The following is a 42,495-nucleotide window of genomic DNA, read 5'->3' on the forward strand; positions in this document are numbered from 1 at the left end:
CTTCCTTAATCATTCATCATTCATTGTTCATTTTTCACCACTCAAAAATCTCACAAGCGTTGATATCACTCAATTTCGACAATCAGAAATTCTATAATTTCCCAGACATTAAAAAAGTAGTAGTTCATTCTAACTACTACTTTCATATCTTAAGATAAATATCGCAGAATTTTTCATAATTTAAATCAAAACTCTAGACATGCTAACTAGTGCTTTTACAGTAAACTGACTCATAAATTCATTTACTTTACTATTAAATCCATTATATTCTAAAGCTTCTTGAGCTAATATATCTTCCCTAAACATATTAGAAAATCTTCCATCAAGTTCTTCTGATCTAATATCTTCTAAAATACCTGTTCTAGCATTTATAATATGAATATTTAAAATATACCCGCCTTGTCCTTCAATGTAATTTAATTCCACAAGTTTTTTCGACATATGTATAGAATAAGGTACATCAATCCATTGATGATTTCCGAATCTAAATAGTAGGATAATTACATTGTCTTCTTTAAAATATCCATATTTAAGTTCACCTCCAACTATAGCTTGTCTTTCTTTATCCGTAGGATCTTCAGCATATATTAATAGGTTACACTCATTCTGCCCTATATCAAATTTAACCCCCTCCGGATATCTTGTTATACCTTCCTCATATGGTTTTCCAATCTCAAATCGCCCCATAATTTTAGCTCCTTTTCTTTATAATGTTTAATTATACTATAAAATTCATTACAAAGCAAAGCTATAGTTATTGTAAGTTCAAACAATTTCTTCTATAGATAATAATTTAGGATTGCCCTCTTCTTGAATTTTAATATATACTTTCACCATTTTCATATGGAAGTTTTCCACCATTGTTTTTACTTTACAAATAAAATAATATTCTTCTCTGCCATCATTAACTACTGCTACTGGATTAAAACTCCATCCATTTATTCCATCTAATGCTTTCCGAAGTATTTGTTTATCTTCAATTGTAACTGTATTTCTAATCCCTAATTCTTCATTTACCTTTTCCATAAACTAAAACACCCTTTCTATTTTGCATTATAGGCATACTTTATGAATATCTAATTAACAGTGATATAAATATAAGCTAACATACATTAAAATTCCAATATTTCCATCTCTTAAATTTATATTACAGGCAAATTGTTAAATTTATATATATAAAAACCTTAAGAAAAAGTAAAGAATTAAAAAGTATTTCATACAACCATAAATATTATTTATAATTGTTTGCTAAATACAATAGTTGCATATTACAATTAAATATACTATAATTTTCCTAGGGAGTGATATTTTTGAATGAAATTAACAATAAAAATTTTAGAGAATTAGTAAGAGTATTAGAACGAAAACTTGGGTTATTAAACAAGCAAGATAGTTGCTGCTCAGAAGTAACTTTGGCTCAATGTCATGCATTAGTGGAGATAGGACGCGCCAAGAATATTTCATTAAAAGATTTATCTACCCTGTTAATACTTGATATTAGCACTATGAGCAGAACTGTAGACAGCCTTGTAAAAAAGGAATTTGTATACAGGGCTACATCAGAAATAGACAGACGAAGTGTAGATATCAAATTAACAGAAAAAGGTTTAAATCTTTTCCATGATATTGAAAAAAAAATGAATGAAAAATATAAAAATATTTTTAATCAAATAACTTCAGAAGATCAGGCAATTGTTTTTAATGGATTAAATATTATTATTGAAGCTATTACAAAAAATGAAAATACTTCTACTAGCTTTGATGTAGATTTAAACACTAAGTATAAATAATTTTTTCAGAAATAAAAAGTATTGGAGGTTAATAAAATGAAGCAAAGCAAAGAATATTTTGATCAAATTGCATCTAATTGGGACAATATGAGAAACGACTTTTTTTCGGATGATGTAAGACTAGCTGCCTATAAGGCTGCTAATATTGAAAAAGGAAAAATAGCTGCTGATATGGGAGCTGGAACTGGTTATATATCTGAAGGTTTAATTCAGAAAAATATAAAAGTTCTTGCAGTTGATCAATCAGAAGAAATGCTTAACTTATTAAAGGAGAAGTTTTCTTATTACAAAGAACTAAAATGCATTCAAGGAGTTGGTGAAAATATACCTATTGAAGATGACTATGTAGATTATGTATTTGCAAATATGTTCTTACATCATGTTGAAAATCCAAGTTTAGTAATAAAAGAAATGTACAGAATCTTAAAATCTGGAGGAAAGCTTGTTATTACTGATTTAGATCAGCATAACTTTGAATTTTTAAAAACTGAGCAATACGATGTTTGGATGGGATTTGATAGAAAGAAGATTATAGAATGGTTTAAAGATGCTGGATTACAGAATGTAACTATAAATTGTGTAGGAAGTAATTGCTGTTCTGACTCTAATAGCGGATGTGAGAAAGCTAGTATTAGCATTTTCATTGCCTATGGAGAAAAAAATATTTAAAATTATTTCATTAGATAGGGAGGATTAAAAGTGAATAAAGATACAATTTTAAAGCAATTATTAACTTCTGGCGAAACACTTATTATACCAGATGCATTTGACCCCATCTCTGCTAAAATAATTGAATATGCTGGATTTGATGCAATTCAATGCTCTGGCTATAGCTACTCTATCTCAAAAGGATATAAAAGCGAAAAAGATGTTGATCTAGAGACAAATTTAAATATCACCAAAGAGATTGTTGATGCAGTAAATATCCCAGTTATGGCTGATGGGGAAGATGGATATGGGCATGGATGTAATTTTAAAAAAACAATTGAAGATTTTATAAAAATAGGTGTATCAGGAATAAATATTGAAGATCAAGATCATAGTATTGTAAATAACGATTTAAAAATTATTGATGAATCTAGTATGTTAGAAAAGATTAAAGCTGCAATTAACGTCAAGAATGATTTAGGAAGAAAAGATTTTATAATTAATGCTAGAACCGATGCTTTGCTATCTTTGGAAAATAGAAAAGAAGCACAAAAATTAGCAATAGAAAGAGCTAACAAATATTTAGAGGCAGGAGCAGATATTTGCTTTGTAACTTATGCAAAAACCCTAGAAGAAGTTAAATTATTTTCTAAAGAAATACATGGTCCAATTAGTATAGCAGCAGGTCTACCATATAATATTAATGAATTCACAATAAATGACTGTATCCAATTAGGAATTGCTAGAGTAAGCCTCCCAACAGTAATGATTTTAAATTCAGTTGGATATATGTTTAAAAATTTAAAACTAATAAAAGACAATGGAACCTTTAATAAAATAATCCAGGATAACATTTTACTATCAAATAGAGATTTATTAAAAAATATTTTAAATTACTCAAAATAGAAACTATTATTAATCAATGCAAAAAAGGTGCCGCAAATTGACACCCTTTTTTTCTTAATATAAAATATAAAGTTTTATACAAGCCTTTTACTACCATTACTTTTAAATATATTTATAAGCACCTTATATCGATTAATTTAATAGTCATATTAACATTTTATCAAAAACTCTACAAAGTATATTAATCATATTATTTGTATCTTCTCTAGTTATTATTAGAGGAGGCATTAGACGAATTATTGATGGTCTTGGTGAATTTATCAAAAGACCTTCTTTTAAACATTCATCAACAATTTCACTTCCATTGCTTCCAGGAATGTCAAAAGCCAAAAGTAACCCCTTACCTCGTATATTATTCAATTTATATTTATCTTTTATCTCATTTAATTTTTCTATTATATATTCACCTTGAATGTTAGCGTTATACGATAAATTTTTATTTATAATTTCACCAACTACAGCTAGTCCAGCTGCCATGCCAAGTGGTTGCGCTGAATATGTTCCACCTTGATCGCCTGGTTCAAATATATTAAATTTTTCTTTAACGAGTAGTGCAGATAATGGATACCCACCACCTATTCCTTTTGCTAATGTCATTATATCTGGTTCAATTCCATAATGCTCATAGGCAAATAGCTTTCCCGTTCTGCCAAGTCCAGTTTGTACTTCATCAAAGATTAATAAAATTTTACGTTCTTTACATATATCTCTCAATGCTTTTATATAATCCTTGTCTAATTCATTAACTCCACCTTCACCTTGTATAGGCTCAAGCATAATTGCACATGTGTTTGGCGTTATATCTGTTTTTATAGCTTCTAAATCATTTAATGGTACGTGCTTAAAGCCAGGTACCTTTGGTTCATATAAATCCTCCCAAATCTTTTTACCAGTTGCAGACATTGTAGCAAGAGTTCTGCCATGAAAACTGTTAACAGCAGTTATTATCTCATACGCACCATTAAGGTATTTTGATCCATATTTTCTTGCCAACTTTATTGCCCCTTCATTTGCTTCTGACCCACTATTAGCAAAAAATACCCTATCAAAACAAGAATTATCAGTAATAAGTTTTGCAAATTCTATCATTGGTTTATTATAGTATGAAGGACTAGCATTTATTAATATTTTACTTTGATTAATCAACGCTTCTGTTAGAACCTTTGGGCAATGTCCCAATGCTGTAACTGCCCATCCCCCCATAAAATCAAGGTAGGATTTTCCTTCCGTATCCCATAAATAGACACCTTCTCCATGATCCATCACAATATCTGGACGTTTTGTAGTAAATAAAATTGATTTGTTTGCCTCTTCAAGAAATTCTTTTGTACTATTTAACTTGTACTCCATAAACATCAGAACCTTTCCTTTAATTAAACTAACAATTGTTTTACCGAATTTAATTAAAATTATAGCTAATCATTAAAAAGAATTTTTTATAATTGCACCACTTAATTACATCAGCAAATACTTGTCATTTATATAATTATGCATCAAAAGGCATAATTATGCAATAGCTATGTAATTTTCGTTTTTTATGTAGTTTATATCATTTAGAATACGTAATCAAAATAAGCTACAACTATACGTTTTGCATAATTATACATACAATTTTAAAGACATCTATCAAATAGTATGATAGATGTCTTTTCAAATTATACTTACAATAAGAAGGCTTTCAATCATTAATAAATCCTATTTAATTATGATTGTACTTTTACGATATTTCATTTTTAGAGTATGAAAAATACTTTCTTCCCCAATACAAAGCTACATTTACCAATGCAATCATCACAGGCACTTCTATTAACGGTCCTATTACTGCAGCAAATGCTACTTTTGATTCAATTCCGAATACTGCTACTGCAACAGCTATAGCTAATTCAAAATTATTACTTGCAGCTGTAAAGGATAAAGTAGTTGTTTGATGATAATTTATACCTGATTTGTAACTAATGTAGAACGATACAGAAAACATAACTATAAAGTATATTACAAGTGGTATTGCCACTTTTATAACATCTAAAGGCAGATCTACAATATACTTGCCTTTGAACATAAACATTACTACAATTGTAAATAATAAAGCTATTAAAGCTAATGGACTAATCTTAGGAACGAATTTCTTAACATACCACTCTGTCCCCTTAATTGGTTCTAAAATAAGTCTAGTAAGCATCCCTAATAAGAAAGGAATACCTAGGTAAATTGCAACAGACGTTGCTACTTCTCCCATAGAAATATGAATTTCATATCCTGCAAGACCAAATATAGGAGGTAATACTGTTATAAACAGATATGCAAATACAGAATAAAACACTACTTGAAATATTGAATTAAATGCAACTAATGCTGCAGCATATTCACTATCTCCATCTGCTAAACTGTTCCAAAGAATTACCATAGCTATACATCTAGCAAGCCCTATAAGAATAAGTCCAGTCATTAATGCGGAATCTGATTTTAAAAATAAAAATGCCAAAATAAACATTAAAATAGGTCCAATAACCCAGTTTTGTACTAATGATAATCCAAGAACTCTAGGATTTTTAAATACCTTCCCAAGCTCTTTATAATTTACTTTTGCTAGTGGCGGATACATCATAACTATTAATCCAACAGCTATTGGTATTGAAGTTGTTCCAATAGCTAATTTTGCAAGTCCAGCTGATAATGATGGCACTCCCCATCCAAGCATTATGCCTAATGCCATTGCTGCAAATATCCAAAGAGTTAAATATCGATCTAGGAATGATAACCTTGATGATTTATTATTCAATTTTAAATCCCCCCATATTAATCTATTAATCTAAATTAATTTCATTATTCTTAATTCTTTTTGCTAAATCTTTTATTTTTTCTTCTATGGTCTTTGCTGTATTTATAAATTCTTCATCACTTTTGCCGCTTGGATCATCTAATCCCCAGTCTTCTCTATGCTTAGAAGGTAAAAATGGACATTGAACATTACAGCCCATTGTTACGACAACATCTACCTTAGGAATATCACTTAAGAGCTTAGATTTTTGTGTTTCATTCATATCAATATTGTATAAATCCTTAATAATTCTTACTGCATCTTGATTTATTTGAGGCTTTGTTTCTGTTCCTGCAGAATAACTTTCAAATACATCACTTCCATAAAGTTTTCCTAGCGCTTCTGCCATTTGTGACCTGCATGAATTGTGTACACATATAAATGCTACTTTTGTTTTCATATTTTTCATCTCTCCCTTATTCACTAAATTAGTTTATTTAAATTATTTCCTTTTACTTCATCTGCTTTCCATTCAATACGAGCAAAATACCCCTTTGAAATTTCATCAACTTTATTAATCCACTGAATTTCATTGCTTGCCTTAGCTTTTAAAACTTCATTAGTTGTGTTTGCTGCGTAAAGACTTGAATTTATTATCCACCATTTACTATGAATCTGTGCTCTTTCTAAATCCTTTTGAAGTCTCATAGCTTCATAAACAGGAGTAGTTTCAGCTAAGGTTACTATAACTACTTCCGTTTCCTTTTCATTTCTTAATTTAGGCAATAACTTTATAACTGATTCTGGTATATCACCCTCAGATCTTGAGATTTCTTTGTTATAGCTTTCTGTTGAATCTAAAAGTAATAAAGTATGACCTGTTGGTGCTGTATCTATTACCACTATTTCATTTTCTGATCTTTCAACTATTTCAGCAAAAGCTCTGAATACTGCGATTTCTTGAGTACAAGGTGATCTTAAATCTTCTTCAATATACTCAATATCTTCATCACTCATATTATTTTCTCTTGCCTTGTGTAATACCTCTTGTGTGTATTTTTCAAGCTCTTCTTTTTCATCAATATTACTTAAAGAAATACCATAGCTTTCATCTAATACAAATTTTAAATGAGCTGCTGGGTCAGTAGTTGTTAAATGAACCTTTTTACCTTTTTTAGCTAATCCTAACGCTATTGCTGAAGCAATAGTAGTTTTACCAACTCCACCTTTTCCCATTGTAAAAATAACTTTTTTATTACTACTATAAAGGTCGTCTATAACGTTTTTTAATTTTGGGATATCAGTAGTGTTTAAATAATCATTACTAATTTTAATATGTTCTTCTTTAAGTAAAGCTCTTACATTATCAAGTCCTGTTATATTGTAAGGTCTTAAAGGAATTTCAAAAGTTTCTATATCCTTAAATTTAGTAGGCATATTTTGAAGGGCCTTTTGCTGCTTTTCATAAATAGCAGTTGAGAGTTTATCATCATGATTTTGAAGTACACCATTTATAACAAGTATTTGATTTTTTATCCCTATTTCTTGCAGTTCACTAGATGCCCTTTCGGCTTCTTTTAATGGTGAATTTTCTGGACGAGATACAAGCACAAGAGTTGTTTTATCTTTATCTGCCAAAGTATCTACTGCTTTTTTATAGTTTTCTTTTTTATCTTCAAGCCCTGCAAGCTGCCCTAAGCATGATGCTCCATGGGTACTTTCATTAATAAAGTTACTCCATGCAGAAGGCAATTGTAACATCCTTAATGTATGTCCTGTTGGTGCTGTATCAAAGATTATATGATCATATTCATTAAAAACTTTTTCATTTGTTATCATTGAAGAAAATTCATTAAATGCTGCTATTTCAACAGTACATGAACCTGACAATTGCTCCTCCATATTATCTATTACCGATTGTGGGAGTTTACCTCTGTAAGGACTAATTACACTTTCCCTATATTCAGCTGCAGCAGCTTCTGGTTCGAAGTTTGCAACAGTTAAGTTTGGAACTTCTTTTATTGTAACACCTTTATTATCCAGCTTTGTATTAAATACATCTTGAAGATTTGATGCTGGATCAGTGCTTACAAGCATTATCTTTTTTCCTTCATCTGCTAAATTTAGGGCTACAGCACAGGCTGTCGAAGTTTTTCCAACTCCACCTTTTCCAGTAAAAAATAGATACTTTGTTAAATTTATTTCATTTATCTTAAATGGTTTAAACATAATTTTCTCCTCCCTTCTGTATACGTATATTCATTTAAATTAGCAAATCTATATATCTTCTTAGCAGCACCCATCTTTACATCCACAGTTTTTAGTTGGTTTCTTTATGCTTGCTTTCTTTATATTAAGCTTTAAAGTATCTGCTGGTATTTCTAATAATTCACAAAATTCATCATTAGTTGGATAGCCTCCTTCTTTAACTATGACTCCGTCTACCATTATCACAGGTAAAGCTTCAACTCCCTTAGAATTTAAAACCTCGTTTATCGCCTTATTATCTACAAATATTTGAGGGTTATTTGTTAAATTGTGTCTTTCAACAACTATTCCTTTATTCTTTAAAGTATTTAAAACTGTCGCAACTCTTAATAATTCCTTATCTACAGATGGGCCGCAAACCCCTGTAGAACAACACATAGCAGGATCAAATATTATCATTTTTTTCATTTTCATTAACTCCTTTACATTTTAAAGTGAAACTTTTATTTGCAAGTACATTTTGTTTTATCCTTGCAAATGCAATCTTTTGTTTCTGTTATAAGGTTCATCATGAACAATGTGAGTTTATTGCAGTTATTAATATTTAGACTATAGTAATTCCAGAGCCCTTCTTTCCTTACCTCAACAAGACCACATTCACTTAATACTTTCATATGATGAGAAAGTGTCGGCTGAGTAAAACCAAAATACTCCAGAATATCACATGCACACCTTTCACCACAGGATAGTATGTCAATTATTTTTAATCTGCTTGGATCAGATAACGCTTTAAAAATTTTAGAATTTTCTTCATATTCCATCCTTATTCGTACCTTTCCTATATAGATGACAATCTATATACAACATAAACCATTATCTATATATTGTCAATATATACAATATATATTTTAACTATTTTTTAACACTAAATAAATATCTATCTATATAGTTAAATTATTCAAAAATCTTATTATTGTTACAAAATTAATTTATAAAAAATTAAGACTGGAGTGTAATTTTAAAATATAAATCACACTGCAATCTCATTTTATGGTTCCTTAAATCAACTTTTTTATACAGATTAGTTTTCTGGCAGTTCAATAGTAAATGTAGTTCCAGAATTAATTTTACTTTCTAAATAGATTTTTCCATCATGAGCTTCAACAAAGGCCTTAGTAATTGTAAGTCCAATACCAGAGCCCCCAGTATTTCTATCACGTGATATATCACTTCTGTAAAATCGCTCAAATATATGAGGTATATCTTTTTCAGGTATTCCAATTCCATCATCAATAACTTTAATTATAATCTTTTGCTTTTCTTTTTTTAGGACAACTGAAACTTTACCGTTAGGCCTTAAATATTTATAAGAATTTGAAAGCAGGTTATTCATGATCTGCTTAAATTTATCTACATCAATTACCGACATTACCTGTTGAGTTATATCACTGGTTAATTCATATTTTTCTTTTATATAAAGGGGTTTATAAGTATCAATTATTTTTTCTAATTCCTCTGAAAGATTAACTTTACTTTTATTTAGACTATTATTAGTCTGTTCGAGCTTTGCTAAATCTCTTAAGTTATCAACCATTTTTGTCATTCTCTCAATTTCTTCATAAAAAGTTTCAAATCTTTCACTTGTGGGCTCCCAAATGCCATCCATAAAGGCTTCTATATGAGTTTTCAAAGTAGTTAAAGGGGTTCTTAACTCATGAGCCATATCAGAGGTTAATCTTTTTCTAAGCATTTCCTGACTATTTAAGCTTTCTGCAAGATAATTTATAGCATTTGATAACTCATCTATTTCTTTAGTAGTCGTTTTAATCTCTACTTTCGCATTTAAATCTCCATGTCTGATCTTATTTGCGGTTTCAGTTATTTTAGATAACGGTTTTGATATTTGTTTCGAAAGAATAATACTTATGATAATTCCAAAAATTAAAGCCGCTAATGCTGAAATCATTAACGAATGATTTAATGTACTAATAAATGACAGAGATGCAGAAGATAAATATGAAGTTCCAAAATATCCAATTATTATGGTACCTTTATCTTCATCATTAAGACTTAATGAATATTTATCTTCAGTATATTCTCCCATATTGATGCCCGAAAAATTACGCATCATAGACCCCATCATTGGTCCCATCATATTTCCCATCATGTTTTTATGCTGCAAGTGGGACTTACCAGAAGAATAAACAGTATTATCATTATTGTCTTTTACTTCTATATATAATTCTTGTAATTCAGCATATCTTTGAATTTCATCATTATTTACTTTTGAAAAATCCTTTTGCCCACTATATAAATCCTGTATAATTTTTACTACATTTTCTACTTTTGTTTTATGCTCGTCAACTAAGTAATCTTTAAATTTATTTTCTACTGTATAGTTTGAAATAGCACTAGCTAAAATAATCGAAACTAAAACTGCTAATATGAAACCTACTGATAATTTTCTCACTAAAGGTACTTTCATTGTCTTACCTCATTGGAATTTGGGATAAATTTATATCCCATTCCATACACAGTTACTATATAAGTTGGTTCCTTAGGATTACTTTCTATCTTTTGACGAATATTTTTAACATAAGAATCTATAGTTCTATCAAAACCTTCATAATCTGATCCAAAGGCCTTTTCAACTAATTTCTCTCTAGAAAATATCTGTTCTGGGTTTGTAATAAAAACTATTAGTATTTTAAATTCATTTGCAGTTAAGTTTACATTTTCACCTCGTTTTTTAACTTCCATTTTTTTAATATTAACTTCTAAATCTCCATTATTAAAAGTTAAAAAATCAGCCATAGGCGTGAAATCTCTGTAAGCTCTTCTAAGTAAAGCTCTGACCCTTGCTACAAGTTCTCTGACACTAAATGGTTTTGTTAAATAATCATCAGCACCCATGGATATCCCTTCTATTTTGTCATCCTCTTCAACCTTAGCCGTAAGCATAATAATTGGTACGCTGGAGGCAGTTCTAATTTTACTGCATACTTCTTCACCAGTTATTTTAGGAAGCATTAAATCTAAAACTATTAAATGAACGGTTTCATTATTATATATATTTAATGCAGTTTCACCATCCATAGCTGTAATCACTTCAAAACCATCTTTCTCTAAATAAGCTCTTACTACATCTAATATATTCTGTTCATCATCTACAACTAATATTTTAAATTTACTATTCATGCGTACCACCTCCAGGATTACTTACCATTATTATATTACTTTACACTTTGTTGTATATAGAGAAATTTAGAAGTATTTTTATTTTTTCTGTGAAAGTATTTCTTTTCTTTTTAAGTATTCCTCTTGGCTCATTTCTCCACTCGCAAATTTTTCATTAAGTATTTTCATTGCATCACTAGATTTATTTGTATAACTTTTAAATAATTTAACAGCTAGTACCGCAAATACTATAAATATTAGCATTTTAAAGCCCATTGCTAAAAACATTCCTCCATACCCAATAGAATTTACTGGCCCAAAACCATTACAAAACATAAGTTACTCCTCCTCTTAAAATAAAATTTTGTTTTTTTCTTTGAGACTATTATACAAATTAAATATGGAGGAATTATGGAGAAATCATAATATATATCTACAAAAACTAGAAAACTGTACACCATTAAATTTAGGTGCACAGCTTATAAAATGCTTATCTTTAAGCATTACCCTTTAGATCATATTAATTTCAAAAACTATCCCCATTAGAAATAATATTAATAAACTTTATATGATAACTTTTTATCTGCAGCTGCAATCATGATGATGACGATGACATCGACAACATTTTAGACAGCATTTATTTTTTTTCATAAAGCATAAGAATTCTTTAACTGCCTTCTCATACCCTTTTTTGCATCCTTTTTCAAATCCTTTGCATTTTCCTTTTTCATAGCCTTCCTTGTAGACTTCTTCTAACATATCTGTGAAGCAGCCTTTATCTTCATCAAAGCAACTGTCCATTTCTTCTATACTTTCAAATTTATCTTCATCAAAGTATTTTTCTTCATCAAAATATTTTTCTTCTTCAAAAAATATATCTTCTTCACAGCATTTAAAATCTTTTCTACAATTCTTGTTATCCATTTTTTTCTCTCCTTTGTATTCATATAATTTTTTATTCATACTATTCTAGATGAAATATTACTTCAAATCACCTAATTCTATATTATGCTGAGTACGTTTATTTGTTATTAAAACTGAATAAAAAAATAAATTGTAGAAATCTAAAACTATTATAATACGATATTTATTACAAAATAAAAAGTCATGGGTATAAAGAGAAGCAATTCCCTTATATCCATGACAATTATCTAAAATTTCAATTTAATCTCTAAGGTTATAACCTTGATTATCTTATCAGTATTTTATAGAGCGTCTTTTCCACGTTCTCCAGTACGTATTCTTACAACATCTTCAGCATCATAGATGAATATCTTTCCATCTCCATAATTGCCTGTACTAATTTCTTTCAAAACCTTATCTATTATTAGTTCTGCAACGTCAGGAGCCACAACTGTTTCAACTTTAACTTTAGGTAATAGATTCACATTGTATTCTGTGCCTCTATAAATTGTTTTATATCCTTTTTGATTACCGTAACCCATAATATTTGAAATCATAACACCATTAGCATTGCAATCACTTAAGATTTTCTTTAATTCTTCTAACTTTTCACCCTTAATAACAATTTCTAATTTTTTCATACCATGACCTCCCTTTCTATATTATATTGCACTTGAGTTTCCTTTAAACCTTAAAGTTTGCTTTACTTCTATATTATCTTGTGAATCATAATCAAGTTCAGGATTCTTCACTAATTGTACGTCTGGATACCCAAGGACACCCATTTCAGGAATGTCTAAACCATTTAATTCTTCTTCAGGTGTAACTCTTATACCCCAAACTTTATCAATAAATTTTAAGAAAATATAAGAAACACCACATCCCCAGACGAATAAAACTATAATAGCAATAAATTGTGCTGCAAATTGAGAAGGATCACCAAAGAATAAACCTCTTACACCCCCAGCAACACCGTTTAAACCATCACCATAAGAACCATCAGCCAATAATCCAAGAGAAAGAATTCCCCAAAGTCCATTAACACAGTGAACTGATATTGCACCAACTGGATCATCAATTTTTAACTTATTTTCTACAAACGCAACTGATACGCAAACAAGCAACCCTGCTACACCACCTATAAAGAAAGCAGAAGGTGCATTTACAAAAGCACAAGGTGCAGTAATAGCAACAAGTCCAGCAAGAGCTCCGTTAGCTGTCATTGATGGATCTGGTTTACCATACTTAACCCACATATAGAACATTGCAACAAGTCCGCCAATTGCTCCAGCTATCATAGTATTTGTAGCTACTACAGATAATCTAAAATCAGATGCATTTAATGTAGAACCAGCATTAAACGAGAACCAACAGAAGAATAAAACAATAGTACCAATAATAGCCATTGGAATATCATGTCCTGGGAAAGGTCTTGCAGTTCCATCTTTTTTAAATTTACCTATTCTAGGCCCAATAATTATCGCACTTGATAAAGCAATCATTCCACCCATTGAGTGAACAACACCAGAACCAGCGAAGTCAACAACACCATGACCTAATCCAAAATTTGAACCAAGAGTCGCAAGCCAGCCGCCTCCCCATACCCAGTTTCCGAAAAGTGGATATAAAAACATTGAAATAAAGAATGATAAAATAACAACTGCAGAATATTTAACTCTTTCTGCTAAAGCACCAGTTGGAATTGTAACAGTAGTGTCCATGAACACCATTTGGAAGAAGAATAATGCGTATATTCCCGGATCATAAATACCTGTACCTGATAACATGAAGCCATTATATCCAAGAATTCCACCAAGACCGGGTATTGAAAGCATTGAAGTTAATCCAGCCGCTCCACCAGATCCAAGCCCTGCTGCTCCACCAGATCCACCAAATTGAAGAGCAAATCCTGTTAAGAAATATCCAATTGCTCCTACTAAAAATACCATAAAGTTCATAGTCATAGTATGAGCTGCATTTTTACCACGACAAAATCCTGTCTCTACCATTGCAAATCCACATTGAAAAAAGAAAACCATGAATCCAGTTATCATAACCCATACAAAGTTTGCTCCATAATAACCTTTATTTGCTACAGTTGCAACATCATTCAATGTTTCACTGCCTGTTGTTGCTATATAAGAAGCCCCTGTAGGATCAGAACCTCCTGCTGGTGAAAGTGCTAAAACTAACATTACAGCTAAAGCACCTAAGAATACTATAATTGCGCCCAATTTTGCTGAACTTTTCATGAATAATCCTCCTTTAAATAAAAATTAATTTTGTGTCATTTTGTGGAAACAATCTTTTTTGTTTTCTTGCTTTTAAAATTGCTCCAGGAAAATTTTGAAGAAGTTTTGTATAACTCTCCCTTTAACTTAGTTACAGATAGATAATATCTTATTCCTAAATAAAAAACTAAAAATCCAAATACCGCTCCTGGAATTGAAGAGCTTAGAATTTTAAAATTAATATTATTTACAAAACTAAAAATGCTAAAAAATATTCCCAAAAAAATAATTATTATGCTACTTGCAAAAAGAATATTAATGATAATTACTTTGGATTTATCAGTAGCAGCAACTGTATTTTTTATTTTCATATTTATCCCTCCTTTCATCACACATTCTTTTTTCTTCTCCAGTAAAACCCAAATTTCTCAATAATAAAAAAATAGAACCAATTTACTTAAAATTGACTCCATTGTCATAACAATTATTCATAATAAAAAAGGACGTCTAATATCACAATATTAGACGCCCTTGCCATTAACCATTACGTTTAATGTTATTATATACCCATAAATGTAAAAAGTCAATACAAATTACATTTAATTTATAAAATTGTTAATCAAGGTATAAATGTATTAAAATGTAAAACTTTTTACAACTATGCTAATCTTATAATTATTAATTATCATATAGTAATGAAAATATTATAAGGCATTAAATACTATTTACAGTATCTAATGCCTTACTAGCTAGATTAATAAAAAATGGCTATGTATTAAAATCATTAAAAAGATTTTAATACAAGTTTGAAATATATTTAAGTATAGTTAAATTATATATCAAAAACATTACCAAAGCAATATATACATTTCAATAATATGGATAAGAAGAAAACTTATTTTCAATAATAAATTTTATTAAACAATTCATTCAACTAAATTTAAAAAGAAGATAGTATTTCCAAAATTACAAATACTATCCCCTTTTTATTAGGTGGGGTTATTATGTTTTCATAAATAATTATTGACATCGATAATAAAAATTATGCAAGTTTTAGATTTTTTAATTTAAAACATTAATCATCCACTAACCTATACCCCACTCCAACTTCTGTATAAATATACTGAGGCTGAGCTGGATTCTTTTCTATTTTTCTTCTGAGACTTGCCATAAATACTCTAAGGGACTGTGTTTCATTTCCTAGTGCTGCTCCCCATATTTCATTTATAATAAAATTATGAGTTAATACCTTTCCTGAGTATTTACAAAGAAGGGCCATTATTTTATATTCTATAGGAGTTAAATGTATGTCTTCATTATCTATGGTTACTTTTCGTTTATTGAAGTCAACTATTAAACCCTTAACTTTAAAGGTATCCATATTTTCCTTTTCACTAGATGTTATTACACTATGTCGTAATGATACTCTAACTCTAGCTAGAAGCTCTCCAATTCCAAAAGGCTTAGTCAAGTAATCATCCGCTCCTTTGTCCAATGCTTCTATTTTCTGCCTTTCGTTTTCTCTTGCTGATACAATTATTATAGGAACCTTCGACCATTCCCTTACTTTTGTGACAACTTCAATTCCATCAATATCTGGAAGACCTAAATCCAATATTATTAAATCAGGTTTATATGACATTGACAAGGATATAGCTTCTACCCCCTTGTCAGTTTCTATATAATCATATCCTTGCACCTTCAAAGATGTTGTTATAAAATTTCTAATTGGCTTATCATCTTCAACTACAAGAATGTACGGTTTATTGTCCATCTATAATATCCTCCTTTGGAATATCAAATCTAAAGATAGCTCCTCCTCCTTCTTTGTTTTTGGCACTAATTGTTCCACCATGTGCCTCAACTATTGATTTACAAATTGCGAGTCCTAACCCCACGCCTCGACTCGAATCAGATATTTTATTTCCATTAGTAAAAAATCTATCAAATATGTTTGGTAATATTTCTTCATTTATTCCAATCCCATTATCAATTACCTTAAATACTACATTTTCCTCATTCTCATAAACTTTTACCTCTATTATTGACTCTTTGGGGGTAAATTTCAAGGCATTGTCAAATAAATTTATAAGCACTTGTTCAATCAAGCTTCCATCCATTGGTACCATAATTACATTTTCAGGAACACTTACTTTTATTTTATGATTTTTTAAACGCTTTGAAGTTCTTTGAACTGCCTCATACACAACTTCCTCAACAATCTCCATGCTCTTCTTAACTTTCATATTCCCCCCATCAAATCTCGTCATACTGAGTAAATTCTCTACTAACCTTATAAGCCACTCTGTATCATCATAAACACCTTCTAGAAGCTCCATTCTAGTCTTCTCTGATATAAGATTTCCGGTCTCAATTATTGTGCTTACAGCGCCCTTAATACCTGCAAGGGGACTTCTTAAATCATGTGAAATTGATCTTAAGAGATTACTTCTTAATCTTTCACTTTCAATTTCTAACTTAGAATTTTTTTGAGTTTCAGCAAGAATTTCTCTGTCTAGCGCAATATAAATTTGGCTGGCAACTGTTTCAAAAATAAACTTTTCTTCTGGTTTTAGTTTTCCACTAATACAAGAAACACCCAACACCCCTAGTATTTTTCCATTGCTTTTTAAAGGCATGTAATAACCCTTTGCCCCATAAAATGTGTTAGTACCAGCCCCTGCTTCTTTATCATTTAAAAATGTCCAATGAGCAACAGCTTCTTCATCCTTACTTAGTAAAGTCCTATCTTTTTCTCCTTTATTTGAAGTATATATAAAAGGAGTTAAAAGTTTATTGTCTTGAGTTAAATAGCAAATTACAGTCCGCTCTAATAATCTTGATAAATATTTTATTCCTATTCCTACAACATCTGCAGTGCCAGTTGCACTTAATAATTTTCTACTTACTCTATATAAAATTTGTGTTCTATTTTCCCTTTGGGCAGAATTATATGCTTCTTTTTGAATTTTATTTGTGAGAGTTCCAGTGGTAAAGGTCACTATTATCATTATAGGAAATGTTGCTAAGTAACTTTTATCATAGACCTCTAACGAATACCTTGGCTCTGTGAAAAGAAAATTGAACAAAAATATACTTATAATTGAGCAAATAAAGCCTAAAATATATCCTCTTGTTTTCATATTTACTATTATAACGCCTAGTATAAAGACCATAATAACATTGGCTTCACTAAAACCTATATAATCAATAACTAGTGATATTATTGTTGAGACTAACATTATTAAGCTTGATATTAAAATTTCTTTTCTTGACACATCAAATTTAAACTTATTTGTTTTTACATCTTTTTTTCTTTCTTTATCAACGGTTGAATTTGGTATAACATAAACATCTATATAAGAATTGGATTCCATAAGCTGGTCAACTATATCTCTTGCATAGAAATGAAATAGATTATTGGGTTTTTTATGATTTTTACCTATAATTATTTTTGTTACATTTCTAAATTTTGCATATTGGATTATTTGCTCAATTATATTATCACTATATACTGTTACTACTTCTCCACCTAATTGTTCTGCCAAATTAAAATTTGCATTTAATCTTTCCTTATCTTCTTTACTTAAATTTTGCGATTTTGTGGTTTCAACATAAAGCGCTATCCATTTTGAGTGATGTGCTTCTGCCATTCTTGTGGCTGTTCTTATGACTCTTGTGGATGATGGAGAAGGAGAAATACATGCAAGAACCACATCTGAAGTTGGCATTACAGTTATTTGCCCTTTTGATAACCTTACACTTTCGACTTCATATTTTACCCTATCAGCCGTTCTTCTTAAAGCAATTTCTCTAAGAGCAAATAAATTATTTTTTGTAAAAAAGTTATTAAAAGCTTTCTTTGTTTGTTCTTGGCTATACACTTTTCCTTCACTAAACCTGTTAAGCAATTCATCTGGTTCAATATCAATTAATTCTACCTTATCAGCATCATCAAATATCTTATCAGGTATTGTTTCTCTTACAGAAATATGAGTTATACTTTCAACTATATCATTTAAACTTTCAATATGCTGAACATTTAATGTAGTAAAAACATTTATTCCTGCTTCTAAAAGCTCTTCTATATCCTGCCATCTTTTTCTATGCCTTTCAGTTCTAACATTAGTGTGGGCTAATTCATCAACTAATATTATATTAGGTTTTCTAGCAAGCGCCTTATCTAAATCGAATTCCTTTAAAGTTATTCCTTTATAGTCAATCGTTTTAACACCTATATTCTCAATGCCATCTACTAATTCCATAGTTTCTGGTCTAGCATGAGGTTCTATATAACCAATAACTATATCTTTGCCCATCTTTTTCATATCATGAGCTTCCATAAGCATTGCATAACTCTTACCAACTCCTGCTGCATATCCAAAAAAAATCTTTAGTTTTCCTCTTGAAGATTCAGTTTCTTCTTTCTTTATTTGATTTAAAAGATAATCTGGATTTGGTCTTTCATGTATATCTATTTAAATCACTCCTAACTCTCAAATAGTAATTCCTTATATTTTAGTAAAATTATATAGTAATTAATATTAATAGTACAGTCAAACTACTTATTGTTTAAAATTGTTGCTAGTTCAATATTGACTTTCACAATATTCACTCTTGGTTCTCCAAATATCCCAAAACTTCTGCCCTCAGTATATTTATCTACAATTTTGTGAAGATCAGCCTCACTTATTCCAGATGCCTTTGAAACTGCAGGTATTTGAATTGCTGCTGCTTCCGGACTTATGTCTGGATCAAGGCCCGAACCTGAGCTTGTTAATAAATCGGTTGGAATATCTTCTTTTTTTACTCCAGGATGTGCATCTAAGAAATCATTAATATCTTTTTCAACTCTTTCTTTAAGCGCTTCATTAGAAGGCGCTAAGTTTTGTGATCCTGAACCTACACCACTATATGCTGACTTGCCATTTTCATCTACTTTTGTATCAGCTTCTGTATAAGTGTTATAATTTATTGCAGAAACTCTACCTCTAAAGAATCTAGGATCTGTAAAATTTTGTCCTATAAGTTCTGATCCAACTTCTTTTCCATCAACAACTACCATGCTTCCGTTAGCTTGTTTATTAAAAATCAACTGACTTATTCCGGTCATTAAAAGAGGATATATTAGCCCACAAAGTATCATTAAAGTAATACTTACGAGAATAGATTTTTTAATTATTTTCATATAAAAATCTCCTTTTTGTTGAAATACATGCTTTAATTTATTTTTAAATAATAATATACTGTTCTGTAATCTCAGAACCTCAAAAAACATTCATTTGAAAAGAAAGCCCACGACTTTCATCTCCAACTGTAAATTGTTAACTGACTAAATTAGCCTATATTAAGAATTCTAACTAGTGGAGTAATAATCACATCAATTATCTTTATCCCTATAAAAGGAACAAGTACTCCCCCGCCTCCATAAATAAGCATATTTCTAAGCAACATCATTTCTGCCTTCATAGGTTTATATTTTACCCCCCTCATTGCAATTGGAATAAGCAATGGTATTATTATTGCGTTAAATATAAGTGCTGAAAGAATAGCACTATATGGTGTTGAAAGTCCCATTATATTCATAACCTGCATTTCAGGTATAGCTACAGTAAATATAGCTGGTATAATAGCAAAATATTTTGCTACATCATTAGCAATACTGAAAGTAGTTAAAGCACCTCTTGTAATCAATAGCTGTTTCCCTATTTCAACTACTTCAAGAATTTTTGTTGGATCCGAATCTAAATCCACCATATTAGCTGCTTCTTTAGCTGCTGTAGTACCACTATTCATTGCAAGCCCTACATCTGCCTGTGCTAGAGCTGGTGCATCATTAGTTCCATCTCCAGTCATTGCTACAAGTTTACCTTGTTCTTGTTCTTTTTTGATTGCGTCAATCTTATCCTCTGGTTTACATTCAGCTATAAATTCATCTACCCCTGCTTCTTTAGCAATAGTTGCTGCAGTTAAAGGATTATCTCCTGTACACATGACTGTTTTTATTCCTATTTCTCTAAGCCTTTGGAATCTTTCAACAAGACCTGGTTTAACAGTATCCTTAAGATATATAACTCCATATATTTTGTCATTTACACAAACTACAAGAGGTGTTCCTCCAAGTTTTGATACTCCATTAACAGCTTCATCTAAATCATTCGGAATAGCTCCTCCCATTTCTTTTATTCTATTTTTTATAGAATCAGAAGCACCCTTTCTTATAGCAGTGCCATCACGTAAATCTACTCCACTCATCCTTGTTTGAGCTGTAAATTCAATAAAATCTAAGTTTTTATATTCTTCTTCATTAACTGTTGCTTTGCTCTTTTTACCAAGGTCAACTATTGATTTTCCTTCTGGTGTATCATCTTTTAATGAACACATTACAGAATAATTTATTAAATCTAACTTATCTGCTTTTCCAACAGGTATAAAATCAGCTGCTAATCTATTACCAAATGTTATAGTTCCAGTTTTATCAAGAAGCATTGTATCTACATCACCACAAGCCTCTACAGCTTTTCCTGACATGGCTATGACATTAAACTTGGTAACTCTATCCATGCCTGCAATACCAATTGCTGATAATAAACCTCCAATTGTTGTAGGTATTAAACAAACAAGAAGTGCAATTAAAGTAGAAATATAAATTGAAACTCCCGAATAGTGAGCCATTGGATAAAGTGCAACAATAACTATAAGAAATATGATTGTTAAGCTAACAAGTACAGTATTAAGCGCAATTTCATTTGGAGTCTTTTGTCTTGATGCTCCTTCTACAAGAGAAATCATTTTATCTAAAAATGATTCACCTGGTGTTGCTGTTATCTCAATCTTTAACCAGTCACTTACAACTTTTGTTCCTCCTGTAACTGATGCAAAATCTCCTCCACGTTCTTTCATAACAGGTGCTGATTCACCAGTTATTGCTGATTCATCTACAGAAGCTATCCCGTCTATAACTTCACCATCATTAGGAATTATTTCTCCATTTTCAACTAAAACTACATCTCCTCTTTTTAATTCATTTGCATTTATGATTTTAGTAGTTCCATCAGGATTTAATAGTTTTGCTACAGTATCTTTACGCATTTTCTTTAAATTTTCAGCTTGAGCTTTTCCTCTCCCTTCAGCTACTGCTTCTGCAAAATTTGCAAAAAGTACTGTAATAAACAATATTACTGCTACAATGAAATTGTACACTCTTAAATTACTACCTTGATCGCCAAATAAACTTGGTAAAAATGTAAGTAATAAAGTAATAATAAAACCTACTTCAACTACAAACATAACTGGATTTTTTATCATATATTTAGGATTCAACTTTTTAAAGGATTCTATAATTGCTTCATTCAATATATCCTTTGTAATAAATTTAGATTCTCTTTTTTTATCACTCATATTATTTTTTCTCCTTGCCTTCTAATTTCATAATAATCAAGGTCTTATCAATGCCACAATGTTAAGTGCTCTGCTATTGGTCCAAGAGCTAAAGCCGGTAAAAATGTTAACGCTCCAATTATTAAAACAATAGCAATTAAAGTTAATGTAAACATTGTATTATCTGTTCTAAAAGTTCCTATTGTCGTTGGAATTGTTCTTTTAGCTGCTAAAGAACCTGCTACTGAAAGAAGAATTATAATTGATAAATATCTTCCATAGAACATAACTATTCCTGTTGTAGTATTCCAAAATAACGTATTATCTGCCATTCCTTCAAATCCCGAACCATTATTTGCAGCAGATGATGTAAATTGATAAACGATTTGGCTTAAACCATGAAACCCTGGATTTGATATTCCTGCTAACCCTTGCGGAACCACTAAAGCTAAAGCTGAAAACATTAATATTAAAAATGGATGAATGATTATAGCTAAAGCTACTAGCTTAATTTCCCTGCCTTCAAGCTTCTTTGATAAAAATTCTGGAGTTCTTCCAACCATAAGCCCACATAAGAAAACTGTAAGAATTGCATACATCATCATATTCATAAATCCTACACCTTTTCCTCCGAATATGACATTAAGCATCATATTCATAAGAGCAACTGCACCACCTATAGGAGTAAGTGAATCATGCATATTATTAACTGTTCCTGTTGTAAAGGCCGTAGTGACCGTAGTAAATAATGCTGACTGACCTATCCCAAATCTCACTTCTTTACCTTCCATGTTACCCATAAATTGGTTTAATCCTATATGTGCTAAAGCTGGATTGCCTGCTTTTTCAGCAAAGTAACATATTGGTAATGCTATTATAAATATTCCTGCCATTGCACCAAATATTGCCCAGCCTTGTTTTTTATTCTTTAACATTAAGCCAAAGGTATAAACTAATGCTCCTGGAAGCATCATCATAGATAATAATTCAATTAAATTTGATAACGGTGTAGGATTTTCAAAAGGATGCGCTGAATTTGCGCCAAAGAATCCACCACCATTTGTTCCTACATGCTTTATAGCTTCAAGAGCTGCTACAGGCCCCATTGCTATATCTTGCATTTTTCCTTCTATTGTAGTAACTGTTTTAGTGCCTGATAGAGTTTGTGGTACTCCTTGAGATACTAAAATAATTCCTATAACTATTGAAAATGGTAATAAAACTCTTGTAGTAATTCTTATTAAATCTACAAAAAAGTTTCCCATAGTTTTCTTTCCAATTATTCCTCTCATAAAAGCAAGGGCTGCTGCAAAGCCTGTTGCTGCAGATGTAAACATCATAAATATGATGACAACCATTTGACTTAAATGAGAAAGACCTGATTCTCCACTATAATCTTGAAGATTTGTGTTTGTCATAAAACTTATAATTGTATTAAAAGATAAACTCTGCTCCATTCCATCTATTTTATTTGGATTTAAAAATAGAAAACCTTGTACTCTAAGTATTATATATCCTATAAATACCATAACTGCATTAATTACAATAATTGAAAACACGTATTCCTTCCAATTCATTTCCTCATCTTTTTTTATTCTACATACTTTATAAATAAAATTATCAATAATATCAAAAAACTTGTCCCCAAACATTTTTTGGCTAGTACTAACTTTATACAAATACTTTCCAAGTGGTATTATTATTAGCATAAAAAGTAATAAAGATATTATTATTTGTAACCATTCCATAAATTATTCCTCCTGTTTTAACTTAACCATTAATACTAAAATTTTTCTGGATTAAATAGTGCATAGCTTAAATATCCAAAAAGTAAAATTATAATTGCTATTAAAATCCACATACATACTCCCCCATTTATTTTTTATTTATTAACTTGCTTTTCACACCAATTAGCAAATAATGCCGCCGAACAAAAGCCTAATATTAGTAATACAAAAAAAACAACATCTAACATTATTCTTCTCCCTTCACTATTTATTTTCTTAATTTGAATAATACTACTTGCAATGTAAAGATAGGATTAAAACTATTTCTATCTGTATAAAGATTGTATAAAGATTATTAATACATTGTAAAAACTATTCACTATAAACTTATTATTTGTTTGGTGTTAAAAATTTATACTTTATCAGCACCCTATATTTCAATTTATACAAAAATATAGGCATTTTTCATACTTCATATTCATTTTTATGACTTTTCGCGAATTTACCATAAATTCATTTATAGTTTAAGTTGTTTCTTTTTAATAGCACTCGTATATATTCAATTGAGTATTTTTCTCCATAATTTTTATAGATATATTCTGAAAGAAGTTTATAAGTCCACATATTTTTCTTGTATCCCAAATCACTTGGATGTAAATTCAGCACTGTATTAATTAAATCGTCAAGCATTTCAGAAGTAAAAGTTCTTTTTCGCCCTCCATGTATTTCACCTAATACTTTTAACCCTTCTGCATTCCATCTTTTTATATAACTAATTACAGTTTGTTTAGATTTTAATAATAATTCTGCAATTTTTATAGTACTAACTCCTTCATATCTCATTATTACAGCTGTTATCATATTTCTTTCAAATTCATTTTCTAAAGAATTTTCCATTTCTCTCAGTTCCTCCATTGAACAACCGTGTAAAGTTATTATCTTTATACCTTTTCTTCCCATAATCATTTCTCCTAACTTATATTTTCTAATTTTATTTGCTTATAAAGCATTAAAATTATTTTTTCATTCCCAGTAAAAGTTAATATTAATTAATTCTAGAAATAAAAAATAAGGAGTATTATTCAAAAAAATTATTACATTTGAATAATACTCCTTATAATATAAAATTTGGATTAAGATTATTTTCTAGCACATAAAGATTTTATAAAGATTTTTCAGAACTATATCTTCTTTTTTAATTTGTCTTCTGCCTTTTTTCTGTTTTCATCAACTCTAAATTTAACTATCTTGCTTATTAATTCGTAAGGCAGCGGTTTCTCTATAGGAAATTGTACTGATCCTTTTGCTCCTTTATATTCCGATAATTCAATTTTAAACTTGTTAATTCCACTAGGAGTCGGATAAAATCCTATATGTTTTTTAAAAGCTGCAAAATGCACTAAGTTTCCATGCAACACAAAAGTAGGCATTTGGTAACTTATTTTTTCCTCTGCGTCTGGTGCCGCTTCTCTTATAACTTTTCTTAATGTTTCTAATATTTCCTGAATTTCAGGAGAAAACTGTAAAATATATTCATCAATTGTTTTATAAGTAACCTTATTTTCTTCCATCGTTTTCCTCTCTATTAACGAATTCATCTATTATTTTTCTTGCAAGGGTAAATTTCTTTGGTATTGTTGGAAAATTATCTTTTGTAAACCAATCAGCATGTACTATTTCTTTTCCATCAACTTTTATTTCTCCTGATTCATATTCTGCAAAGAACCCAATCATTAATGAATTGGGAAATGACCATGGGGAGCTATTAAAAAATTTAATATTTTTTATTTTAATTCCAACTTCCTCGAAAACTTCTCTTTTTACAGTGCTTATTAAATCTTCACCGGCTTCAACGAATCCAGCAATTAAGCTATACATATTATTTTTAAATCCACTATTATGTGCAAGAAGTATTTCTTCACCTCTTGTAACAGCAACTATTATTGCTGGACAGATTACTGGGTACATTACATGTCCACAACTCGGACAGACTTTTGCCAACTCTTCTTTTTTATTTTGTGTTTTCGAACCACATTTACCGCAAAACTTATGAGTTTTATCCCAATTCAATATTTGATTCGCTCTTCCAGCTATCAAAAACAATTCTTCATCGACCAATGGCCCTATTTCACGTAAAGGTATTAATTCATATTTACTTGGTAAATCAAAATTAGAATATGTTTCTATACAAAAGCAGGATTTTTTATTTATTGCTCCTAAAAAAAACTCATTTTCATATTGAATATTCAACTTTCTTATTTCCTCGAAAATTGGAATACTTAATCTACCTTCATCACTCTTAACTAATAGTCTCCCATCAAGAATAGTAAAGTAATAATCGTCAGATTTTCTTTCCCTTGATGTAGCTGATAATATTTTAAATTTACTGCCCATATTAACTAAATCCTTCCATAAATAAAATAATCTATAAATTGATACTTTTTGAATAAATTATTGAAAAACTTCAAAAAGACATTATTTCTTTTAGGTTGTTATATTAATTAAAATTTTAATCTACGCATTAATTAATATCAATTTTAATTATACCATTTAAACCTACAGAATAAATTTTAAATTACAACATAATCTAAAAATAATTATTATAATGAGCAGATTATACGGAGGTTACAATGAATATATTAAAAAGAGCCATAGGGATTATTATCATTATATTTACAACCATAACTCTTATAGATGCTATTCATAATTATGGTTATGCTAATACAAATTCTACTTTAAAAAAGACAGTTAAGGTAGGAGTGTTCCTTTCTACGTTTAATGATGAATATCTTTCACTAGTCAAACAGAATTTAGAGGATATTCAAAAAGAAAATAAAGATACGGTTCAATTTATTTTTCATAACGCAAATGGAAATCAAGGATCTCAGAACGAAGCCATTGATAAAGCTCTTAATAACAACTTTGATTTTTTAGTTTTAGATTTAGTTAATGCAAATGCAGAAGCAGTTTCAGGCATTTTTAATAAAATAAATGAAAAAAATATTCCATTAATTATATATTTAGATCCAACTAACGCTTTAGTAAATCTTATAAAGTCTCATAATAGAACTATTATAATAGGCACAGACTCAAAACAATCAGGTGAATTAGAAGGAAAAATTATAGTTAATGCTTGGAATACTAATAAAGAGAACATTGATAAAAATAACGATAATACACTTCAATATATTTTATTACATGGTGAAACTTTTAATCCAACAGCAATTGCACGAACAAAATATTCAATTCAAACAATTAATTCCGCAGGTATAAAAACTGAACTCCTTGCACTTAGGTATTGCAATTGGGATCGGGAATGCGCTCGAACTAATACTGAATCACTTTTGTTAAAATACGGTAATAAAATAGAAGCAATAATTTCAAATAATGATGCTATGGCAATTGGCGCTATTGAAGCGCTTCAAAAACAGGGATACTTCAAAGGAGATAAATCAACCTATATTCCAGTTGTCGGAATTGATGCAATACCAGAAGCTAGAGAATTAATCAAAAAAGGATTTATGACAGGTACCGTTATACAAGATCCTCGTCAAGCTGCTGAAGCTATTTATACTGTAGGAATGAATATGGTTAATGGCAACTATCCTCTGGCTGGCACTAAATATACTTTTGATGAAACTGGAAAAGTAATACGTCTCCCCTATTATGAGTATAAAGCGTAATTAAGCAAAATAATAAACTTAAATCATGAAATTTATACTAATCTTTTTTTAGACCTAAATCAAAAATAATTTGGCTGTTTCAAAATTAAGAAACAGCCTTAATATTTACAAAACTACTCATAGATAAATTGTTAAAACTTCATTCCATACTCCTTTATACAAAAATCTAACGCTTCATCGGTAGTATAAAACTTCATTCCAACAGAACGGGCCTTTTCACAATTTAATCTTATATCTCTTGGATTTGTTTTATATTTTTCCCTATCTTCTATAACTAAATCATCAATTCTACTTTCAAGACCAATTTTTCTAAAAATGCTCTTCACTACTTCATATCTGTTTTGATTGTTCTCGCTTCCCAAATGATATGTTCCATAAGGTGATTTAAATAAAATTTCAAAGTTTTCAATCATATTATAAACATATGTCATTCCTCTAAATTCATTACTTGACACATTAATCTTTTCATTTTTTATAATTTTACTAATTGTTTCCCATAATATATTATTTGCCATTCCACAGTTTCTATCAGGTAATCCAAATAACCATGTAAATCTAACTATCCAAAGCTCATCTATAATTTCCTTTAATAATTTTTCTGCTTCAAGTTTATTTTGACCATATACAGTATCAGGTTTTGCTTCATCATCTTCCTTAAATGGACCAGAATTTGTATTACCATTAAAAATTTGTTCACTACTTATGAACACAAGCTTTCCGCCAACTTTTTTAGTTGCTTTTGCGACATTGATTGCCCCATCAACATTTATCTTATGAGCAATCTCTGGATTTTTATTACAGAAATCTGTTACTGCTACGGCTGCAGCATGAATAACAATGTTTGGATTGAACTTTTCGAATATTTCATTTACATTTCCCTCATTAGTGATATCTAATTCATCCTTATCTGTTACTAAAAATTCATATTTTCCCTTATAATATAGTGCTAACCTGCTTGAAAAGAATCCTTTTCCACCTGTTATTAATATTTTTTCCATTTTAACCCCTCCATAATACACTTACTTATTATTCTTATTTATTAGTTAATATTATTTTATATTATATAATTCTTGTTTTCAAGTGTTTTGTATTGTTTTTAATTATTAAACATCAATTTTTGCTATTGATGTTTTCACACTTACACCTTCAATATTTTCAAGCTGCTCTGAAAAATCATTAATTACTTCTTCAGTTTCCCCTGTAAGAGCAATGGAAATGACTGATAACTCATCTGCAAATGGTATTCCCATTCTTCCTTTAATGCTTCCTCTAAATGATGCAACAACATCATTAAATTCATCTTGTACTTCTTTTGGGTGCTCTAATATAGCACTAACAACTCCTAACTTTGACACTTTACATTCCTCCATCGTTTTTTAATAAAAAATAAGATCTTCTTATTTAGTGAAGATCTTATTACTCTATATTTTTAAATTGTATATTAATATTCTGCTCGATTTTCTATATATTATTCATTAAGTAAAGTATACTAATTGTATTTTACTCAAGCTTATTTTTTAACAATTTATTATCAACCCTGGAAATAATTCCTTTAGAATAGGATTGAACAAAATCTCCTTTGTACTTAATAGATTTATTACTCGTTAATTCTAAAACACTACTATCAGACTTATTAATAATATAAACTTTTCCAGAGTAATCAAGAATTATATCATCTCTATCAACTGGCTCTTTAAGATTTAGTGAATTCCACTTTCTATTATTATCAGATAAAACAGTATAATATATCTTATTAATCTTATTCCCAGACACTTCTCCGAAATATACATTATCATTAACGTCTGCCCCTAATATCTTTGAAGCTTTAACATTAGGTATTGTTAAATTTCCTTTTGCATTTAGTATCGTGATATTTCCGCCTTCTTCCATTACAGCATTAGTACTGGTTGTAGGAACAACTAGACTTCCTAAAACTTTATCGCTTTTAACCTTTTTCAATTGATTCATTACATTCGCATAATATAAATCATATTTTCCATCGCTTTTCCTTACTTTTATATATAAACTGTGAGTCAGTGTTGAAAATACAACGTTACTTAATTCATCTTTTGAACTATCAAGCTTGATTCTTACTTTTTTTAAATCGAAATCTGCAAGATCCCTAGCTTCACCTTTTTTTGCATCAAATGATATTGGTTCAAAATAATACACTCCATTTTCTTTTATTTTTTGAATAACAATCATATTATCTTCATTATTTAGCCATTTATAAAATGCAACTTCTGCACCATTATCAATTTCACATTCTTTTTCCTTATCATCATTACTATCTAATATTTTGAGTTTATTGCTGTCTACATAAGAAACATATCGTCCATCTGAGGAAACCTTAACTTCATTTAATCCATTTTTTATATTAATTTCTGTTTTCTTATCAGCTGCATTATCATCATCATCAACTCTTTCAGCCTGTATGCTCAAATCCGATCCTAAATATACTTTATCTACATATAAAAATATAGTTTGTTGGAGCACAAATGCAATCATAAACCACATTAATCTTCTTTTAATATTTCTCATAAATATCCTCCCCTACTGTTCCACATAAAACGCTGTTGCAACGGATCTTTCACCATCCCAAGCATTAGGGGAATTTATAACATTACCTTTATAATACATTGTTGATGAATATCCTCCGTCAAGGGCACCTGCATTAACAGCTCCCCTGCTCATCATAATTTCCTGAACATCATATAGACTTGCTCCAGGTGCTGTTACCTTTCGTCCATCAATAACTAAAAAAATTACTGTTCCATCTTCTTTTTGACCAACAGCAGTTCTAGGATTAAGGCCTTCTTCCGTTTTATTTTTTACCTGCCTTACGCCATTAATAATTATGTTAGGTTTTCTAAAACACATTGCTTCCACTACATTTAGTTTTTTAAGCTGCGCAATTGAATGGTCTCCAACTATTAATTCTCCATCCTTTGTGAAGGCAACCACATTTTCAACTGTGTTTTCATTTACATTTCCTTGCGGATAAACAACTTTTCCACCTGAAATTACAAATCCACCAGGCTCAGATCCAGTGCCAGCATAGGCTGTTCCATCTGAAGACTTATCTATAAATGATCCCCCGTTGACAGCAGCAATTCCACCATGATCTTCTGCCATTTCACTTGTTTTTTGCCCCATCTTTCCTAAAAATTTGGTCATAGCAACTTTAACCTTTAAAGGATTTTTAATTTCTAGTATATACCCATCAAATCTCTGAGTGTGAATATCATACCTATTAATCTCATTTCCAACCTTATATTTAACATTTACTTTTTTCATATCTTGAAAAACTTCTGAACTGTCATTGTTTTCATCTATCCCCAGCATTTTATTTAATATAGATTGAGGTATTAAATCATTTATTAGATATGCATGCCTTGTTGCAAGTACAGTTGAAATTACAGTTTTTCTTGTATTATCATACGGTCCTAAAAAAAATACAAGAGGTGTTGTTATAACTAAAAATATAAGCATATCTAATAGACCTCTTAAAAGTATTTTAAAATTAGATTTCTTTTGTTTTTTCTTTTTTCTCTTTCTAGGTCTATGGTTAATTTGTTTATCCATATATTCCTCTCCTAAAATATTTTATCTATTATACTCATTATTTCCTATTATATAGAAAATTATTTACCTATTTCTTACAAAAGAATTAAAAATATATTTTAAAAGAGATATTATATAAATAGATCCTTATTCTCTATCTAAAAACATCTCTTTATAAATAGTTTAAACTAAGTTTCTAAGCCATATTTTTTGTTTATATCTCCTAAATCCCAAGACGAATTTATATACTTCTTCAAATGTAACCATTGCATATACAAAGTATATTGGCAGCTCGAGCACCATTCCTCCTAAATAAGCAAAAGGAATTCCAACAAGCCATACACCACTTATATCTAACATGAGTGCTACCTTTGTATCGCCACCACTTCTTAATATCCCAACTATATTAACCCAATTAAATATTTTAAATGGTAAATAAGTTATGAAAATAATTAAGCATTTACTTATGTCAGCGCTTACAGTATCTGATACATTAAACAAAGAAATTAATGGGCTTCTAATTATAAAGCATAACATTCCCATTATTAAAGCACAGAGAAATTGAAGTATAAGAAAGTATTTTGCATGAGTCTTAGCTTCTTCTAATTTGTTAGCTCCTAATTCATTTCCTAAAATAACTGCAGTTGCTGCACTAATTCCTTGGAATATTACTGTCATTATCTGCTCAACAGTTTGGGTTATTGTTATAGCTGCCACAGCTCCATCTCCCATTCTTCCATATACTAATGAATACATGGTAACTCCTAACCCCCACATAAATTCGTTCAAAATAACTGTAGATACTGTTGTAAAATAAAGCTTTACAAATTTTTTATTAAAAGATAAAAGTTCCTTAAACTTTGCAGCTGCAGGTCCTCCACCATAATACACTATAGATAGGATACACATACATTCAATTGACCTAGCAATTAATGTTGCAATTGCCTCTCCCTGAACTCCGAAAGCTGGAACACCAAAATGTCCAAATATTAAAGTATAGTTTAATAATATCTTAATGAATATTGAAATCAATGTAATAATAACTGGAGCTTTTACCTCATTAACACCTCTTAAAAGAGCAACATAAACATTAGTAATTGCTGTAAGAGGATAGCTTATTGCTGCAATTGCTAAATATCCTGCACCAATAGCTATAGTATTTTCATTTGGTGTAAAAATGTTCATAACAGCTTTAGGGCAAATTAAACTTGGAATTACAAAAAGAATTGAACCAATAATGGCCATTATTAATGACATCCCAAGTACTCTTCTTATATTATTAATATCTCTCTTTCCAAAATACTGGGCTGTTAAAATTGATGAACCGCTTACAATTCCAAAAAGAAGCAGGGTAAAAACAAAAAATACTTTATTTGCAAGCCCAACTGCTGCAATAGAGCTCTGGCCTAAACTACCGATCATTACAGTATCTACAAGGTTTAAACTAGTGTTCAGTAAAGCTTGTAACGTTATCGGTATGGTTATAGCTATAGCTTTACGTGTAAATTTTTTATCTTCTGCTATATTTTTTAACGTCTTAATTATCATCATGACCTTTAGTACCTCATACATTCTGCTATATATCAAATTCTATTGTAACCTAGTTAAAATGGTTATGTCCACTATTTATCGTTAATATCTATTAATAATTTAGAAAGCATTTTATTCTGCTTTAATAATGTAATGTTTAAATTAAATATATATGCGCAATACTAAAAGATAGATATATCTTGTAAAATAACTTATTTTATGTTATTTTTTCAAATGTAGCTATTTATTATTTTATTCATTATTAAAACATTAAAATCATGAAAGAGGTGCTTTATTATAAATACAAATTATAAAACTCAAGAAAATAAATATAATACTAAGGGAAACCTTACTGAAATTACTATCTTAAAGAAAGATGGAACTGAACTTATTTGCAAAATAGATACATATGATGCTGAAAAAGTAAAAAACGAAGGTATTTGGTTTGCTGAATGGCATAAGGACTATAACAACTATTTAGTATTAACTTCAACTACATCAAAGGTTAATGGAAAGACAGTTTCTATAAAAAAGACAATTGATTCTGTAATTTTAGATGTAAATCCAAAGACTCCTGTAAAACATTTAAATGGAGATACATTAGATAATAGAAAAGAAAATTTAGAATTGTACAATAGAAGTTTAAAAAATGACTGTACAAAAATCGACCATGAAACTATGGGCATCATATTAAGAGATAAATATGGAAATCACAAAGAAACTGCTTTAATTTCAATGGAAGACGTTAATAAGGTTATAAAGGATAATTATAATTGGGTTGTTTATAAAAAAGGATCTGAAACTATGGTTGTCGCAAATACTCCAGAAGGTAGAATTCGCTTAGACCGCTTAATTATGAATCCTGATGAAACTATGAAAGTACATCATATTAATCTAAATCCTCTAGATAATAGAAGAAAGAATTTAGAAAATCAACCTATTTAATGAGTTTGCTTGTACCGTTAGTATTTAATAAAAAGTATAAATCAAAAGAAAACATGCGTTTCTAGTGTATGTTTTCTTTTTCGTTTATTGTTCCCACTAACTATTTCTATCATAGATGAATTATGTCTTTTTTCTTTGCATTTTTGGGGAAAGTTTTTATTTTTATTTAAACTAAATAGGTATAAACTATTAATTGAAGTAGATTAATGAAAATTTGTATGACTAATATGAGGTGGTTAACTTGACTAAATTTGAAATATTATTTGGCGATATAACAAAAATTAAATTTGATGCGATAGTGAATGCTGCAAATGCGTCTTTACTTGGCGGCGGCGGGGTTGATGGTACAATTCATAAGGCCTGTGGAAATGAATTATTAGAGGAATGCAGACATTTAAATGGCTGTATGACTGGAAAATCAAAAATTACTAAATCATATAATCTATACTCTTCTGGCGTATATTGGGTAATACACACGGTAGGCCCAATATACAGAAACAATGGAGCTGAAGAGAAATATCTAAGGAGTGCTTATCGCTCTGTATTTGATATAGCAGCAAATTATTCTGCCTGCTATTTAAAACAATGCAATGAAATTTTAGATAAGAACCTTTATCGTTTTAATTCTAGTAGACAAAAAGAGCATTTTGTAAAAGAGTTTGAAGATTATATAGAAAAGCATCCAATTAAAACCCTTGCATTGCCTTCAATAAGCACAGGAGCCTATTCTTACCCACTTAGGGAAGCATGCAACATAGCTTTAGATGAAATTTTAACCTTTATTGAAAATTCCCCTGAAACCTTTGATAAAATTGCTATGGTTTGTTTTGATGAAAAGACTTTTAATATGTATGAATCTTTGTATAAAGAAAGATTACAAACTGCTTAGCAAAAAATTGTAACTTTAATTCATATTTAAAAAAATTCTTAAAACAAGAAAGAGTTGGTTAACTTTTACGCAGTGTTACAATGAGAATCCATAGGGATTTTCTTTAATAACTATACTTCAAAGTACCTACTCTTTCTGTTTTTTTAATTATTCATTTATATGTTTATTTATATTATGCAAAATATCTATCTAATAAACCTTTGAAAGCTTTTCCATGTCTAGCTTCATCTTTGCACATTTCATGAACTGTGTCATGAATAGCATCTAAGTTTAACTTTTTAGCAAGTGTAGCTAAGTCTTTCTTACCTTGACATGCACCATGTTCAGCATCAACTCTAGCTTGTAAATTAGCTTTTGTATCAGCAGCTACTACTTCACCTAATAATTCAGCAAATTTTGCAGCATGTTCTGCTTCTTCAAATGCTATTCTCTTATAAGCTTCAGCTACTTCTGGATACCCTTCTCTATCTGCTTGTCTTGACATTGCTAAGTACATTCCTACTTCAGTACATTCTCCAACAAAGTTAGCTTGTAACCCATCTATTACTTCTTTATCAACACCTTTAGCTACTCCAATTACATGCTCATCAGCAAAAGCTAAATCTCCGCCTTGTTCTACGAACTTATCAGCTCCTACCCCACACACTGGACATTTTTCTGGTGCTGCTTCTCCTTCATAAATATACCCACATACTGTACAAACAAATTTTTTCATAATTAACTCCTCCTAAAATTTCAATTTATTTTTTATATACTTAATTAATTTTTCTTTTGTAAGCTTATAATTAATTTATTTGCTCTCTACATTTGCTATTATATAATAATAATTATCCGTTGTAAATAGTTTTTTTATAAATATTTCAAATTTATTATGAAATATTTATAAACTTGGCCTTTGCATACCTATCCTTCCTTATTTTAACACCAAAACTATTATATAGATACCTATTGCCTAATATGCATTAATTTAAAATTTAAATTTTTTAAAAGCTTAATTCTTCATAAATATTAATATTATATAAAAATTTTATTATCTATTATAAACATTATTGTTTCAACATTGAAATTTACTGTATAATGGTCTTAGGCACATTATACTTAAATTTACAAGGAGTGTTTTATATTGTTTGGATATGTAACTCCATTAAAAGCAGAAATGAAAGTAAAAGATTTTGCTAGATTTAAATGTTATTATTGTGGATTATGTTGTCATATAAAAAAAGAATTTGGAAATATTCCTAGAATGTCGTTAAACTATGATATGACTTTTTTAGGTTTGTTATTAGATGCATTAAATCCCGATGAATTAGAGGTTTCTCAGCATAGATGCATACTTCATCCCACCGAAAAAAAAACAATAGTATTCAATAATAAAGCTTTATCCTATGCTGCTGCAATGAATATATCATTATTTTACTATAAACTATTAGATGATGCGCATGATGATAAAAATTTTAAAAGTAAATTCTTTTCATTCATTTTATCACCATATAAAAGTAAATTCTCATATTCAGTAATTGAAATTAATAATAATATAGTGAACTGCTTAAACAAACTTTCTGATTTAGAGAATAGCAAATCATTTACCAGCATAGATGAAATATGCGATCCTTTTAGTAACTTAGTTGGTATAATCTTACGAGATTATCCTTTTGAATTACAAGATGATTCTACTGAATTAAGAAATACTTTATATAATTTGGGGTATTCTATAGGGAAATGGATTTATTTAATAGATGCTTTAGATGATTTAAAATCTGATATGGAAAAAGAAAAGTTTAATCCTATAAACTTTTTGTATAATAAGGAATCATTAACTTACGATAAGTTTATTGAATTAATTAAACCCAAAATAGAATTTACGATTTTAAATTGCGGATATAATTGTAAAGAAAATCTAGAAAACTTAAAACTTAGAAGAAATGAAGATATATTATATAACATAATTGAATTAGGCTTAATGGATAAGTATATTAATATTGTTAATCATCCAGAAAGTACAAATGAAACTAAAAGGAGAGATTTATAATGAATCCATATGAAGTATTAGGTGTAAAACCAGGCGCAAGCCAAGATGAAATAAAAAGTGCTTATAGAAAGCTTATAAAGCAATATCACCCTGACCAATTTGGAAATAATCCTTTAAAAGATTTAGCACAAGAAAAAATGATTCAAATCAATGAAGCCTATGAAGCACTAACTAAGAATTCTAATAGCAGCAGCTATAATAATACTAGTAACAGTTCATATAATACAACTAACTATAATAACAATTCAAATAGTTCGTATGAGCTGCAGGAAGTAAGAAGATTTATTCAATCAGGAAATTATGGAGCTGCTGAAAACAGATTAAATTCTATTAATAATAGAACTGCAGAGTGGCATTACCTTTACGGAGTTGTACTGCTAAATAAGGGTTGGTTTGATTCAGCTCTTGAACACATGAATACAGCTGTAAGCATGGATCCAAATAACTTTGAATACAGACAAGGCTTGAATTCATTAAGACAAAGAGGTAATAATTATTCTAATCCATATTACAGAACAAGAAACACAACTAACGCTGATATGTGTAACTGTTGTATTGATCTTTGGTGTTTAGATACTTTATGCGAATGCGCTGGCGGAGACTTAATAAGCTGTTGCTAACTTGCATATCTTATACCTCCCTTGATAGTTTTAAAACACATAATCTATAATCATTGAAGAGGTGAATAAATTATGAAAGCAAAGTATATTGCTGAAAATGGAATATTAGTAGCATTGACCTTAGTAGTACTATATGCTACTTCTATTCTTCCTATTAGTACCCTATCCATATTAACAATTGCTTCTTGCTTAATTCCCATATCAATAATTAGAACCTCAATTAAAGGAACAATGCTGGTTTATCTTGCGTCAAGTGTACTAAGTTTCTTTTTGGTTCCAACTAATATTGCACTTTACTATACACTATTTTTCGGTATTTATGGGATAATAAAGTCCTTTATAGAAAGATTAAAAAATCTACCCATTGAGATACTATTGAAATTAATTGCCTTCAATATTTTACTAGCAATAATGTATTTTGTTATTTCAAACTTTTTAGGAATTTTGAATATTAAATATCCCTTATATTTGCTGTGGATAATAAGCCAAATTGTATTTTTAATATACGATTATGCATTAACACTTATTATTAGCTTTTACTTAAATAGAATTCATAAGTATGTTTAACTGCACTTAATTATATTTACAAATTAAGTGCAGCTATTTCTATAAAGTATACTATTCTATTATCTTTCTTAATTTTTATATTTTAAAATTAATTTATTTAAAAACTCTACTGTTTTTATTGGTGCTTTTCCTACCGAGGTCTCCCCAGCTAATAGAAAACCCGTAGCACCTGCTTTTATAAAATTATATATACTCTCAACTTCAGAAATTGAAGGCATCTTTCCATTTTTCATACTATTAAAAATATGTGTTGCGATGATTACATCCTTATCCTTATTTCTATTTACTTCTTTAATTATTTTTTCTTCATATATTGGCGTATCTTCTATCGATGTTTCTGGAATCAAATCTCCTCTGCCTATAACAATCCCATCTGCTTCACTTAAAATACTCTTTATATTATTTACACCATTTAAAGTCTCTATTTTAGCCCAAATTTTAGGATTATATTTATTTGACATCTTATTTAGATATGATTTTATCTCCACAATATCCTCTTTGTTTTCAACAAATGATTGGCATATAATATCAACTTTATTCTCTACTCCCCAAGTTAATGCTAACTTATCTTTCTCATTTAATGAAAAAAACTTTCTTTCTAAACTCTTTATATTGCATCCTTTTCCTTTTCTAATAATTCCCCCTCTTATAGTAACAGCCTTAATAAGACCATCTTTCCTGCTAATAACTTTAAAAATCATTGTATTATCTTTTATTCCTATTTGCTCATATTCTTTTTCATTTAGAATTTCATTTTTTATATTTAATGGGATTATTTTATTTTTTGTCTTACTCGTATTATTTTTTACTTCATCATACTTATCTTCGCCACAAAAACAAACTTCTTCTCCATCATAAATTTTATATATATTCTCAAATTTATTAGATACTCTAATTTTATTTCCAGAAAGATCTAGTATGATCTCTATATCATCTTTTATTTCTTTTGCCATTTTAAAGAATTCCATAAATTCAGTTGTACTTCCATGTATAAAATTAAATCTTAGTGCATTTATACCACTATCTATTATGCTCTTAAGTACTGTTCTATCTTTTACATTCGGCCCGACTGTCCCTATTATATACATACTATCCCCCAAATTTATCTTTACCCTTATTCATATTATAAAATACTACTAATTATCACCTATACATTAAGCAAAAAGTTCTAAAATATAATACTTAGAATAAATTATAGTGTATAAATTATTTTAAGGAGGCTCTTTGCTTGAAGAAGATTAGTTACATTTTTATTATTATATTATTATTTTCAACAATAAGCGGCTGCAATTTTCAAGATGCTAAATACATAAACTTATCTACGAAACCCAATAATCATTATTACGTTGATGAAATAAAAAACAAAATCCTAAGTAATAATAAGTTTACTCTTTATGTATTTGATACTAACTTGTACAAAGAAATAGAAGTTCCGAGTGAGGAAAAATCTATTATGGAAAGTTTTATTTCATCCTTAACTGATAATAACTACTCTGAAGAAACTACTGATAAAAAAGAACCTTACAGAATAAAAATTATTTTTGATGATAATAGTCAATATATACTTAAAGTTTTCGACGATTCCCTTGTATCTGTTTCTCCATGGGACGGAAACTACAAAGAAGACATGGTATCAATAAAAGACCTCCCATTAAGATATAACCTATTTGATTTTTGCAATCATATAGCTAATGAGCCTTTATCTAAATAAAAGCTAGTTATATAGCAATTTGTAAAATTCACATTTTATTTTTGCCCGTCTTTTTACCGCTTATAGAATAACAATATACAGCATAAAAAAGTATGAAAAGGCACTTATTTCAATCATGCCTCTTCATACTTTTTAATATTTTATTTCATTTTTCCTTAATAAATTAATTGTAATGTCATTTGTAGTTTTAGTTAATCTATTACCTACTTTATCATAAGTGAAACTTTCGCATCGAGCATCATAGCTTGCTTCTCTAAGTCTGTTCATCGAATCATAAGTATAGAAATTCTTATGCTTGCTGCTTACTTTTTGAAGTCTATTTCCATTCAAATCATACACATAATTATAGTCTACTAAAACCTCACCAGTTGGTAATATTGTAATTGAGCTTTGGACATTTCCATCTCTGTCATAACTAACTACTCTTTCAGATTGATTATCCAACTTAACAAACGTGTTGTTTTTCAAACAACTTTCTATACAATTTCAATTCTAGCATAATCGCTAAAATGCCTAAATATATCACTTCTTAATATAATAGCTATCTCTGCTTCTTCAGATGATTCCCCCCATCTAAAAACCATATCACCTTGTTGACAAAGATGTATTGAAAGATTAAAATAATCTATTTCATCCACATACTTATTTTTCTTGTTAAATGCTACTTCAGAAATACTGGTTATTGTTTTATTTGATAAAACATCTTCCTTTTTACTCGCAATAATTGAATATACTTTAGGATTACTCGATACTATCTCTAATGCTGTTGAAAGATTTTCGACTTTGAATTCAGCAATACTTGAAAAAAACGCTTTTTCTCCAGATTTAATTTCTATCTCAGACCCACTATTAAATCCTTCAAGCTCCCATTTAGATTTAAGTACTTTCCAAACTTTTTTATATCTTTCAATGCGAGAATTTTTATTTTTAATTTCTACATTTGCAAATAAATACAACTTGTAATTCTTTATCGATTCATATTTCTCTAGTATTTTTTTTATTTCACCGCTACATGAGTTTATAAATGCACTTCTATCATTATGGGTAAACAATCCCGAACCATTTATGCTAATTACACTTAAATTCACATTCCGACCAATCCTTTCATATGCTTCATCTTTATTGAACCATTGAAAGTATGAATACACACTTTTTTCCTCTTCACTCCAAATTCTCATTATTACTCCCCCTTTGCCTCATAATCATAATGATTGACATCTGGATCATTAAAATGTAGACCTCTATTTTAAGATGGATCATCTGGAAATTCATGTCCACCTGAGTGATCCCTTATTACTTTTCCATCACCAAAATCATAATCTGTTCCAGGTATCCTATTTCCTCGCTTATCAACTGCCAGTGTAACTTTTTTAGGTTGCTCTGTAACAGGCATTCCACTATTGCTCTTTGCTTCCCTAAAGGCACCATTTCTTCCAGCTCCTTTTGGACTAAGATTTGGTGGTCTAGACATAAGACTCATTGTATCATTAACCAAATTACCTAATGACCTGTCAACAGTTACTGCTCCATTGGTTATAACTGCCGCTCCTGCTGCATTCAGTACCAATCCTGGTGCAAGTGCCATAGCTGTTCCATCAGCTACAATTCCACCACCTTCTATTCCTGCACCAGCGGTAGTTTCCAATGAACCACCTACAATGGATGCTGCATCGCCATCTACTTTTCCTACCTTACAAGCCGTAGAATCTGGTAGTGCATCCTCATCAATACCAACCGCATGAGTTGTTACCCCATAAAACATATTATTGTCCACAGAATACGCTGCACCAATTGTAAAATCTTTTGCTGCACTCTTTGCTTTATCAAATATACTTTCTGAGTCATCCTCTAAAACTTCAGATTCATCATAAGTTACTGTTACAGCTGCTCCATCTGTTACCTTGTTAGAAATACTATCTCCAATACATTCCCCATTTGGCTCAAAATCAGGTACCCATTCACCATCATCATTTAAATAATATCCTTTAATTGTGGTATCATGTGCCATAGACCCTTCTGGATATAAATAATACCAATATCCTTGGTTCCAAAGCCAGTCTGTTGCTACTTCACCATCGCCTTTGAGATAGTACCAGCTACCATCTGAAGGCACCCAACCTCTTCCAGTAATCATTTTACCACTTTTATCTATATGATATCCACCAATTGTTGTATCATGTGCCATTGATCCATTGCCATCACCATAAAAATAATGCCAAATGTTATCACTATCTTGTTGCCAGCCAGTTGCCATCTCACCATCGGAATAAAAGTAGTACATATCACTTCCTCTATCCTACAATCCTGTTGCCATTGTGTTATCAGCTTTAAGATAGTACCACTTATCACCATCTTGAATCCAGCCTGTTTTCATTTTTCCATCAGTAAAATAGTACCAATTTCCATTTTATTCGTCTTTTAACCAACCTGTTACCACGCTTTCACTAGCGCCTACATAATACGAAATGTGTTTACTGCATCTCTTTGAATTGCTCCTGTTGTCTCTAATATTAAGTATTCAGAATCCTTGTATGGATTATTGTTCCTTTCAGCAATGCATTCTTAAATTGTGTCCATTACTTTAAACTTTACTGGAACTTCCACATAGCGAAAGTTCCAATAACTAAATCACAGATTTAGATTGTCACTTTTCTAACCTTACCTCCTTTTCCAATGATTTTAATTTGGCTTAATATGAAATCAATATTCTTTAGCTTAATGTCACAAAGTTCGCTAACTCTTACTCCTGTAAACATCAAAATTTGAATTATCATTTTATCTCTTAGTCTTACTTTCTTTGAGCTTTGAATATAGAATTGGATCCTTTCAAGCTGATTATCTGTATATACTTCTACTTGATGCTCTGAGCCAACAGCTATTTTCACTCTATCTTTTTTCAAGTCGATTACATTTTCTTGCATGTATCCTTTTGCTATTAAAAAGTTCTTAAAAGCTTGAATACTATTTACTTTTTTATTGATAGTGGCAGGCTCATAATTGTTATCAACTAAATAGTTTTTATAGTTAGTTATATAGAACCTTTTTAGAACTCTATCAAATTCAACTCCCATTGTTCCAAGATATTTTAAAAATGCTGTAATATCGCTAACATAACTTTGCACTGTATTAGACCATCCTCAATTAAATTAATTTTGAATTGTTCTATTATTGTCATCATCTTTTTTCTTCCTTTCATTGTTATTTTTAGGCAAAAGAAAAGACTAACAAA

General features: G+C 29.7%; 44 protein-coding genes. 10 read left to right on the forward strand and 34 right to left on the reverse strand.

Going from position 1 to position 42,495, the window contains the following annotated elements; all coding sequences use genetic code 11:
• Positions 1–180: 180 nt before the first annotated feature.
• Both COL3_RS04830 and COL3_RS04835 read right to left on the reverse strand, forming a co-directional pair.
• Entirely contained in the window at positions 181–687 is a 507-nt protein-coding gene (locus tag COL3_RS04830) for a hypothetical protein (protein ID WP_008425794.1), read from the reverse strand.
• A gap of 78 nt (positions 688–765) precedes the next feature.
• Positions 766–1,026, reverse strand: a complete 261-nt coding sequence (locus COL3_RS04835; protein WP_008425792.1) for a hypothetical protein — start codon at positions 1,024–1,026, stop codon at positions 766–768.
• Positions 1,027–1,310: 284 nt separating this feature from the next.
• On the opposite strand from COL3_RS04835, the gene COL3_RS04840 reads away from it, so the two are divergent.
• From COL3_RS04840 to COL3_RS04850, 3 genes are read left to right on the forward strand one after another with little or no spacing between them, the layout of a single operon-like run.
• Positions 1,311–1,790, forward strand: coding sequence for a MarR family transcriptional regulator (locus COL3_RS04840; RefSeq protein ID WP_008425789.1), 480 nt, complete (start codon positions 1,311–1,313; stop codon positions 1,788–1,790).
• A 36-nt stretch (positions 1,791–1,826) separates the two neighbouring features.
• On the forward strand, positions 1,827–2,459 hold the full coding sequence (locus COL3_RS04845; RefSeq protein WP_008425788.1) for a class I SAM-dependent methyltransferase: 633 nt from the start codon (positions 1,827–1,829) through the stop codon (positions 2,457–2,459).
• A gap of 30 nt (positions 2,460–2,489) precedes the next feature.
• Positions 2,490–3,344, forward strand: a complete 855-nt coding sequence (locus tag COL3_RS04850; protein WP_008425786.1) for an isocitrate lyase/phosphoenolpyruvate mutase family protein — start codon at positions 2,490–2,492, stop codon at positions 3,342–3,344.
• 144 nt (positions 3,345–3,488) lie between these two features.
• Here the strand turns inward: COL3_RS04850 and COL3_RS04855 are convergent, their stop codons facing one another.
• From COL3_RS04855 to nudC, 21 genes are all read right to left on the reverse strand, one after another.
• A complete protein-coding gene (locus COL3_RS04855; RefSeq protein ID WP_242982101.1) occupies positions 3,489–4,694 on the reverse strand; it encodes an aspartate aminotransferase family protein in 1,206 nt (401 codons plus the stop codon).
• 367 nt (positions 4,695–5,061) lie between these two features.
• A complete protein-coding gene (gene arsB, locus COL3_RS04860) occupies positions 5,062–6,123 on the reverse strand; it encodes an ACR3 family arsenite efflux transporter (RefSeq protein WP_008425780.1) in 1,062 nt (353 codons plus the stop codon).
• A gap of 25 nt (positions 6,124–6,148) precedes the next feature.
• On the reverse strand, positions 6,149–6,562 hold the full coding sequence (locus COL3_RS04865) for an arsenate reductase ArsC (RefSeq protein ID WP_035283763.1): 414 nt from the start codon (positions 6,560–6,562) through the stop codon (positions 6,149–6,151).
• Between the two features lie 23 nt (positions 6,563–6,585).
• Positions 6,586–8,331, reverse strand: a complete 1,746-nt coding sequence (arsA, locus tag COL3_RS04870; RefSeq protein ID WP_008425775.1) for an arsenical pump-driving ATPase — start codon at positions 8,329–8,331, stop codon at positions 6,586–6,588.
• Positions 8,332–8,391: 60 nt separating this feature from the next.
• Positions 8,392–8,778: an arsenite efflux transporter metallochaperone ArsD gene (arsD, locus tag COL3_RS04875; RefSeq protein ID WP_008425772.1), complete on the reverse strand. Its 387-nt coding sequence runs from the start codon at positions 8,776–8,778 to the stop codon at positions 8,392–8,394.
• A 35-nt stretch (positions 8,779–8,813) separates the two neighbouring features.
• Positions 8,814–9,137, reverse strand: coding sequence for a metalloregulator ArsR/SmtB family transcription factor (locus COL3_RS04880; RefSeq protein WP_180277920.1), 324 nt, complete (start codon positions 9,135–9,137; stop codon positions 8,814–8,816).
• Positions 9,138–9,391: 254 nt separating this feature from the next.
• A complete protein-coding gene (locus tag COL3_RS04885) occupies positions 9,392–10,795 on the reverse strand; it encodes a HAMP domain-containing sensor histidine kinase (protein WP_008425769.1) in 1,404 nt (467 codons plus the stop codon).
• A complete protein-coding gene (locus tag COL3_RS04890; RefSeq protein WP_008425767.1) occupies positions 10,792–11,508 on the reverse strand; it encodes a response regulator transcription factor in 717 nt (238 codons plus the stop codon). Before COL3_RS04890 ends, COL3_RS04885 begins: the two co-directional genes overlap by 4 nt.
• Positions 11,509–11,586: 78 nt before the next feature.
• Complete coding sequence (locus COL3_RS04895) at positions 11,587–11,823, reverse strand: SHOCT domain-containing protein (protein WP_008425764.1); 237 nt, start codon at positions 11,821–11,823, stop codon at positions 11,587–11,589.
• A 243-nt stretch (positions 11,824–12,066) separates the two neighbouring features.
• Positions 12,067–12,411 carry a hypothetical protein gene (locus tag COL3_RS04900; protein ID WP_008425762.1) on the reverse strand — a complete coding sequence of 115 codons (345 nt, stop codon included), beginning with the start codon at positions 12,409–12,411 and terminating at the stop codon, positions 12,067–12,069.
• Positions 12,412–12,692: 281 nt separating this feature from the next.
• A complete protein-coding gene (locus tag COL3_RS04905; protein ID WP_008425761.1) occupies positions 12,693–13,031 on the reverse strand; it encodes a P-II family nitrogen regulator in 339 nt (112 codons plus the stop codon).
• Positions 13,032–13,052: 21 nt separating this feature from the next.
• Complete coding sequence (locus COL3_RS04910; RefSeq protein WP_008425759.1) at positions 13,053–14,642, reverse strand: ammonium transporter; 1,590 nt, start codon at positions 14,640–14,642, stop codon at positions 13,053–13,055.
• A gap of 35 nt (positions 14,643–14,677) precedes the next feature.
• Entirely contained in the window at positions 14,678–14,992 is a 315-nt protein-coding gene (locus tag COL3_RS04915; protein ID WP_008425757.1) for a hypothetical protein, read from the reverse strand.
• Positions 14,993–15,696: 704 nt separating this feature from the next.
• Positions 15,697–16,395, reverse strand: a complete 699-nt coding sequence (locus COL3_RS04920; RefSeq protein ID WP_008425755.1) for a response regulator — start codon at positions 16,393–16,395, stop codon at positions 15,697–15,699.
• Positions 16,385–19,099 carry a sensor histidine kinase KdpD gene (locus tag COL3_RS04925; RefSeq protein WP_099716570.1) on the reverse strand — a complete coding sequence of 905 codons (2,715 nt, stop codon included), beginning with the start codon at positions 19,097–19,099 and terminating at the stop codon, positions 16,385–16,387. Before COL3_RS04925 ends, COL3_RS04920 begins: the two co-directional genes overlap by 11 nt.
• 83 nt (positions 19,100–19,182) lie before the next feature.
• On the reverse strand, positions 19,183–19,809 hold the full coding sequence (locus tag COL3_RS04930) for a K(+)-transporting ATPase subunit C (protein ID WP_008425751.1): 627 nt from the start codon (positions 19,807–19,809) through the stop codon (positions 19,183–19,185).
• A 149-nt stretch (positions 19,810–19,958) separates the two neighbouring features.
• The gene (kdpB, locus tag COL3_RS04935; RefSeq protein ID WP_008425749.1) at positions 19,959–22,022 is read right to left on the reverse strand and encodes a potassium-transporting ATPase subunit KdpB; all 2,064 of its coding nucleotides are present in this window, start codon (positions 22,020–22,022) and stop codon (positions 19,959–19,961) included.
• Between the two features lie 47 nt (positions 22,023–22,069).
• Positions 22,070–23,749 (reverse strand): potassium-transporting ATPase subunit KdpA, encoded by a 1,680-nt coding sequence (gene kdpA, locus COL3_RS04940; RefSeq protein ID WP_008425746.1) that lies wholly within the window; start codon positions 23,747–23,749, stop codon positions 22,070–22,072.
• A 492-nt stretch (positions 23,750–24,241) separates the two neighbouring features.
• Positions 24,242–24,688 (reverse strand): helix-turn-helix domain-containing protein, encoded by a 447-nt coding sequence (locus tag COL3_RS04950; RefSeq protein ID WP_008425741.1) that lies wholly within the window; start codon positions 24,686–24,688, stop codon positions 24,242–24,244.
• 221 nt (positions 24,689–24,909) lie between these two features.
• Positions 24,910–25,299, reverse strand: coding sequence for a DUF1801 domain-containing protein (locus COL3_RS04955; protein WP_008425739.1), 390 nt, complete (start codon positions 25,297–25,299; stop codon positions 24,910–24,912).
• A complete protein-coding gene (nudC, locus tag COL3_RS04960) occupies positions 25,286–26,122 on the reverse strand; it encodes an NAD(+) diphosphatase (RefSeq protein ID WP_008425737.1) in 837 nt (278 codons plus the stop codon). The genes COL3_RS04955 and nudC overlap by 14 nt, the downstream gene beginning before the upstream one ends.
• Positions 26,123–26,358: 236 nt before the next feature.
• Between nudC and COL3_RS04965 the strand changes: the two genes are divergently transcribed.
• On the forward strand, positions 26,359–27,411 hold the full coding sequence (locus tag COL3_RS04965; protein ID WP_008425734.1) for a galactose ABC transporter substrate-binding protein: 1,053 nt from the start codon (positions 26,359–26,361) through the stop codon (positions 27,409–27,411).
• 131 nt (positions 27,412–27,542) lie between these two features.
• On the opposite strand, the gene COL3_RS04970 is transcribed toward COL3_RS04965, so the two are convergent.
• From COL3_RS04970 to COL3_RS04990, 5 genes are all read right to left on the reverse strand, one after another.
• Complete coding sequence (locus tag COL3_RS04970; RefSeq protein ID WP_008425730.1) at positions 27,543–28,409, reverse strand: sugar nucleotide-binding protein; 867 nt, start codon at positions 28,407–28,409, stop codon at positions 27,543–27,545.
• A 105-nt stretch (positions 28,410–28,514) separates the two neighbouring features.
• Positions 28,515–28,766: a TM1266 family iron-only hydrogenase system putative regulator gene (locus tag COL3_RS04975; RefSeq protein ID WP_008425728.1), complete on the reverse strand. Its 252-nt coding sequence runs from the start codon at positions 28,764–28,766 to the stop codon at positions 28,515–28,517.
• A gap of 145 nt (positions 28,767–28,911) precedes the next feature.
• Complete coding sequence (locus COL3_RS04980; protein ID WP_008425726.1) at positions 28,912–29,952, reverse strand: hypothetical protein; 1,041 nt, start codon at positions 29,950–29,952, stop codon at positions 28,912–28,914.
• 12 nt (positions 29,953–29,964) lie between these two features.
• On the reverse strand, positions 29,965–30,996 hold the full coding sequence (locus COL3_RS04985; RefSeq protein ID WP_008425724.1) for a phosphodiester glycosidase family protein: 1,032 nt from the start codon (positions 30,994–30,996) through the stop codon (positions 29,965–29,967).
• A gap of 162 nt (positions 30,997–31,158) precedes the next feature.
• Positions 31,159–32,526 (reverse strand): MATE family efflux transporter, encoded by a 1,368-nt coding sequence (locus tag COL3_RS04990; protein ID WP_008425722.1) that lies wholly within the window; start codon positions 32,524–32,526, stop codon positions 31,159–31,161.
• A gap of 276 nt (positions 32,527–32,802) precedes the next feature.
• Between COL3_RS04990 and COL3_RS04995 the strand changes: the two genes are divergently transcribed.
• Both COL3_RS04995 and COL3_RS05000 read left to right on the forward strand, forming a co-directional pair.
• Positions 32,803–33,450: a hypothetical protein gene (locus COL3_RS04995; protein WP_099716572.1), complete on the forward strand. Its 648-nt coding sequence runs from the start codon at positions 32,803–32,805 to the stop codon at positions 33,448–33,450.
• Between the two features lie 241 nt (positions 33,451–33,691).
• Entirely contained in the window at positions 33,692–34,339 is a 648-nt protein-coding gene (locus COL3_RS05000; protein ID WP_008425718.1) for a macro domain-containing protein, read from the forward strand.
• 172 nt (positions 34,340–34,511) lie between these two features.
• On the opposite strand, the gene COL3_RS05005 is transcribed toward COL3_RS05000, so the two are convergent.
• Positions 34,512–35,054, reverse strand: coding sequence for an NADH peroxidase (locus COL3_RS05005; RefSeq protein ID WP_008425716.1), 543 nt, complete (start codon positions 35,052–35,054; stop codon positions 34,512–34,514).
• 408 nt (positions 35,055–35,462) lie between these two features.
• Between COL3_RS05005 and COL3_RS05010 the strand changes: the two genes are divergently transcribed.
• The 3 genes from COL3_RS05010 to COL3_RS05020 all read left to right on the forward strand — a co-directional run bounded on the left by COL3_RS05010 (position 35,463) and on the right by COL3_RS05020 (position 37,555).
• Entirely contained in the window at positions 35,463–36,368 is a 906-nt protein-coding gene (locus COL3_RS05010) for a DUF5685 family protein (protein ID WP_008425713.1), read from the forward strand.
• Complete coding sequence (locus COL3_RS05015; RefSeq protein ID WP_008425711.1) at positions 36,368–36,988, forward strand: DnaJ domain-containing protein; 621 nt, start codon at positions 36,368–36,370, stop codon at positions 36,986–36,988. Before COL3_RS05010 ends, COL3_RS05015 begins: the two co-directional genes overlap by 1 nt.
• Before the next feature lie 72 nt (positions 36,989–37,060).
• A complete protein-coding gene (locus COL3_RS05020) occupies positions 37,061–37,555 on the forward strand; it encodes a hypothetical protein (protein ID WP_008425709.1) in 495 nt (164 codons plus the stop codon).
• 68 nt (positions 37,556–37,623) lie between these two features.
• Here the strand turns inward: COL3_RS05020 and COL3_RS05025 are convergent, their stop codons facing one another.
• Positions 37,624–38,643, reverse strand: coding sequence for a pyruvate kinase (locus COL3_RS05025; RefSeq protein ID WP_008425708.1), 1,020 nt, complete (start codon positions 38,641–38,643; stop codon positions 37,624–37,626).
• Between the two features lie 140 nt (positions 38,644–38,783).
• Here COL3_RS05025 and COL3_RS05030 point away from each other — a divergent pair, with 140 nt between their 5' ends.
• A complete protein-coding gene (locus COL3_RS05030; RefSeq protein WP_008425707.1) occupies positions 38,784–39,266 on the forward strand; it encodes a DUF4883 family protein in 483 nt (160 codons plus the stop codon).
• A gap of 132 nt (positions 39,267–39,398) precedes the next feature.
• On the opposite strand, the gene COL3_RS05035 is transcribed toward COL3_RS05030, so the two are convergent.
• From COL3_RS05035 to COL3_RS05055, 4 genes are all read right to left on the reverse strand, one after another.
• Positions 39,399–39,734, reverse strand: coding sequence for a hypothetical protein (locus tag COL3_RS05035; RefSeq protein ID WP_035283755.1), 336 nt, complete (start codon positions 39,732–39,734; stop codon positions 39,399–39,401).
• A gap of 8 nt (positions 39,735–39,742) precedes the next feature.
• A complete protein-coding gene (locus COL3_RS05040) occupies positions 39,743–40,444 on the reverse strand; it encodes a hypothetical protein (protein WP_008425705.1) in 702 nt (233 codons plus the stop codon).
• Between the two features lie 68 nt (positions 40,445–40,512).
• Entirely contained in the window at positions 40,513–41,547 is a 1,035-nt protein-coding gene (locus COL3_RS05045; RefSeq protein ID WP_008425704.1) for a putative cell wall binding protein, read from the reverse strand.
• Positions 41,548–41,902: 355 nt separating this feature from the next.
• Positions 41,903–42,388 carry a tyrosine-type recombinase/integrase gene (locus tag COL3_RS05055; protein ID WP_008425703.1) on the reverse strand — a complete coding sequence of 162 codons (486 nt, stop codon included), beginning with the start codon at positions 42,386–42,388 and terminating at the stop codon, positions 41,903–41,905.
• Positions 42,389–42,495 lie beyond the last annotated feature (107 nt).

This window comes from Clostridium sp. LS (genome assembly GCF_002760435.1).
Taxonomy (GTDB): Bacteria; Bacillota; Clostridia; order Clostridiales; family Clostridiaceae; genus Clostridium.

Coding starts and splice junctions, on each gene's coding strand:
- COL3_RS04835 (WP_008425792.1), bottom strand. CDS start 1,026: ATGGAAAAGGTAAATGAAGAATTAGGGATTAGAAATACAGTTACAATT.
- COL3_RS04865 (WP_035283763.1), bottom strand. CDS start 6,562: ATGAAAACAAAAGTAGCATTTATATGTGTACACAATTCATGCAGGTCA.
- COL3_RS04845 (WP_008425788.1), top strand. CDS start 1,827: ATGAAGCAAAGCAAAGAATATTTTGATCAAATTGCATCTAATTGGGAC.
- COL3_RS05015 (WP_008425711.1), top strand. CDS start 36,368: ATGAATCCATATGAAGTATTAGGTGTAAAACCAGGCGCAAGCCAAGAT.
- COL3_RS04895 (WP_008425764.1), bottom strand. CDS start 11,823: ATGTTTTGTAATGGTTTTGGGCCAGTAAATTCTATTGGGTATGGAGGA.
- COL3_RS04910 (WP_008425759.1), bottom strand. CDS start 14,642: ATGAAAAGTTCAGCAAAATTGGGCGCAATTATAGTATTCTTAGGTGCT.
- COL3_RS04950 (WP_008425741.1), bottom strand. CDS start 24,688: ATGGGAAGAAAAGGTATAAAGATAATAACTTTACACGGTTGTTCAATG.
- kdpB (WP_008425749.1), bottom strand. CDS start 22,022: ATGAGTGATAAAAAAAGAGAATCTAAATTTATTACAAAGGATATATTG.
- COL3_RS05020 (WP_008425709.1), top strand. CDS start 37,061: ATGAAAGCAAAGTATATTGCTGAAAATGGAATATTAGTAGCATTGACC.
- arsA (WP_008425775.1), bottom strand. CDS start 8,331: ATGTTTAAACCATTTAAGATAAATGAAATAAATTTAACAAAGTATCTA.
- COL3_RS04900 (WP_008425762.1), bottom strand. CDS start 12,411: ATGGATAACAAGAATTGTAGAAAAGATTTTAAATGCTGTGAAGAAGAT.
- COL3_RS05040 (WP_008425705.1), bottom strand. CDS start 40,444: ATGAGAATTTGGAGTGAAGAGGAAAAAAGTGTGTATTCATACTTTCAA.
- arsD (WP_008425772.1), bottom strand. CDS start 8,778: ATGAAAAAAATGATAATATTTGATCCTGCTATGTGTTGTTCTACAGGG.
- nudC (WP_008425737.1), bottom strand. CDS start 26,122: ATGGGCAGTAAATTTAAAATATTATCAGCTACATCAAGGGAAAGAAAA.
- COL3_RS04965 (WP_008425734.1), top strand. CDS start 26,359: ATGAATATATTAAAAAGAGCCATAGGGATTATTATCATTATATTTACA.
- COL3_RS05005 (WP_008425716.1), bottom strand. CDS start 35,054: ATGAAAAAATTTGTTTGTACAGTATGTGGGTATATTTATGAAGGAGAA.
- COL3_RS04885 (WP_008425769.1), bottom strand. CDS start 10,795: ATGAAAGTACCTTTAGTGAGAAAATTATCAGTAGGTTTCATATTAGCA.
- COL3_RS04980 (WP_008425726.1), bottom strand. CDS start 29,952: ATGAGAAATATTAAAAGAAGATTAATGTGGTTTATGATTGCATTTGTG.
- COL3_RS04990 (WP_008425722.1), bottom strand. CDS start 32,526: ATGATGATAATTAAGACGTTAAAAAATATAGCAGAAGATAAAAAATTT.
- COL3_RS05025 (WP_008425708.1), bottom strand. CDS start 38,643: ATGTATATAATAGGGACAGTCGGGCCGAATGTAAAAGATAGAACAGTA.
- COL3_RS05045 (WP_008425704.1), bottom strand. CDS start 41,547: ATGTACTACTTTTATTCCGATGGTGAGATGGCAACTGGCTGGCAACAA.
- kdpA (WP_008425746.1), bottom strand. CDS start 23,749: ATGGAATGGTTACAAATAATAATATCTTTATTACTTTTTATGCTAATA.
- COL3_RS04985 (WP_008425724.1), bottom strand. CDS start 30,996: ATGGATAAACAAATTAACCATAGACCTAGAAAGAGAAAAAAGAAAAAA.
- COL3_RS04970 (WP_008425730.1), bottom strand. CDS start 28,409: ATGGAAAAAATATTAATAACAGGTGGAAAAGGATTCTTTTCAAGCAGG.
- COL3_RS04855 (WP_242982101.1), bottom strand. CDS start 4,694: ATGGAGTACAAGTTAAATAGTACAAAAGAATTTCTTGAAGAGGCAAAC.
- COL3_RS04920 (WP_008425755.1), bottom strand. CDS start 16,395: ATGGACAATAAACCGTACATTCTTGTAGTTGAAGATGATAAGCCAATT.
- COL3_RS04955 (WP_008425739.1), bottom strand. CDS start 25,299: ATGGAAGAAAATAAGGTTACTTATAAAACAATTGATGAATATATTTTA.
- COL3_RS04890 (WP_008425767.1), bottom strand. CDS start 11,508: ATGAATAGTAAATTTAAAATATTAGTTGTAGATGATGAACAGAATATA.
- COL3_RS04915 (WP_008425757.1), bottom strand. CDS start 14,992: ATGAAAATAAAAAATACAGTTGCTGCTACTGATAAATCCAAAGTAATT.
- COL3_RS04930 (WP_008425751.1), bottom strand. CDS start 19,809: ATGAAAATAATTAAAAAATCTATTCTCGTAAGTATTACTTTAATGATA.
- COL3_RS04905 (WP_008425761.1), bottom strand. CDS start 13,031: ATGAAAAAATTAGAAATTGTTATTAAGGGTGAAAAGTTAGAAGAATTA.
- COL3_RS04830 (WP_008425794.1), bottom strand. CDS start 687: ATGGGGCGATTTGAGATTGGAAAACCATATGAGGAAGGTATAACAAGA.